A 57,671-nucleotide genomic window follows, 5' to 3' on the forward strand; every position below is an offset into this window, starting at 1 on the left:
CGCCCTCTGCACAACGCCCCGCCGGCACTGCCGGCGGGGCGTTGTGTGTTTAGAGACAATTCCTATTGCAGGGCGGAGGAAGGATTTGCGGACTACTGGCCAGACTTGGTAGGCAACGAGCGTAATAGAAGACCCAACGATACCCTGCTCGAATTACGCTCTGGGGTGAAGGTGGAGAAGTATTATCGATGTACCACTCGGCGGGCTGTGATACGACGACATGGCTGTAGCTAAACGAGTATTAGATGGCTCTGCGGCCTGTCACAAAAGGCTTAAGTACTCGTGACTTTGAGCGGAGTATTTTACCCCAACTAGGTTAAGCACGGCTTGCTCTACCACTCAGGTTGAGCTTGAATAGCGCAGTGAGGCGCATCATCAAGGTTGTTCGAACTGGTTTACGGGGCATTCTGCGCGAAATACCAGTGAATTGACGGTGCTTGGCATTTGGTGCTTTATCACATTGCTGGATGTAGAACAACTGACCGTGGTTATAGCACCAATTGCATGCGTGTGAATCGTAAGCAATAAAGGCGCTGCGTAAGCCATTGGCGCCGTCGTATTTCTTACAATGAAACTTTCGGTAAGCCCTCATTCCTGGCACCTACAGTTTGTTCAAGCTGCGCGGGTTTCCCGTGCCAGAGTTGCGTCGCCTTTTTCTCAACCCAGCCAACATCAACCCCGCTCGTTGCCCCACGGCCAAGCGGCAGCAAATCAGCGCAAAAAAGCGCGGCGCTACTCGGAGTGAGCAGCGCCGCGCGGGCTTTTTTCCGGAAGGTGAAAAGGTTATTGACGGACCTTGGTGCGTAGGCGTTTCAGCCCGTAAGCGGCGCCAGCGGCCAGTAGCAGCGAAGCCCCGCCGTCGAGCGGAACTGCCGTTGGAGTGCCCGGCAGCGGGCCGCCCGAGCCGGGGTCTTGCGCCTCCGCCGAGAGCGTAAACAGCAGACCTAATACAAGTGAGGAGGCCAGCCGAAGAAAGAGTTTGGGTAGTGTCATGCCAGAAGGGGGAATGAATCAAGCGAAAAGAACACCCGGGCCGGCAGCGCCAGCCCAGGTGCTGAAGTGAAGAAGGGCTTAGTCAATCGTTACCCGTTTGGCAACGACGGCGTCGCCGGCCAGAATGCGCAAGGTGTATACGCCCGTGGCCAGGTGCGACACATTGATCTGAACCTGCGCCCCGGCAGCGGAGAGCGTGGCCGACTGCTGCAGAACCTGCTGACCAATGCTGTTGTAAAGCGTGGCCTGCAAGTGCTTGGCACCCGTTACGGCCGGCATCAGCAGCGTAAAGCTCTGGTGGGCCGGGTTGGGGTACACGCTCACGCTAGCGGCGTCGAGGCCGGTTTGGTTGGCCGTGGGCCGCGTGGGCTCGAAGCGCAGCGAGAAGCGGGTGGTCAGCACGGCGGCCGCGGTAGCACTGAATGTGTACGTGGGCTGCTGACGCAAATCCACATCCAGCCCCGTCACGTCGTCGTGCAGGTACACGCCGGCACCAGGAAGGTTCAGCAGGCGATTGGCTTCGAAGGTAAACAACCCTGCTTGCGGTACTACCACGCCCAACGGAACCACAGTGGTCGTCGTGAGCAGGGGCAGGCCGTTGATGCTCAGCTGCGTACCGGCGGCCAGGGCAAACACCGACGGCACACCGCCGCCGTTGTATTGCAGCTTCAGGGCATCGTAACGCCCGTCCATGCCGGCTGTAGCGCCAGCTTCGAAGTAGATGGTGGCGTCATCGGTACCCCCGGCTCCGCGCAGAGCCAGTTGCACCACCGGCCGGGTTTCCGGCCCGCGGTTGAACGTGGGCTGCGTAGCGGAGAAGCTCGTGACGCGGGCCGCGTTGGTGAGGGCCAGCGTGGTGGAGGTGCTGCCCGGCGATACGCGCACGAAGAATGCCTGCGCCGTGGCTACCAGCGGGTCGCCGAAGCCGTTGATGTAGCTGCGGTAGGTACCGCCGTACTGGCTGTTGCTCTGGTACACGTACATCGCGTTGTCGAGGCCGGCCGGGATGAGTACCTGGCTCCAGTCGAGCGGCGAGGGGTAGGGGTTACCCACCAGGTGCAGGCCGCCGTTGGCGCCGCCGGTGCGGGCAAGCGGGCGACTAACCAAGCCGTTGTTGAGCGAGCCAACGAAATCCACGGTCTGCGAAGCCGGAATGTTGACCGTGTAGCCACGGCCCACTTGCAGCGCGTCGCTCAGGGCAGTAGGCGAGAACCAGCCTTTATCAAACGCACTGTACGTGGTAGCAGGGCTGGTAAGCACCCGGCTTTCGTCGTAGCCGAATACCGTGGGGAACGGCGTCACCAGGTTGGGCGTGGCCGAGGAGTTGTAGGCATCGTTGACCACGGGCGTAAAGCCGCTGGTGGCCAGATCGGCTACCGTGGTGTTGCTCACCGGCGGCGAGTAGTGGCGGTAACCCGCGCCGGCGTTCAGGGCCGGGCTGATGTAGCGCTGCACCGCAGCCGTACCGTTTACTACCCCTCCGGTGTTGTTCACCACGGCGGTTCCGGCCGCATCCGACAGCAGGGTCAGGCCGTTGCCATTGGTCGTCAGGTTGCCATTCAGCAAGGCAAGGTCCTCTTTTACGGCCAAGGCCTGGCTGAGCGTGACCCCGGCCCCGGCGTTGCCCACGGTGAGGCTGCGCACCTGAACCGGCAGACCCGAGCCCGTAACCTGGGCCGCCGCACCGTTGTACACGTAAAGGGCGCCTGAGCTAAAGCTACGCGTGCCCGCTACTTGTACCGAGCCCGTAGCGCCGCTTGCGCTGACGCCGGCCGGTGAGCAGATGCCAAAAATGGCGCCGCTCTGCAGCGTGAAGCTGCCCGGACCGGTGATGGTAGCACAAGTACCGCTGTTGTTGGTCGACAACGAGCCGCCCGTCTGCACCACCAAGGCGCCGTTCACCACCAGGTCGCCTTGCAGGTACAGCGCACCCGTGCCCGTGATAGTCACATTGTTGTAAGTGCCGCCCGGCAGGTTCTGCGATGAGCTGACAACCAGGTTGGGTGCGTCGGTTTGGGCGCAGATGCTGAAGGAGCCGGACTCGTCGTTGCCGTACTCCCACACACGGGCGTAAACGGTGCTGCCCGGCGTCAGGCCGGTGGCGCGCAGCAGCGAGAAGGCACCCGTGCCAGCGTCGTCGTCGCAGCCGATGAGCGTGAGGTTACCGCAGCTGCCCGAATAGAGGGCCAAGCCGGTATCGGAAAGGCTGGTACCGCTGCCCTGGTCGGTTTGCACCTGCACGACGCCGTTGGCCGGCACCGTCAAGGAGTACCACACGTCGCCGCCACTATAGCTGGCGCAGCCCGGCGCGGGTGTGCCCGTGGTCGAGGAGGCGGTGGCCCCCACGTTGGTGCCGCTCACGGCCGTGCCGCAGCTGCCCACCCCGATGCTGGTGATGGGCGTGGCCGAGGCGCACTCGTCGTTGGCCGGAGCCGGAGCCCGCGTTGTAAACGTAATGCTCGAAGCCGCAGCCGTCAGGCCGCCCGCGCAGTTGCTGGTCACCGTTACCGTGTACTGGGTACTGGGCGTCAGGCCCGTCAGGGCTACCGGCGAAGCCGTCGGAGCCGGTGTAATGGTCGTAGCCGAGCCCCCCTGCGGCGTGTAGGTCACCGTGTAGCTCGTAGCCGAGGCCGAAGCCGTGAAGCTAATGCTGGCCGACGTCGAGGTAAGGGAGTTAGCGGCTACGACAGTGGGCGGGGTACAGGCCGGGTCGGTTTGGGCGCAGACGGTGAAAGCTCCCCGGTCCTTGGTGCCGTAGGTCCATACCCGTACATACAGCGTTTCGCCCGGCGTGCGGCCGGACAGGCGAACTAAAGAAAACTGCCCGTCGGGTGAGTCGTCGTCGTCGCACTCAATGGCGGTCAAGCTGCCACAGCTGCCTGAGTACATTTCCATACCCGTATCCACTAGCGCTGAGCTGGTTACGCTGCGGGTTTCGACCTGAACGACACCGTTGGCCGGCACCTGCACCGTGTACCATACGTCGCCGGTAGTGTAGTTGGCGCAAGTAGGAGTAGGAGCACCGGCTGATGCGGTAGCGCCAATGGTGGTGCCGTTGACCGGTGTGCCACAAGTGCCCACACCAATGCTGGAAATAGCCGTAGCCCCTGCGCACTCATCGTTGGCGGGCGGCGGAACCAGCGTCGTAAACGTGACGGTTGCGGCCGTAGAAGTCAGGCCGCCGGAGCAGTTTCCCACCACCGTCACCGTGTACTGGGTGTTGGGCGTCAGGCCCGTCAGGGCTACCGGCGAAGCCGTCGGAGCCGGCGTCACGGTGGTACTGATGGAGTCGCCCAGCGCCGTGTAGCGCACGGTGTAGCTGGTGTTGCCGCTGCCAGCCGTGAAGCTGATGCTGGCCGAAGTGCTGGTGAGGTTGCCCGCCGTCAGGTTGGTGGGTGCCGAGCAGGCCGCGTCGGTTTGGGCACAGATGCTGAAGGAACCAAACGTATCGTTGCTATACTCCCATACCCGTACATACAGGGTCTCGCCGGACGTGCGGCCGGTCAGGCGAATCAGCGAGTAGGCGCCGGTGGGCGAGTCATCGTCGTCGCACTCAATGGCGGTCAGGCTGCCGCAACTGCCCGAGTACACTTCCATACCGGTGTCGCTTACCGACGAACCACTGACCGAGCCGGTTTCGAGCTGGATGATGCCATTGGCCGGTACCTGCACCGTGTACCACACGTCGCCGCCCGCATAGCTGGCGCAGCCGGGCGCAGTTACGCCGGTCGAGGACGTGGCCGACACGTTCGTGCCCGTCAAGGCCGTGCCGCAGGTGCCTACTCCGATACTGGTAATGGGCGTAGCGCCCGCGCAGTCATCATTAGCTGGGGCCGTGGTGAAGGTTCGCGTAATTAGGCCGCTTTGCTGGCCACCGGCGCAGTTTTGCCGCAGCGTCACCGTGTACTGGGTGCTGGGGGTCAGGCTCGTCAGGGCTACCGGCGAAGCCGTGGGGGCCGGAGTGATGGTGGCAGCCGTGCCGCCTTGCGGCGTCAGGGTCACCGCGTAGTCTACGGCGCCGTTGCCGGCGGTGAAATTCAGGTTAGCAGACGTTGAGGTGATACCCGTTACGCTCACGGCGGTGGGGTCGGTGCAGGTGGGCAGCACTAGGCAGATGCTAAAGCTGCCCGAGCCCGTTCCGGCTCCCGCGTGGTATACCCGTACGTAGTAGGGTTGACCAACAACGAGTCCCGTAAGGTTGCCAACTTCGGCGCCACCGGTTGAGGTGCCGTTGATGCAGCCCAGCGAGCTAAGCGTACCGCAAGTACCGGAATACAGTTGCACCACGGCGTCGAAACCTGAGCCGCTTTGCACGGTGAGGGTACCCGCATTGGCCGTGGCTGTAAAGCCGTACCACACGTCATCGTCGGGGGTGCCGGGCGTAGTGGCTGTGCAGGTGGGCGCGCCGCTGCTGGCCGTGGCCCCAATGGTGGTACCGCTTAGGGGCGTGCAAGTCGTGCCGTTGGGCGTCAGGGCCGTAGCGGTAGCGCACTCGTCGTTGGCAGGCGGCGCCGGCGTGGCGTAGGCCGCTAGCACAAAGCTGCCGCTGGTGCCCGAGCCGGTGCCGGCGTGGTACACGCGCACGTAGTAGGTGCCGGCGGCCAGGGCCGCGTTGGCGTAGTTTTCCGTCAGGCCGTTAGCCGTGGCGTTGACGCAGGACACGGCCGTCAGGCTGCCCGGCGTACCGCTAAACAGCTGCAGCACGCCGTCGTAGCCGCCGGAACTGCGCAGCGTCACGGTCACGTTGCTCACGGTAGGCAGCGTGAAACTGTACCACACGTCGTCGTCCGGCGTGCCGGGTGTGGCGGCCGAGCAGGTGGTGATGCTGCCGCTGGCCGTGGCGCCAGCCGATGAGTACACGGCGCAGAAGTCCGTCGGGGGCACTGTGCCCACGGTCAAAGCCGTAGCGCCGGCGGGCTCATCGTTGGTGGGAGCGGCGACCGTGGGCGGCGTACCGGCTGTGAAGGTCCCCGGCACAAAGCGGATGCTGCTGTTGCAGCTCGGCACGATGGCCAAGGCATTGGCACCGGTGTTGGCCGTTGTGGCGTTGCTGTTCAGGAAGTACGCGGCGTTCGGTACCTGCTGGGCCAGGTACTGCCCATTGCTTGCCGAAGGACCGCTCAGGCCCAGGGAATACGAGTACGTGTAGTTGTTGCTGCCGTCGAAGCCCGACATGTTGCCGTAGACATATTCGATGGCGTTGACCCCCTCGTAGAGCTTCACCTGGAAGTTCAGGTTCGGCCCAGGGTTGTTGAAGGTTTCCATCTCAGCCCACTCCACCGTCAGCACGCGGTTGGGGGCAGTGCCGTTCAGCTGATACTTGAGTTTGGCGGCGGCCAGTGCGGCGGCGGTGCCCGCGTTGCCCTGCAGCACCAGGTCTTCCCAGAACGGGGCCAGCATGGTGTTGGCGCTGCCGTTGCCGAGGGTGTTGGCGTAGTTATCGGTGCCGGAAGGTACCTGCGCGGTGTTGAAGCTCAGCCAGCCGTTGGTGCTGACGCGGAAGTTCGTCACGGTCTGCCCCAGGTACTGGAAGCCAAAGCCAATGGCGGTACTGCCGCTCACGTTATCGTCGGTACTGGAGGTACTGCTCCAGCCCGTGAAGCTGGTGCCCGTGCTCTGAATTGACGTGTAGCTGACCCCGGTGTTGCGGCTGATGACGTAGTCGGGCGCCGGGGCGGGTGTGGTGAAGCTGCTGGGCCCGGTGCGGGTGCTGTTGCTGGCGCCGCAGTTCTGCGTCACGTAGAACTGGTACGCGGTATTGGGCGTCAGGCCCGTTAGCTGATAGCTGCCGGCCGCGATGTTCGGCACAGTGGTGCCGCCGGTAACCGGGTTAAAGCCGGTCGGACCGTACTGCAGCGTGAAGGTGCCGCCGCCGGTAGCCGTCCAGCTCAGGTCGGCCGTGGTAGTAGTTAGGTTGCTGGCCGTCAGCCCCGAAGGGGGCAGGCAGGATGGTGGCGGGCCTAGCACCACCTGCAGGTTGGGCCGGTTGCTGGTAATCGAGCCTGTGCTCGTGGGTGGGCTTGTATCCGTTGCCCAGATCTGGGCGCGGTTGGTAGCCGTGGAGTAGCGGAGCTGCTTGGTGCCGCTGCTCTCGCCGTTGCCGCCGCCTGTAGCGTTGGTTTCAACGATGATTTCCAGGTTTTGCGACCCGGTGTAGTAAAACGGAGCCGGTAGCGGCAGCGTTATCCAGGTGTTGTTGGTGAAGGTGGCAGCCGGTAGCGTGCCGTCGTACACCAGCGTGGCCCCGGTTTCTTCCGTAGCGACGGTGGTAGCAACGGCAAACGAACTGGTGCTGGTTTCCTTTATGTACACCTTCACAGGCGTGGTCCCGAGGGTGCCCGTGCCCTTGGTGGTAAAGTACCAGGCTACACTTTGCACATTGACGGGAACCGTGCTGACCTCGCTGTTGAGGTAGATCATGGCCGTGCGTTCGTAGCCAAAGTAGCCCGCTAGCGGGAAGCGGCTCGACGACGTGCCGGTGTTGCCGGCTGGTACGGTCACCGTCTGGGCTGTGCCGCCGTGGGCCGCAAGCAGCCACGCAACCACGGCCAGCCACCCTGCGGGCCGACCCAGGGCCGTCCGTAGCCGGAATGGCCAGAGTGTTCTGAAGAATGTAAGCCAGGGTGTGGGCTGGCCTGTAAGTAAAGCTTTGTGCATGCGGTGTGTTGTGATGGTGAAAAGAAAAAGGCTGTGAAAACGGGCAGACTAAAACCGAAATAGGGCAGAGGTCTAGCTATAGTACCACGTCCGCAAAGGGTCTATTTCTTGAATTGTGCCTTGTAATACAACTGTTTGCGTAAAAATATCTGCTGGTCGCACTCGGAATGGTACTTGGCGAAAGTCACGTGCTCTTGGTTAAGTGATACAATACGATGATGGTATATGCCTTGTATTGGATATTTTGTGATTTATATACTTATATAAGGTGGTTGGGTGCAATTCCCAACAGTAGTCGACCCATCCGGCACCCGCTCGTACCTTTAGCCACCTGCCAGTCCGTTTGCCTATGTCAGAGCCAGCCGCCACCCCCGACCTCACCCAGCATTACCAACAGAAAATCCGCCAAGCCTCGTCCGAAGTGGGCAAAGTGGTAGTGGGGCAGCAGTACATGCTCAACCGCTTGTTTATTGGCCTGTTCACGGGGGGGCATATTCTGCTCGAAGGTGTGCCAGGATTGGCCAAAACTCTCACCATCAGCACGCTGGCGCGGGTGCTGCGGCTGCAGTTTCAGCGGGTGCAGTTCACGCCCGACCTGTTGCCGTCCGACCTCGTGGGCACCATGATCTACAATCAGAACAAGTCGGAGTTTGAGATGAAGCGCGGGCCCATCTTCGCCAACCTCGTGCTGGCCGACGAAGTGAACCGCTCCCCCGCCAAGGTGCAGAGCGCCCTGCTCGAAGCCATGCAGGAGCGGCAGGTAACCATCGGCGAAACCACCTACCCGCTCGATTTGCCGTTTCTGGTGCTGGCTACCCAAAACCCCGTCGAGCAGGAAGGCACCTATCCGTTGCCCGAGGCTCAGGTCGACCGGTTCATGATGAAAGTGTACGTCGACTACCTCAAGAAAACCGAGGAGCTGGAGGTGATGCGCCGCATGGCCAACCTCTCCTACAGCTCCGACGTGCAGCCCGTGCTCAGCAAGGAAGACGTGTTCGGCATCCGCAACCTCATCAACCAGGTGCAGATTTCCGACACGCTGGAGAAGTACATCATCGAGCTGATTTTTGCCACCCGCAAGCCCGCCGAGTACGACCTGGCCGACTTCGCACCCTACGTGCAGTACGGCGTGAGCCCGCGCGCCAGCATTGCCATTCACCGTGCCGCCCGCGCCGTGGCCTTCTTCGACGAGCGCGACTACGTGCTGCCCGAAGACATCAAGGAAGTGGCCGCCGACGTGCTCAACCACCGCATCATGCTCACCTACGAGGCCGAAGCCGACGGCGTGCGCACCCAGGATTTGATTGAAGCCATTTTGCGCAAGGTGCCCATCAGCTAGGCGGTACTGGCAGAAACAAAAAACGCCCTTCGGCCACAAGCCGAAGGGCGTTTTGTATGCAGAAAGCAGCAGGGTTATTCCACCACCACTCGTTTGGTAATCGGCCCGGCCGTGGTGGCGAGGTGCAGCGAGTACACGCCGCGCGACAAGCCGCTCACGTCGAATTCCGCACCAACTCCTGCGGAGGTGGGCTCCAACGTGCGTTGCTGCACGCGTTGGCCGAGGGCGTTGTAGAGCACGGCTTCCGTGGCGGTGCGCCCGAGCAGTGCGGGCAGGTACACCGAAAACGCGTGGTGCGCGGGGTTTGGGTACAAGGCTACCTGGGCCGCTAAAGCCGCCGGCTGCGTGGCCGAAACCGCCCCGATGGTGATGATGTAGTCTTCCGTTTCGCCGGTGCCAAACGTGGTGCACGCGTCGGCGGGGGTGTTGCCCGAGCCGTTGGTGCGGCTGCGCACCCGCAGCCCGGTGCGGCCCAGCGGCGCCGTGGCGGGCACGGTAAAGCTGGTGGTGGCCGTGCTGCCGGCTAAGGTGCCAAATCCCACCTGAAACCCTTCCGCTGCTTCAAACACGCCGTTCTGGTTGTAGTCGATCCACGCAGTGAGGTCGGCGGCGCTGACGCCGGGAGTCAGCGCCAACTGGTAGGTCTGGCCGCGCCGCAAGGTGGCCGTGGTATTGCCCGCATCGGGGTACACCGAGTAGGCGCTGTTGGAAGTGCTGGTCGAGCACGAGGTGCCCAGGTTGCTGAGCGTGGTGCCCGGAATGGCCACACCCGAAATGGTAGGGCCAAAACAGCTGCCGGCCACGTTGGTGCAGTAGGGCAACAAGGCAAAGGAGGTTGTGGCCGCAGCCGACGTAAGGGCGCCGCTGCAGTTGGTCACCACGCTCACCGTGTAGCCCACCAGCGGCGTGAGGCCGTTGAGCACCACGGGCGAAGTCGTGACCGGCACCGTAACCGGGCTGCCGCCGGCGGGCGTGTACGTGAGCAGGTAATCGGTAGCGTTGGGCGGGCCCGTAAACTGCACCGTGGCCGTGTTGTTTGCGCCCGGCGTCACGGTGAGGCCCGAAACGGCGGGGCACAGCGCGGCGCTGGTGAAGGTGGTCGTCGCCGCTGCCGACGTCAGCCCGCTGCCGCAGTTGGCCACTATGCTCACCGCGTAGGTGGTACCAGGGGTAAGCCCGGTCAGCGTGACGGGTTGCGTGGCGCTGGTAATGGTAATGGGCGTGCCGCCGCCTTGCGGGGTCAGCGTAATCACGTAGTCAACGCCGTTGGCAGGCCGGTTGAAGCTCAGTACGGCCGTGGAAGTGGTAATGCCGGTAACGTTGAGCGTGGTGGGCGCCGGGCAGGCCGCCGTGGTGGTAAACGACGTGCACACCGGCGGCGACTGGCCGCCACCCGTGCAGTTGCTGGCCACGCACACCGAGTACGTGGTGCCGGGCGTAAGCCCCGTTAGCGTATACCCGCTGGTCACGCCCGATACCGTGGCCGTTTGGCCGCCCTGCGGCGTGTAGGTGATGGTGTAGTTGACGGGCGTGGGCGGGGTGCTCGGTGGGCTGAACAGCACCCGGGCCGAGGTAGCGGTAACGGCCGTCGTGCTGGGCGTGTTGACGATGGATCCGCACGGCGGCACCGAGGCGGCGCAAATGGTAAACGGGCCGCCCGGCGCGCTGGTGAAGAGGCCCACGCCATCGACGAGCACGTAGTAGGTGGTGTTGGGCGTCAGGCCCGTGGCCGTGAGCTGGGGCGTGGCCACGCCGGCCGAGCCGCTGTTGATAACGCACGCCACCGGGGTGAAGGCACCAATGCACCCGCCACTGCTGGGGCTAAACAGCACCACGCGCTTGGCCGCCGTGCCATTAACGGTCAGGTAGAGCGAAGTACTGCCCGGGCCGGTAGCCTCGGTTTGCACCGTAAACCACACGTCGTTGGCGTAGGTGATACCGCTGCCCACGCAGTTGCTCGAACTGCCGCCGACGCCCGAAGGCGTGGCGCCGTAGGTGCTGGCCGCTACCGGTGTGCACACGTTCCCGTTCAGCGGCAGGGCCACGGCGCCGCAGGGGTTGTCGTTGGTAATCGGCACCGAAAACGTGTAGGTAGTAGACACGGGCGTGCCAAACGCGCAGCTGGCCGAAATCGTCGTTTCGTATTGGCTGCCGGGCGTCAGGCCAGTCAAGTTTAGCGTGCGGGTAGACGTGGTGAACGTGCCGAAGGTATTCTGGGCCGTGGCGTTCCGAATGGTGACGGTGTAGGGGGGGACGGTATTGACACCGTTGGTAATGGTGATGGTGCCGGTCGTGGGGCTGGTGCTGGTAAAGGTGCCGAAGGTGGGCGGGTCGCAGACGGCCGTGCCGGGCCCGTCGCTCACGCAGATGGTAAACGGCCCCGGCTGGTCAGAGGCAAAAGCCCCCGACACCCGCACGTAATACGTGGTGCTGGCCTGCAGCAAACCCGTAACCAAGCGGGGCGCCGAAGTATTCGGCGTGCTCGATGCCGAGGTGGCAATGGTGGTGAAGGGCCCCGCGCAGCCGGCGGCCGAAAACAGCTGCACCAGGCCGGCCGGGTTGCCGTTTACGGTGATGGTAGCTCCGAAACTGGCCGGGCCCGTGGCGGCGGTGGTGAACTTAAACCACACATCCTTGGGCGTGCCCTGCACCGTGTAGCCGTTTGGCACGGTGGTGGTGGCATCCACATTGGTGCCCGTTGTGAGCGTGGTGCACAGGCTGCCTTGCAGCGGCAGGTTCACGGCGCCGCAGGGGTCGTCGTTGGCGGGGGCCTGGGCGTGGGCGGCCAGGGCCGTCAGCAGCCACAGGGCCAGCGCCAGCACACCCCGGTGGAAGTGGCGTAACGGCCGCCGTAGAGCCGTGCTGATAAAGGCTGGGTTTCCGCGCCTTGGCGCGAGCAGGGGTAAGGGTAAATGCATACTAGAATTGTGGAAAGTGGAAAACAACCCTCTACGCCATCTGCTGGGTAGCGTCGAGTAAATGATTCGGCATCAAAAGCTCTGTAAACCATGCCCAAGTCGGGAAGAAAAGCCTGCGGCAAGCACCACAGGCCTTTCTCATTAACCCAGTTGAAAGTGGTTCACTAGCAATAGAAAGTCGCTTACTGCCGCACAAGGCGGCGGCTGGTCATCTGCCCGTCGGGGGTGTGCAGGCGCAGCACATACACCCCACTGGGCACGGTTTGCAGGTTAAGTGTGTGGCGCAGGGTACCGGCGGCTACCGGCACGGTGGTTTCCTGCACCAGCCGGCCGAGCGCGTCGAGCACTTGCAGCGTAGCCGAGCCGCCCTTTGGCAAATCGGCGACAATGGTAACGGCATCGTTCGTGGGGTTGGGGTAGGCGCTCCAGGCCGCGGCGGTGTGCGCGGCTGTTAGGGCCGTGGGCATCAGCACGGTGGTGGTGGCCGTGTTGGTGCGCACCGGGGCGTTGTAGTCGAATAGAATGCGGGCGGCGTTGGGAATAACCACGCCGGCCGCCAAGCTCGGCTGCGGCTGCACCCGGAAGCGCACGAAACCCTGCGAGGCAATAACGTTGGTGTTGCGCGCCGGCAGGTCAATGTCGCGGAAGCTCACCGTGAGCACGCCGTGGGCCGTCAGGCTCCAGTGGCAGTTGTGCGACTGCGCAATGAGCTGCAACGAGCCCGGCTGCAGCCGCTGGATGTTCAGCGTGTCTTGCACCACCACGGTGAAGGCCGTGTCGGTACCCATGTTCTGAAACCGGATGGTGTAGTCGAGCGGTTGGCGGGCGGCCACTTGCTGCGGCGTGAGCTGGGTGTAGTTCACGGTCATGTCGTTGGGGTCAAACGAGCCCGTTACGGTCTGCTGCGCGGTGCTGGTGTTATCGGCCGGTTCGGTGTCGCCGGCCAGCACGGCCGTGGCCGACGACGTGAGCACCGTGCCCAGCGCCGTGTTGATGGGCAGGCTGAACTGCACGTCGAAGCTGCGGCTGGCAAACGGCGCCAAGCCGCTGTAGCTCCAGCTGACGGTGTTGCCGCTGGCGGAGCCGGCCGGCGTGCTGCCCACGTACTGCGCCCGCGCATCGAGCGTGGCGCTCAGCGTACCGGCGGCCGTGGTAGTGCCCGTGTTTTCCAGCGTCACGCGGTATTTGGTTAGAAAACCGGGCCGGGCAGCCCCGTAGGGTGTCAGGGTCACGCGCACGTCGGCCACGTTGGCCACCGGACTCAGACCGAAATCCAGGCCGCTGGTGGTTTGGCCCGCCGCCGGAAACTGCCCGCTATAGCCGGCCGCCGCCTGGCTGAGGGTGTAGTGCGCCGGTACATTCGGCAGGGCCAGGTTGTAGGCGCCCGCGTTGCCAAACACGTAGTACTGCCCGCTGCCGGCCACGGTGCTGTAGCTCAGCTGCTGGTTGGTTTCGGTGAGAACCACGCTCTTCGGAAAACCACCTTCGCCCGTGTCGCGCTGGCCGTTGCCGTTCTGGTCGAGGTACACGGTGCCGCTGAGGGAGGCCGCGGGGTCAAGGCGCAGCACGAAGCCGCCCGTGGGCAACTGCTCTTGGTCAAACAAGGCGTCCTCGTACAACTGGCCCGTCACGTAGAGGTTGCCGGCCGCGTCGCTCGTCAGCACCTCGCCCTGGCTGGCGTTGGAGAAGGTGGGCACCTTGCGCGGAACCGTAGGCGTAGAGGTGCGGGCCCAGCGGAGGTTGCCAGCCGCATCGTAGCTGACTACGAACAGGCAAATGCGCTTGAAACCGGCCGCTGAGAGCGGCGCCGGGCTGATGAGCGTGGTGCTGCCGAAGGTAATGGAGTTGGTGGTGGGGCCGCCAAAGGAACCCAGCTGGTACACGTTGCCGGCTGGGTCTACGGTTACGCCGGCCCGCACGAAGCCCGAACCGCCGGCTGCTCCGCGAATCCACTGGGGCACGCCGGCCGCAGAGATTTTAGCGGTGAAACAGCCCGACGAATTGAATGTCTCCGACCCGAAGGACACCGAAGGAAAGTTGGAGTCCCCCACTACGAAGGCGTTGCCGGCAGCATCCAGCGCCAAATGGCCTGCAAGGTCAACATTGCCTTGACCCGGGCCAGCGCTGGTACTGGAGGACAAAGCCCATTGCGTGTTGCCGCTAGTGGAAAGCCGGGTCACGAAAGTGTGCACCCTGGTTCCTCCCCTGGTGCCTAGCACTACGGGCGCCGCGCCGCCAAAAGTGACTTCGCCTGCGTAGCCGCCGGTGCAGTACAGGTCACCCTGTGGCCCCAGTTTCATGGCGTGAATCTTATGGTAGGGGCCAAAATTGGTTTCGGGCTGCGGCACGTACTGCTGCACTTGCGTAATGGTGCCGCCCGCATCGGCGCGCAAAATCATGGAACTGGAAGCGTTACTGCCCGGTGAAAACACGAAGCTGCCCATTGTCACCCCCGATTCGCCATTGGCCGCTACGTAGCAGGTGCTAGCTGCGTCGGCGGCCAGGGCGGTAACATCGGCCGAGGTGTCGCCCTGGTTCAGGTAGCGCAGGTACTGCACCACGCCCGCCGGGCTGATTTTGGCCAGGTAAAGTCCCACCGACGACAGGCTTTGGCCGCCGAATGTGAACGGCACCGGCGTCGTGCCCGGCCCCAGCGTTTTGGGCCGCGACTTGAAGGCCACGTACACGTTGCCGGCCGGGTCGGTGGTGATGCTGCTCAGGAAGTCGTCGTTGGTGCCCGAAGCCGGCAGCAGCCACTGCACGTTGCCGGCCGCGTCGAATTTGGCCACAAACGAGTCGTAGTCGTTCAGGTTCAGCAAGCCGCCGCAGGAGAAGCCCCACAGGTGAAACTCGTTGCGAAACTCGCCCCCTACGTAGCTGTTGCCAGCCGCGTCGGTAGCAGCTTGGAAGCTGCTGGCCGTGGGGTATAGGCCACGCGCCCAGACGGCGTGCTGCGCCGAGGCCCACCGGCTACCGCCAAGCAGGACTATGAGCAAAAAAAATACGCGTAGAAATTTCATCATCGGATGATAGAAGGTTCAGACACCCACCGCGCGCAACGCTGTGGTGCGGGCTGGAAAACTGACCCCGGCCGGTAGGCAACTTTCCCTTTCATGGCACCAGACCGGAGTTGCTGACAAAAGGCTTCCGGCCCGGTGAAATATTTTCCAGCGGCGGCTACAATGCCCAGCGCACCCCAAACTGCAGCCCCGTTGCCGTCGACTGCTGCCGCACGCCCGCCGCGGGCCGGTACACCGACAAAGCCTGCCAGCGCAGGGCCGGCGCTACGCTCACGCTCAGCCGCGAGGTCAGCCCGTAGTTCAGCGCCAGGCTGCCGCTCAGGACCAGGTTGAGCGGCCGGAACGGTCCTTCGTGCACTCGTATGCGCTCGGTGCGGTAGCTGCGGCCGTCTTCGGTCACGAGCTGCGTGCCGCCCAAAAACAGCTGCACCTGCGCGCCAGCGGCCACATCGGCCCACCAACGGGAGCCCGTGGCGGGCGTGAGGCGGTAGCGCAGCAGCAGGGGCAGCGTCACGAAGCGGTAGTTGGGCGTGAGGGTTTTGTAGGTGGTGGTTTCGCGCTTGCTCACCAGCGGCGTCACGGTTTTCTGTGTCGTCCGGATGCTGTCGTGCTGCAGGATGGTGGTGAATACCGTGTCGGGAATGGCCACGTACACCGTGTCGTAGCGCAGCACCTGCCCGCTCTGGTTGAACACCGGCGAGAGTTGCGGCACCAGCCGGTCGCGCACCGAGTACACCGTATGCGTGCTGGTGAAATACTGGCTGGTGTGCGTAATGGTCGTGTCGTAGGTCACCGTCACGTCGGTGCGGCGGTTGGTCAGGCGCATTTCGGTGCCCAGGGTGTTGTAGCCCAAGCCCGCGCCCACGCTTAGGCGGTCGGTGAGGCGGCATTCGGCCATGGCCGCCACGTTGATGCCCTTGCGTCCCATTTCGTGGTTGCGGCGCAAGGCCAGCAGCGTGTCGGAGGTATTCAGGCGCAGGTAGTTCTGCTCGGCCGCGCCCGTGAGCAGCAGGCTCCAGCGGTGGGGCGGGCGGTGCGGCTGGGCGGTGTCGGGGGCCGGGGCGGGAGTGGCCGCAACGGCCGGCGCTTCGGTACCGGGTGCCTCGCCCAGCGCCAGCAGCAGGCTGTCCGTTTGCAGCCGCAGCCGAATCAGCTCGGCGCGCTTGGCGCGTAGCGCGCTGCGCAGCACGGCCAGCTGCGGGGCGGCCGAATCGCGCCGCTGCCATTGCGTGGCGCGCTCCAGGGCCACCAGCTCGCGCAAAGCGCCGGGCACCGAATCAGGCGCCGCAAGGCCGAAGGCAAGACCGGCGGAAACCTGCGGGCGAGCCGCGGCTGCGGTTTCGCTAGAACTCGTGCGAATCGAATCTACAGAGGCCACAACTACCGTTGTCAGTACGGATGCTTGGGGCGAAATGGCGCCTGCCGAGGCCAACTGCGGTGCTACAGCGGTGCGCCCAACCGCGGGCCGAACAGCCGGCAGCCGCACCAGGCGAGAGTCACTGGTTGAGTGCTGTAGCGAAGAGTAGCCGCTCGCAGAAACGTGGGCTGCGGGCTGCCGGCGGGCAAGCGCGGCCGGGGCCAGTGTTGCTGGGGTTGCTGACTGAGACAAAGTGCGTGCTACCACCGTGGAGTTCGGCGGCACAACCACCCGTTTCGGTAGCAGCCAACCAATGGCTACGCCCAACAGCACGGCCAGCGGCAGCAGCCACGGCAGCGGCAACGGCCGGCGCGCTGGGCGCGGCTCGGGCGGCAGCGCGGCCAGGCGCTCCTCAATGCCCCGCCACACGGGCGCGGCCGGTGGCAACGTATAGTCGCTAAACGCCTCGCGCAACGATTCGTCCAGGCGGTTGAAGTCGGGTTCCTCACTCATGATCGAACAAAGTTGTGCCGCTGGTGCAGCAGCCAGAGTTGTTTGCGCGCTTTGCTAAGCTGCGCTTTGGAGGTGCTTTCCTGAATGCCGAGCAGTTCCCCGATTTCGGCGTGCGAATACCCATCGACGGCGTAGAGCAGCAGCACCAGCCGGCAGCCGTCGGGCAACTGCTCAATCAGGGCCAGCACTTCGGCCACGCTCAGGCGGTCGAGCGCGTCGGATTCCGGCGCGGCGGGCTCCAGAATGTCGTCGAGCTGCACCTGGGCGCGGCGCAGTTTGCCGCTCTGGAAGTGGTTGATGGCCGTGGTAACGACCACGCGCCGGATCCAGCCTTCCAGGGAGCCTTCGGCCCGGAAGTCGGCAATGCGGGTAAATACCTTCACGAAGGCGTCCTGCAGGATGTCTTCGGCCTCGGGCAACGACCGCGCATACCGCCGCGCTACGCCCAGCATTTTGCCGGCGTAGCGGGTGTAAAGCGCCCGTTGGGCCGCCGGTTCGCGGCGCCGGCAACGGGCAAGCAGATCGTCGAGGTCGGGGTAAAAATCCGGCATGTAACCACGCCCGTGCCGGGCGTCTGGCGCCTAGACAGGGCAGGATAGAAAAAGGCTGCTATCGAGGAGAAAAAAAGGATAATGATACGGGCTATACCGCAATAAACCTGCGCCCAATGGCTGCAAAGTGATGAAATTGGTCCAGGGCACGCAACACTGCAACTGCCAATTTTGCACCGGAATCAGGCTCTTGCTGATGCGGGTGCGGTACCGGAAGCTGCGCCGGCGGCTCTTCCGGCAACGGTATGGCGCTGCATGCCGCATATTTGCAGCTGCTTTCCTGTGCTTTTTTCGTTGCTGGCCGTGTCTCGTCTTTCCAAAACCCTGCGTGCCCTGGGCAGCCTCGCCCGCAACCCCTGGCTGCTCAACCACGTGCTGGCCGCCGACACCGACGCGTGGCAACGCCAAGCGCTGCGCCACGCAGCCCGCTGGCAGGTAGGCGAATACGGCCTGCCCGAGACGCCGCTGACCAACCTGCTGCCGCCGGGCGGCGACACCGTACACCCTTTCGCCTTCGGTGGCGGCGGCTCCCTGCCTACCGATTTGCTGCTGCTGCGTGCCCTGGCCCGCCAAAAACCGGGCGCCTCGTATTTCGAAATCGGGACGTGGCGGGGCGAAAGCGCCGCCGCCGTGGCCGATGTAGCCGCCACGGTCCACACGCTCAACCTCTCGGCCGACGAGCTGCGCCAAATGGGCATGGCCCAGGCGTACATCGACCTGCACGGCCACTTTTCCCGGCCTCTGCCCAACGTCACGCACCTGCACGGCAACTCCGCCACCTTCAACTTCGGCGGCCTCGGCCCCTTCGACGTGGTGTTCATTGACGGTGACCACCGCTACGAGGCCGTGCGGCGCGACACCGAGCGCGTGTTTGCCGAACTGCTGCATCCGCAGTCGGTAGTGGTGTGGCACGATGCCGCCCAGCAGCCGGGCCAACCGCGCTGGGAAGTACTAACCGGGCTGCTGGATGGCATACCCGCTACGGCCGCGGGCCAGCTGTACGCCGTGCAAAACACGCTCTGCGCCCTCTACAGTCCCACGCCGCTGCCCGCGCAGGTGCATCAGCCGCACGCCGCGCCCAATCCCGCTTTTGCGGTACACGTGCAGCCGCTGCGCTGATATACGCGCTTGGTTTTAGCGCTGCAGCAGTTGCCGCCAACCGGCAAGGTCTTGCCAGCGCGGTATAAAATGGCTGGGCGACAAGGTGGTGGCCCGCCGAAATTGCCAGAGCAAATAGCCTGTGGAAGCGAGGTAGGAAATCGTGGTGGCTAAGGCCGCGCCCTGGGCGCCGTAGCGCGGAATCAGCACGGCACAGCCCATCAGCGTAACCGCAATGCCCACCGTCTGCGCCCAGTTGTTGATGCGGTAGCGGGCCAGGCCAGCAAAATAGCTGCTCATCAGCATCGAAAGGCTGATGGCGAGGGTGCCCGGGGCCAGTAGCGCAATAATGGGCCGCGCCGCCCCGAATTCCGGGCCGAAAATGCGCGCCAGCACAGCGGCCGGCAGGGCCACCAGCGCTAGCACGGCCGCAGCCGTGGCCAGCAGCGCCAGCCGCGCCGTGCGGGCCGTGGCGTGGGCTTCGGTTTGCTCGTCGTGGGCGTGCACCAGGTCGAGGTATTGCACCTGGGCCGCGGAGCGCGGAATGAGCCAAATAGCCTCGGCCAGCGCCGTACCCACCGACAGCACGCCCACCGCTTTGGGCCCGGCCAGCGCCGCCACAAAGTAGTAGCTGAGGCGGTAGTTGAGGAACGAAAGGATGTTGGAAAAATGCGCCCCGCGGCTGTGCTGGGCCAACTCACGCACGGCCGCGCGCAAACCGGCGCCGCGCGCCCACCCGTCGGTGGTGCGGGCCAGCAGCAGCAGGCTAACCAGCAGCGGCAAGCCGTAGGCCGGGTAGCTCACCCACCAATACGCCGCTACGGTCCGTTCCTCGAAACCCGACAGCACCAGCCAGAGGCCACCGGCCAGTAGCCCGGCCTGGGCCAGGTTCAGTAGGTTGTAGGTTTGCTCCCGGCGCCGGGCCAGCAGCAGCGAAGTGGTGATGGACAAGCCCGCCTGCAGCCACGCAATGCCCAGCAGATGCAGCAAGTACGTGGGCGACGGGTGCCGCCAGAGCCACACGCCCGCCGTGCCCAGCAGGCAAACCAGCGTGGCCCAGGCACTGGCCGGCACCAACAAATGCCACTGGTTGCGCCGCGCGCCCAGGTAGATCAGCGACGAGCCGCCCAGCAGCCCAATGAACAGCAGCAGCAGCGCTACGTCGGTCACAAACAAACTGACTTGCCCGCGCCCCGCCGCGCCCAGAAACCGAGCTGTGACGAGGACCACCGCGAAGTTGAGCAGCGCAATGCCCAAACGGGCGGCAAACGTCTGAATGAGGCGGCGCAGCATAGGGCTAGCGGGCAACTACCGATTGCGGCACCGGCGTGCGAACAATATTGGCGTAGAGGGCCGCAAAACGTTGCCCCACGGCTGGGTAGCTGAAGTTTTCCTCCGCAGCGGCCCGCAGCACAGCAGGGTCGAAGCGGGCGGTATCGGCCTGCAACACCGTCAGTAGCGCCTGGGCCAGCGCCGCTTCGTCGGCGGGCGGCACCAGCAGGCCGCGGGTGCCGTCGGGCGGGAGCAGTTCGGGTACACCGTTTACGCTCGTGGCCACCGCCGGCAAGCCGCTGGCCTGGGCTTCGATGAGCACGCAGGGCAAGTTTTCGTAGTTGGAAAACAGCACAAAGGCCTGCGCCCGTCGCATTTCTTCGGCTACCTGCGGCGAGGTTAGTTTGCCCAAAAACTCCACCGTACCATCGGCCAGCAGGCCCAGGTCGGTGGCCAGCTGGTGCATCTGAGCTTCGGCGGCGCCGTAGCCGGCAATGCGCAAATGTAGGTTCAAGTGCGGATGCGCGGTGCGCAGGCGGGCCACGGTGCGCAGCAGGCCACTCAGGTTTTTGGCCTTTTCGTTGAACGCCGCTACGTTCAGCAGCCCGCGCCGTCGCTGGCCGGCAGCAGGCAAATGAAACAGCTCGGTATCCACTACGTTCGGCACGATGACGGTGCGCGGGTTCACGCCGCCCAGCCGGGCAAGGTTGCGGCGCAAATCGTCGGAAACAGGGGTGTAGGCAGCGGCTTGGCGCACCAGCAGGCCGGCCAGCCACTGCCGAAACCGGCCGAGCTTCCACACGTTGGCCGGCGCGAAAATCGTCCAGTTTTCGGTAATGAGGTATGGAATGCCGCGCAGCCATTTCAGGGCCAGGGCAAAGGCACCGGTACGCAGCAGCACGTGGGCGTGCACGATTTCGGGCCACTGTCCGCCCCAGTGCCGGCGCACTGCCCGCAGACCGCGCCAGGTGCAGAGTGTCCACAGCACCAGCTTCAGCAGGCGGTCGACCGGGCCGATGCCGGTGAGGCGGGCGCGGTAGTAGTAGCGCCAGGTGGGCACGCGGCCCTTTAGGTCAACCTCCACGTCGATGAGCCGCGGCAGCGGACCCCGCGCCACGGCGGCAAACACCACGGCTATGCGGGCCGGGCCGTCGGCGTCGGCCACGCGCGCAATGGCGTCCACGTGCCGCGCCACGAAGTCGCCGTCCTGGTCGTCGTAGCGGTTGGGGTACCATTTGGGCAGCATGAGCACGCGCGGGAGCGGCATAAGCAGAAAGCAGCGAGGGGAATTGGGCCAACGAAAGCGCAAGCTACGGCATTGTGGGCAGTAGCGGCGCCCCAAAACGGTATCGGCCCGCCCCCGGATGGGAGCGGGCCGGCCCACTCATTCACTGCAATAGATAACGTAACAGCGCCGTCCTTATTGGCTCACCACGAAGCGCACCGTTAGCACATCGGCGCCGGCGCTGACGGTGGCAATGTAGAGGCCCGATTTCAGCGTGGCCGGCAGCGCAATTTCCTGCTGACCGGCAGCGGCTTGCTGGTTCTGGCGCACCACGGCTACTTCGCGGCCCGTCACGTCGAGCACGCGCACCGATACCGCGCCGGCCCGCTGCAGTTCAAACCGTAGCGTGGCGGCGCCGGCCGTGGGGTTCGGGGCCACGCTCAGGCCTTGCAGGGCTTTGCTGGCGGGCTGGGTGGCCAGCACTTGGCCGGGCACGTTGTAGCAGGTGGTTTGGGGGTTGAAGTTGGTCCAGCCTTCGGTCCAGTTGGTGTTGCCGAACGCGCCGCGGAACGTTACCACGTCGAAGGTGCCGTTGACGCCGCCGTTGCCGGTGCCGGTTACTTTGGCGTTGGTGAAGGCGGCGCCCGTGTTCAGCAGCGAAGCCGCCGGCAAGGCAAAGTTCGGGGCGCACTGGCGGTTGTTGCCGCAGTTGCCTTCAAAGAACAGGTTGTCGTAGTTCAGGCCCAGCGCCGCCAGCGTGCGGGTGGTATCGTTGCCGTTGCCGCCCACAAAGGCGTTGATGTTGAAGGCCGGCGTGGCGGCAGAGGTGCCGCCCAAACGGGCAGCGCGGGGGCTGTAGCCGGCCAGCACGTTGTTTTGAAACAGCAAGGTGCCCGCCGTGGCGTTGGCCTGGGTAGTGCCGGGGGCGCCGCCGTTGATTTCGAGCCCGGCGCGGCGGCCCGCAAACACGCTGTTGAAGATGCTCTGCGACGAATTCTGGCGGATAAGCGCGCCGGCCGAGTTGGCAAACGGGCTGGCCGGCGCGGGTGTCGTGGGCAGAAACACGCTCATGTTGGAAAACACCGCCGAGGTTTGGGGGGTAGCCGCGCTGTTGGTGCCGTCGTTGTCGCTTTCGAAGCCGTTCGACACGCCGTTCGTGGCGAAGTCGCCGCGGCTCTGGTCGCGCACCGCAATGCCAAACTGCACGCGGCCCGAGTAGCCGAAATCGGTGTCGAAATCGTCGTCGGTGCCGGCCAGGGCCACGAGGTACTTGGCGTTGACGGTGCCGCCGAACCACTCAAACGAGTCGTCGCCGGAAGCCGTTACCTGAATGTGGTCGATGGTGGTGCCGGCGCCCACGCCGCCCAGCGTCAGGCCGTTGATTTCGTTGCCGGGCAGAAACGGAATGCCGGGAAATTCGATGCGCACGTACTGCAGCACGCCCGAGTTGTCGAGCGGATTGGTGCCGCCGTAGGTAGCCTCTGTGCCACCCTCAATCTGGGGGCTGCCGGTGCGGTTGGTAGGGGCGTTGCCGCAGATGATGATGCCGCCCCAGTCGCCGGGCTGGCGCTGGCCCGCCGGCTTTTCGGAAGTGAAAACGATGGGCTGCGAAGCCGTGCCGGCTGCGTTGATGCGGCCGCCCTGACGGATGACCAGTGCCCCTTGGTTGGCAAAGCTGCCCTTGATGATGGTGCCCGGCTCGATGGTGAGCGTAACGCCGCTGTTGACGTACACGATGCCGTTGAGCAGGTAGATGTTATTGCGGGTCCAGGTGGTGTTGGCGGTTATGGCAAAACCCGATTTGTCGGGCGTGCCACTGCCCACGGCCACTACGTTCGGGGCGGTGGCGGGGCAGGTGGTTTGGGCATGCGCGGCCGCTACCGAAGCCGCGAACAACAGAGCGAGTACAGTCTTTTTCATGGCGTAAAGCGAGGTGTAATCCAGGGTGGGACTTGACGCTGCAAAGCTCTGACACAGAAACGCCCACCCGGTAGGGGTGGGCGTTATGGTTTCGTTGCGCGGGTGTTACGTTTCTGTGTTCCGGCCGCTGCTAAAAGCGGTAGGTCAGGCCCAGCGTGGAGTACTGGCCACGCCGGTAGCGGGCATACACGGCCTGCTGCTCGAAGTCGGCAATTTTGCCGTTGCGGTCGAGGTCGTAGTACTGGCGCACGTACTGGTTTAGCAGGTTCTGCACGCCGGCTCGCACTTCCAGGTGCGGCCCAAAGCCCTTGGTCACGGCCAGGTCCACCACGTGGCGCGGCAGCTCAAACACGCTGAAGTTCTGCCGCTGGTCGCCCACAAACGTGATGCGCGGCCCGACCACGTTGTACTGCGCCGATACCTGCCAGCGCCGGTCGTCGTCCTGGTAAAAGGTGCCGAAGTTGACCACGTAGGGCGACTGGCCCTGCAGCGGGCGGTTGGTGAGGGCGAAGTCTTTGTTTTGCGCCAGGGCCGTGTCGAGCTGCACCCGGCTGCGAATCAGCGAAGCGTTGACCACGAACGAGAAGCGCTGCCAGAACGCGTTGTCGACCACCGTGGCCAGCGACTTGCGGGCTTCCACTTCCACGCCCACGTCGTAGGCGCGGTCGGCGTTTTGGTAGGTCAGCGTCACGTTGCCGTTGGAGCGCGTCACCTGCTCGATGGCGTCGGTAAAGTGCTTGTAGAACACACCCACCGACAGCATTTCCGAGCGCGTGGGGTAGAATTCGTAGCGCAAATCGGCGTTGTAAATGCGGGCCGTGAGCAACGAGTCGTTGCCCTGCACAAAGAAGTTCGTGTTGAAATCGTAGTAGGTGTAGTCGGCAATTTCGCGGAACTCGGGGCGGTTCACCGACACGCTCGAACCAGCCCGCAGCAGGTGCCGCTCGTTGAAGGTGTACGTCGCGTTCAACGAGGGCAGCACGAACGTGCGAATTTCCTCGTAGGGCTTTTTGGTGGCCGTGGCCGACTCCGTTTCGCCCGAGGCCAGCTGCTTGCGGTTGTACTCCACTCGCACGCCGCCGCTCAGGTTAAATTTGTCCGACAGCGGCGCCACAGCGCTCAGGTAGCCGGCCACTAGGCGGTTTTCGCCGGTGTAGCGGTCCTGCGGAAGCGTGCCTTCGCGAATCACAAAGCCGCCGTTGGGGTAAATGTTGGCTTCGTCGAAAATGCTGCTGAGCGGCAGCGCGGCCAGGGCTTGGTTGAAGCGCGCCGAGCGGGTGTAGTTGAAGTAGCGGCTGGTGTAGCTGCGGCGCTTTTCTTCGGCGTAGAACCCGGCCCGCAGCTTGTAGAGGTTGGCGCTGAGCGTGTCGCGGCCCGGCAGGCGCTGCTCAAACTGGCCGCTGGCCATGTAGGTGTCTTCGCCCAGCTTGGAGTAGAAGCGGGAACTGGTCTGCGGCACCACGTCGACGGACACCACAAACGGGTTGGGGCTTTCGTCGGTATCGGGCCGGTTGTAGCGCGTCTGCTGGTTCTGCCGGTAATCGGGCTCGTCGCGACTCACGTGGTTGTAGCCCGTAGCCCAGGTAATGGTGCTGCGGCCGGCGGCGCCCACCTCGTGAGTGCCACCCAACTGGCCCGAGTAAATGCTGCGGCTCTGGTAGTGCAGGGCGTAGTCGTTGCGCTGCTGCGCGTCTTCGCCGGTGCCGTTTTCAAAGTTCAGCCCTTGGCGGTTCACCACCTCGTCGGTGCCGTACTGGTTGAAAAAATTGCGCAGCTCCAGGCGGTTGTGGTCGTTCAGCCGCACCTGGTAGTTGTGAATGATGCCCAGGCGCACCGCCGACACGCTGCGGGTGTCGGTGTAGCTGAATTTGGGGTCGAGAATACCCGCGCGGTATTCATTGAAGCGCTGCCGCTCCGAGGTGTACTGCTCTTGAGTAGACGAGTACGAAATAGACGTTACGTTGCTCACGTACGCCCGCCCGATGTCGAAGCGGCGGTTGAGGCCGAGGGAAAACCGCAGGTCGGGCCGCGAGGTGCCCACGCTGGGCAGAAACTCGTTGCGCAGGCTGCCGCGCACGGCTTCGGCCTGGGCCGCATCGGTGGGTTTGCCCGGCGAAAGGGCCGTTACGGCGCTTGGCATGTCGCGCTGGCCGCTGTCGAAACCCAGGAAGTCGGTTTTGCTGTGGTTGGTGCTCAGGTAGCCGCCCTTGAAGGTGTTGGTGCTTCGCGCCCAGCCCGAAACACTCAGCGAAGTCGAGTTGTCGAGCACCGAGTTCTTGGTGTACACTTTCACCACGCCGCCGCCAAATTCGCCCGGCAACTCCGGCGAGCCGCTCTTGAAAATCAGCACCCGGTCGATGACCGAAGAAGGCAGAATATCAAACGAGAACGAGCGGGTGTCCACCTCGGCCGAGGGCGTCAGAGCATCGTTCAGCAGCACCGTGTTGTAGCGTTCGGCCAGCCCGCGAATCACGATAAAGTTGTTGTTCTGCACCGTCACACCCGGAATGCGCTTCACCACTTCGGCCGCGTCGCGGTCCAGGGTCTTCACAATCTGGTCGTTCGACATGCCGCTCACCACCACTTCGCTCTTGCGCAGGTCTTGGATCAGCGCCACTTCGGTGCCGGTCTGCTTTTGGCCGGTCACGGTCACTTCTTTCAGCTCGGTCGTATTCTCCTCCAGCGTGCCGTTGAGGGTCGTTTTCTGGCCCGCCGTCACCACCACGCCTGCAAAGTTCATCGGCTTGTAGCCCAGGTACGTCATCAGGATGTTGTAGGTGCCCGCCGGTAGCTTCAGCTCGTAGTTACCCGCCACGTCCACTGGGGCGGCCTGCGTGGTGCCGGCCACTACCACCGTGGTGCCAATGACGGCCTCGCCGGTTTTTTTGTCCAGTACCTTGCCCACAATGGCGCCTTGCTGGCCCCGGGTTAAAGTGCTGATCAAGAGGGCAAAAATTAGTAGAAAAAAACGTTGCATAAGCGCGGTCTGGTTGGCTGCACAAAGCTATTTTCGACCTGTTATGCCAGCGTGACCCGTGAATTATGCTTATGTTATCGGCAGCCCAACCATCTGAAATTCTGCCCCAACCCCGTACTTTTGCGCCGCCTTTTCCGGCCCATCCGCTTCTATGCTGCAATCCATGACTGGCTTTGGAGTCGCCCAGCGCGAAACCGAGTCCTATACCCTGTCGGTTGAAATCCGCTCCCTCAATTCCAAAGGCCTCGACCTGACGCTGCGCCTGCCCCGGGCGCTGTCGGCCAGCGAGTTGGAATTACGCAATCTGGTGTCCAAGCAGCTCGTACGCGGCAAAGTCAACGTCAACGTCGACCTCACCCGCCCGGCAGCCAACCGCACCGCGCGCGCCGCCCTCAACCGCGAGGCCCTGACCGCCGCCTACCAGGAGTTGCAAGCCGCCGCTGCCGAATTGGGTGCCGATACAGCCAATTTGCTCGAGTTGGCCTTGCGCCTGCCCGGCGTCGTGCAGTCGCCGGCCGAGGCCGCCGCGCCCACCGAAGAGGAGGCCCCGCTCACCTGGGACGAATTGGCCCCCTTGGTGCAAGAAGCCCTCGACCGCACCCTCGAATTCCGCCGCACCGAAGGCCAGACCCTCACCACCGAAATCCTGGGCTACATCGACCGCATCCGCATTCTGCTGTCCGATGTGGAGCGCCACGACCCCACGCGGCTGGAGAACGTGCGCCAACGACTGCGCGACAGCCTCGGCGAGCTGCTGCAGAGCGAGCAATTCAACAGCGGCCGGTTCGAGCAGGAGCTTCTGTACTACATCGAGAAACTCGACATCGCCGAGGAAAAGGTGCGGTTGGTCAGCCATTTGCACTACTTCACCGAAACGGTTCATCTTCCTGAGCCCACAGGTAAGAAATTAGCGTTCATATCACAGGAAATCGGACGCGAAATCAACACCATCGGGTCCAAAGCCAACGATTCTGCCATCCAGCATTTGGTGGTAGGCATGAAGGAAGAGCTCGAAAAAATCAAGGAACAGCTCAACAACATTCTTTAAGCACAAACCACCGACGTCGCAATTTCGTAAAGCCTCAATTGAACATTCTTCATAAATTCCAGCATAGGCTTATGTTGATGTTCAACGGGAAGCTTCAACCCGAAGTACACGTTTAAGCAAAACCCAAAATGCTGCTAGGGAATCAGATAAGCCGATTTGTAGCGGCGAACAGCTGTACCGACATTATTTTTTCTTCATAATGTTGGTGTTTCGGTTTTTCTCTCTAAATTGTGTTATCCAAACAGACTGCCTCCGCACTTTTGGGTACGTTACCAAGATTAAACTTCACCTCTTTCAGTTACGACCATGAAAAACGTTCTACTCGCCCCAATTTGCTGCTTGGTTGCAGTATTCTTGATGGCAGCCCGGCCTTTCGCCGAAGTGGAGCTGGTCAAGAAGCGTGTGCTTAGCGAACGGGTTGAAATCCTGATTCCAAAAGGCTTTGAGGTAATGACCGAGCAACAGATGGATTTCCTGTACGCGAAAGCGCAGAGCCGTCCGAGCGTCATTTACACCAATGCGTCGCACGCCAGCCTCTCGTTTACGTACACCGACAACACCGCCGACCAGGACATGGTCCCGATGTACGCGCAGAACTTCGTAAAGACATACAAGAAGCAATACCCTGACGCTCAGTTCTTTGCAGAAGGTGTGAAAGAGGTAAATGGTCGCCAGGTTGGGTTCATCGAAATGATGAAGCCGGAACTGGGCCACCAGATGTACACCTTGATTTTCTTCACCGACGTAGAGAACCGCCTGCTGATGTGCACCTTCTCGTGCCCCGACCGCCAGAAGCCCGAATGGGAATCGGTGGCCAAACAGGTAATGGGCTCTTTCCGTACCAATAGCTAAGCGGCGAGTCGCCAACCCGCCGTTTTTACGTCATCCCGGAATTGTCTGATCCACCTCAGACGATTTCGGGATGATTTGTTTTATGCCAATACAGGCTCCCCAGTCGGCTCTTATATTATTATGGAGTCTTGGCTTGACTTGCGTTAGCACCTTGCAACTGCATAAAGCCCACCAACAGCTTGAACAGGCCGCCGAAACCGCTCAGCGGAAGCGTAGCACTTCGGTCCAGCACATCGTGGTAGAACGTTGGCTGCCCGCGCAGATACAGGAAGAAAGCCGGTACACCCGCCTCGGAGAAAGGATAATGATCGGAGTTGGCAGCGCGGCCGCGGGAGGCTAAGCCGGGCAGGAAGCGGCCGGCTTCGTTGAGCGTAACGAGCTGTTGGTAGGCGCGCTCGTGAATTCGCCCGTTTACGACCGTAGCCCCGTCTTGACCGGTGCCTTCCAAATCGAGATTTAGCAGAAACCGAATGCGTTCGAGTGGGAGTAAAGGGTGTTGCACAAAATAGCGGGAGCCCAGCAAGCCGGCTTCCTCGCCGCCAAATGCAACGAAGGCAATGGAATATGCCAGTCGGTTTTCGGGTTTGGCATAGTACTCGGCCAGTTCGAGCAGCATGGCCGTGCCGCTGGCGTTGTCGTTGGCGCCTGGGAAATACGTGCGGCGCCCCATGTGCCCGAGGTGGTCGTAGTGCGCGGTAACTACTAAAAACGAATCGGGCTGGGCTGTGCCGCGCAGAAAACCGGCTACGTTATGGGTCTGGTAATTGGCCGTAAGAGCCGCCGTTACTTCTATGGTTGCTTGTTGCGCGCCTTGCTGCGGCCAACTGCTGGCAAGCACCAGGAACTGCGGCTGCGGCTGTTGATGATCGGCCAGCGAAGCCGTGAGCTTAACCGGAACCAGCGTGATGCGGGCGGCCGCTTCGGCAATATGCTGGGCAAACGCAGCCGGTAACGTGCGCAGCCGGTCAGCGTCGCGCTGCCGCAGTATCAACACACGGTGTTGCAGCGGTTGCTGCAGAAACCGCTGCCCGGCGGCTTCATCGGTGAAGATGAGGGTGTCGAGCGTGGTGATTAGGCCTTGTACGGAACCGCCACCGGATTCGGGCTCCGCAATAAAGTCGAGGCCGGGCCGTAGGGCTTTGCCGTCGATGCGCAGGTGCATGCGGTCCGGAAAGGTATTGACCGTAAGCAGGAAGGGTTGCTGAAAACCCGGGGCTAACGGTGTGAGGCCAATTTGCTGGAACCGCTTGGCCAAAAAGCGGGCCGCCTGCGTATCGCCGCCGCGCACGTAGCCCCGTCCGTGCAGGCGCGGGCTTGCCAGGTATTCGATGGTGCGCCGGACCCGGCGGAGGTCCTGGGCGCACACGGGAGCTGCCGCGCCGAGCCAGAGGCCCACAACCGCGAAAGCAAGGCTGGAATACCGACGGAGCATGTCAGAACTCGTAAAAGTCAGGCCCAGTACCGCTGCACGAGGCGCATCAGCCCCAGGCCAGCAACGGTGCCGAGGGTGTCGCTGATGACGTCGCTCCACTCGCCCATGCGGCCCAGATCCATTTGGGTTTGCAGCACCTCAATGAGCACGCCCAGCAGCGTGCAGCCCAGAAAGACGTGCCAAAAAGCCCGGCGACGCAAACGCGGGAAGCGTTCTTGTCGCCGGGCTGAGAAGACGTAGAGCACGGCCAGCACCAGAAATACGCCTGCGTGAGCTGCCGAGTCGAACGACAGCAGCTCCCAGTGCGGCATGGGCGGGATGCCATCGAGTGGGCTCAGAGTGAGCCACAGCACGATGAGCGTCCAGATGATGGGCAGGGCAACCCAGGCAGGCCGCCGCGCCGCCAAAGACGAAGCTGGTGCGGCCATACGCCAAGCGGGAATTAAGCGCCTACTAGTTCGCCGTAGGCCTCGGCCGACAGCAGCGCGTCCACCTCAGCGGCATTGCCAACCGACATCTTGATCATCCATCCGTCGCCGTAGGGGTCGGAGTTAACCAGCTCGGGCGAGTCACCCAGCTTGGAATTTACTTCGAGCACGGTGCCCGAGAGCGGGCTGAACAGGTCCGATACCGTCTTGACGGCCTCTACGGTACCAAATACTTCGTCCTTGGCTACGTCCTTGTCAGCAGAGTCGATGTCGACGTACACGATGTCGCCGAGTTCTTTCTGGGCGAAATCGGTGATGCCAACGTAGGCAACGTCGCCTTCAACGCGGACCCACTCGTGTTCTTTCGTGTACTTCAGTTCGCTGGGGAGATTCATAAAACGCGCAACAAAGCAAATGAGGAAACTTCGACAACGGCCGCTCAAAGCGGCGCGGGCCAAAGGTAAGGCATAGCGGCATTGCCCGGTACAAAAAATCGGCGGGCGGAGCCGCTTCCACCAAGGAAACTACTCCGCCCGCCGATTATTGCCGCTTTCTGGGGCTATTGCGTGATGCTGTAGCGCAACTGAATACCGCCTTCGGTGGTCACGTTGCGGAACGACCCGCTCACGCGCGGCTCGGAAATATTGCGCGTAAAGAAGAATTGGATGTTCAGGCGCTGATCGATCATGTAGTCGATGGTGGGGCGCAGCTGCACTTGGCGGTTGCCGTTGGTTTCCTTTTCTTCCGTAATACCGCCGCTGGCATTCGGGTCGTCGATGGAGGTGGGCTGCACCACGTTCAGGATGCTGCGCTGCACCGTGGACGTGTTGCGGATGGAAAGGTCAAGGCGCACGTTCAGCTCGTTGCGGAGCACGCGCTGCTCGCCGCCGATGCGGAACGGAATGCGGAAGCGGTTGGTGGTGTAGCCGAGGCCAATGGTAGCGCTCTGCGAGCGAAGCTCCGTAATCTGCGCGTTGGTGGTGTTGAGCACCACGTTGCGGTCGATGGAGTAGTCGGCGCGGCCGTTGAACTTCTCGGTGGTCTGGAAGTTCACCCCGATCAGCGGCGACATCCGTTCGCTGATGCTGGCCTGGTTGACGACGTAGTACGGAATCAGCTGCCCATCGACGTTGGTTTTGGTAGCCAAGAACTCGGGTTCTTCCTGGTACTGCGTGGCCGTGGTGTAGCTCAGAATGCGGTATTCCGAGGAGTAGGCGTGCGTAAGCGACACCGAGCGGAAGTACTGCTTGAAGAACGGCACCTCGCTCAACCCGTTGTAGTCGATGCGCCAGTTGGGCAGCGGAATCACGCCGAAGGGGTTAAATTTCTTGGGCTTGTAGCTTTCCGACGAGCGGCCCTGGTAGGCATCGAGGAAAGCGGGAATGAGTACGTCCTGCGAGTTGAAGCCGTAGATGCCTGCCCGGTTGGCCGACTGCAGCCGTTGGCGCACCGTGTTGCGGTTGTTCACAAACTGCCCAAACGCAGCCGACTCCTTGCTCTTGTTCCAGTCGCCAAACAGGGTTTGGAGCGAGAAGAACGACGAGCTGAACGAGCCCGACCCCAGCGGAATCAGGTCGGCCAACTGCCCGTTGCCGAGCGGCTGCAGCGTTACCGAATCGACGGCGAGGCGGTAGAACGTTTCGCGGTTGCGCACTTTCTGACGGCGCGCGTCGAGCTGAATGTTGAAGTTGCGGAACGGCTCGAGTGCCGTGCGCAGGTTCAGGTTTTCGGTTTCGAGGGAGCTGAGCGGGGTGTTCAGCAGGTCGCTTCGGTCGGTGTACCAGCCGTTGGCCTGGGCACGCCGGTACAGGTCGCCCAGCTCGTACTGCTGACCCAGAATGAACGGCACGCCCGGCGCGTCGAAGGCATCGTTGAGGCCGAAGAAACGCGTTTTGGGCAGGTAGCCGGGCAGCAGCGTGCCGGCCGTGCGGGCGTAGGTAAAGTTCAGCGAACGGGCCGTCATCAAGGAGCGCAACACAGCTTTCAGGAACCGCAGTTGGTTGGTTGTGTCGGCCTCGGCTTTGCCGGCCGTTTCGGTGCGAGCCGGCGTGCCCAGGCTGCCGGCCGGGTCGTTAAGCGAACGGCCTTTGCGGAGCTTATCCAGTGCGCCGCCTTGGCTGGGGCGCTGGCCGGGAGGCGGCGCGTTGTTGATGATGTTGAGGAACTTGACCTTGTTGTAGAGCTTCACCAAGTCGATGCGGCCGTTGAGGCTCACATCCTGGTTGTTCTGGATAGTGTTGCCCAGGTTCACGGCCACGGTGGCCGTGTCGGAGAGGCCGGTGCCGGGCTTGGGGGCCCGAATGGCCGTGGAGGCCGCCTGCCAGGTGTAATTGGCGGCGTAGCGGGCATCGGCGCTCAACCAGTCGGTCAAGGGGAACTTGTCGAGCGGCAGGCGGTAGGTGAGGGCTGCCGTTTGGTTGAAGTTGGTGGTACGGCCACCCTGCTGCAGGTTTTTCTTGAGCGCGGCGCGGTTGGCGCGCGCCTGCGGGCTGTCGTCGATGGTACTGCCCACGCCTTCGTCTACACTGCTGCGGTTGGTGGCGGTGTAGTCAAAAATGAGGCTCTTGGTCAGGTCCCACTTCAGGTCGTAGATGCGGTTCAGGAAGAAGCTCTTCTGGAACACCCCCGGAATGCCGGCCGTGGTGGGCACTTGGCCGGGCGCAAACGTGCGCTGCAGGTACCGCTCGTTGTAGCGGCGGTCGAGGTCGGCGCGGAAGGCAAAGCGCGAGGGCAGGGGCGTGAAGTTCAGCTCCTGCAAAAACTTCAGGTAAGGCGAGTTCAGGGCCTGCACCTTGCTCAGGGGCGTGTAGTTTTTGGGCGTGGGCTGGTAGGTGTAGGCCAACGCGCCGGTGTAGGTGCGGGTGAAGTCGCGGTCGGTGGCAATGTCAGTGTAAAGGCGCTCCGTCAGCGAGTAGCTTAAGGCCAGGTTTTCGGGGTCGTAGGGCTTGGGCTTGCGGTCGGGGTTGGCCGTGGCCGAGCGTTCCTTGCGCACGTTGAGCAGACTGATGGAGCGGCTGCGCAGCTGCGTGGTTACCTCGCGCCGGTAGTTGGCGCGGTCGGCATCGGTTTCAAACTTCTGCAACGACTGCGTGAGCTTAGTGTCGGGGTCGAGCGGGTCGTACTGGGGCGAGCGGCTTTCCTGGCCGGCTTGCAGCAGCACCGGCACGCGCAGGTTCAGCTTTTCGGGCAGGAACTTCTCGGCCGCCACGGCCGCGTTGATGTCGCCGCGCGCCACGTTTTCGAGGGAACGTTGCGAAGGTTTGTCCTGCAACGAGCCAAAGCCAACCGACATGTAGGAGCCGGTGGCCGTGATGTTGGCCACGTCGGCGAGCTTGGTGTTGAAGCGCGCCGTAGCCGCCCAGCCGTCGGTGTTGTCGAAGTCCTTCACGCGCAGCTCGTCGGCCCACAAGCACACCGATTTGGTGGGGCCGCCGCCGCTGGGGCCGTCGGCCGGGTTCAGCACGCCAATCATGGCGCCCTGCACCGCGCTCAGGTCGGGGTTGCCGAGGATGGTGATGGTGGCGTTGACCACCGTGCCGTCGGGCAGCGTAACGGGGCGCGACACCACGTACGGAATCAGCAGGCTGGCACCGGCCTGGTTGCGGCGGGCCTTGGCGTCGATCAGGTCCTGCAGGCCCAGGTCAATTTCGTTTTGCAGCGGCCAGATGTCGCGTTGCGTCAGGCCCGAGCCGGGCTGGGTAATCTTCAGCGGCAGCGAGTATTCGTAGTAGTTCTGGGTGTAGTCGGTGCCGAGGCGAATGAAACCGCGCACCTCGCCGTCCTGCACGTTGGTTTCGCTTTCGGCATGCAAAAACAGCTTCAGGCGCTTGTAGCGCAGCATATTCAGGTTCACGTTTTTGTAGGCGGCCTTAGCGTAGCCGTCCTCCAGGCCTTCCACGCACAGGCGCAACGACTGCTCGTTCTGCTGGCGGTTCACCGTGCTCGACCCGTACTCTTTGTCGCGCACAATGTCGGGCGGCTCCACGTAGGGAATGGCGTCGCTGGCAGCCGACGAGCGGCCGTTTTCTTCCACGCTCACCGTCGACACGGCAAACGAAATAGCGTCGTCGAGCACGTTTACGCCTTGCAGGTTGGGCTGTGAAATCACGCCCAGGTAGCGGCGCCACTGGTTGGCCAGAAACTGGAATTGCAGCATGCGCAGCACCACGGGGTCCTCAAAACCGGTGAGGTACATGCGCACGAAGCGGATGGACTTGAACCCGAACGGCTGGTTGTTGTTGCCCACGATGCCCGAGGGCGTGCGAATCGGAATGCGGAACTGGTACCATGATACCTCGTCGCCGTTCACCGTGTTCGTCACCTTGTCGATGATGTAGTTCTCGCCCACCCGCAGTTGGCCGGGTTCCAGCGGCACGCGGTACTCGTAGTAACGCTCCGTCTCGTTGAGCACGTTGTCGCGGTTCAGGTCTTCCTTGTCGGGGAAGGCCGTGGAGCTTTGCGTGCCGCTCTCGCGCGAGTTGCCCTCCATGCCGTTGAAGTTCTTGTACCGGCCCAGAATCTTGGTGTTGCTGTTCAGGTACGAGCCGTCGAGGTGGTGGCGGAAGTCGTCGGCCGAGGGGTCGGCCACGTTGGCGTAGCCGGGAATGTTGTTAAAGAATTCCTGCTCCTCGGTCGAGGTTTTTCCGTCGAGGCCAATGTCCTGCCGGGCCCGGCCGCCGGGGGCAGTGCTAAAAGCGTCGGTCAGGAATTGCTGCCGCGTGGCCAGGCCGTAGGGCGAGGCCTGCGTGATGTTCGGAATCTGGGAAGCGTCTTCGCTGCCGTCGGGCAGGCCGTTCTCAAACTCGTTGAGGCCGTCCTTGAGCACGTCTTCCGAAATGGTGCCGAGGTTGAAATACAGCTCGCCGCCGGTGCGCGGGGCCGAAGGCGGGTTCTGCGAGTCGTCGATGAGGTTGTTGCCGTTCTGGCTCTGAATGAACGGGTCCATCAGCCAGAATTCGATGTACTCCACGTTGGCGTTGTCGAAATCGGTATCGAAGGTGATTTCGCGCGAAATGCCGCCGTAGTGCTGCCGCCGGTTCACGTCGGTCAGAAACTGGCCGTCGGCCGAAATGCGGGGGCTGAGGTTGTACTGGCCCCGCTCGCGGGGGTAATAAGCCAGGTCAAACGTGTTTTCGTAGCTGTTGCCGATGGCGCCGTTGTCGCGGTTCGGGAAGACCTCGTTGCGCGGCACGCCGCGGGTGTAGTGGTTTTTCAGCGACGGGTCGTCGGCCCCAATGTTGTTGGGCTTGCTCGTGCCGTTGGTGTAGTACGTCTGGTCGATGGTGTACCAGGCCAGCTTGGCGCGGTTGTAGTTGGCCGCCAGGCCCGGCAAGGTTCCGCCCGGCACCACGGCCGGCGTACTGGCCAGGCGCCATGCCGTATTCGAGGTTAGGCCCGAGAGGGAATAGGGCGTACGTGCATTCTCGAAGTCGTCGAGGTACGATACGCCGTTTTCGCCGCGGCCCAGCTGCGACTTGCCCGGCACCAGCTGCGCAAACTCGCCGCTGAACGCCACCGACGACGGCGCCTTCGTGTTCACGAAGGGCAGCATGTCGAGGTATTTGGTGAGCACGCGCGAGTCGCGGCGCAGGCTCATGTCGAGGCCGTACATGGTGTTGTTGCCCGGCTCTTCACCCAAACTCACCCGGTTGATGCCCGGCGCCTGGTTTTCGAGCAGGTGCAGAATGGTGCCGCCGAAGTTGATGTCCTCGCTCAACTTGTAGTCGAAACGGGTGCCCAGCAGCTTGCGGGGCAGCACCTGCACCACGGCGTCGCGCTCAAACTCCACCCGCAACTCGGCGGCCGAGTTCAGGTAGCTCTGGTTGAGAATCTTGACCTTCGCCTGGTCGTAGAATACTTGGTAATCGGCGCCTTCCTGCAGCAGCGTGGAGCCCGAATACACGCGCACCGAACCCTCTGGCACCCGAATGCCGGGCAGCGTAATTTCGTCGGTGGCGGTGGCCGAGTACTTGCCTTTCAGGTAAAACTTGTCCTTCTCCTGCACCTGCGCCGCATCCGACTGCACCCGCGTGTACAGCTCCTGGTACACGTACTTGTCGATGAGCGGCTTCTCGGTCACCGGGTCGAAGCGCGCCCGCAGGTAGCTGCCGTAGGGCTCTACCACCGGGAAAATGATGCGCCCGAACGTGGGGTCCACCGTCAGGCCCTGCAGAAAGTCGAAGTTGCCGTCGGCCGGCCGGTCGTTGTTGGGGTTCACGTTGTCCAGGTTCAGCACCTGGTTCAGCGGAATGTTCTGCACCTGCTGGCCTTCTTTCAACGACAGCAGGTCCACGCCCGTCGCATCGTCTTTGTAGATGATGTCCATCTGGAACTTGTCGCGGCTCAGCTGCGAGGCGTTCAGCGAATAGATGTTCTTCATCATCAGGTCGAACACCGGCAGGTTGCCCGTCGCCAGGTTCTTGTTGAGGCGGTTCTGGGTCGAGTCGGCCTGGGCCACGCCGGGCGTGGTCGAGCGCAGCATCTTCAGAAACACCACGTCTTCGTCGCCCACGTTGGCGTAGTCGTCCACCAGCTCGCCCACCTTGTAGGGGCGGCCGTTGAACATATACTCGTACGACACCGCCAGCACCTGCTCGGGCAACAGCGGCGTGTTCAGCGACAGGTAGCCCAGCTGGGCGTTGAAGGTATATTCGCTGGTGTTCAGCTTGCGGGCCCGCACGCGCTCAAAATCCACGCTTTTCTGCAGGCCCAAGCCGTTCAAAAAAGCATCGACGCCAGCCCCCGAGTTGGTTCGGTCGCCGGTGCGCACTTGGCTGAAAAGCTGGTTTGCGGTGTTGCTGGCCGGCGTGGTAGCCTGCGGATTGCTGCCCAGGATGTTGCCCCGGTAGGTGCGCAGCGGCTCGGCAATGTCTTGCAGGGCCACCACATTGCGCAGGTTATCGGTGGTGCGGTTGTCGTTGGTAATGTATACCTCCAGGCGGCGGATTTCCACCCCGCTCTGCACCGTGGGCAGGTTGCGCAGCACGTTGTCGTACCGGTCGCGGAAATACTGCGAGAGGAAGAAGTGACGGTTGGCTTCGTAGTCGCTGGCCTTCACCTCGAAGTTGCGGCTCTGGGACCCGTTCTGCACCCGAATTTCATCGGCGGTGCCGCGCATGGTAGCGGCCACGCTGGTCACGGCCAGCTTGCCGAACTGCATCTGCACCTTGGCACCAAACAGGTTTTGCCCGCCCTGCATGAGCGAGTTGTTGAGGGGCAGACTCACGTTGCCCATCTCCACCTTCCGAATGATGTCGGTGTCGTAGCCCGTGAAGTCAGCCTTGATCTGGTTTTCGAAGTCGAAGGCCGCGCGGGTGTCGTAGTTGAAGAGAATCTTCAGCTTGTCGCCGATCTGCCCGGTCAGGTTCAGGTTGAAGTTCTGCTGAAACTGAAAGTCGCCGTTGGTGCGCTGGCGCAGCGTCAGAGCTGGGTTGTCGTTGAAATTCTGGCGCCAGCCCAGCGAAATGGTGGCCGAGCCGTTGGGCCGAATGTCAATAAAGTCGCCGCCGAAAATGCGGCCCAGGCCCGGCGCTAGGTAAATCTTCGGAATCAGGCGCTTGGAGGCCGGGGAACCGGTTTCGCCCGCCACCGTGCCTTCCGACTTGGTGCGGAAGTAGTTGCGAATGGCCTGCTGCTGCTGCAGGCGCTGAAACTCGTCGTACGACACGCGGGCCGGGTCGCGGTAGTCCACGTCGGTGCCCACGTTTTCCTCCACGTCCACAAAATCGAGTGAGTCGCCCACCGTCACCTGCCGCTTCACGTTCGAGGGCAAAGGCAGAATAAAGGGCGAGCGGCGGCGCTCCGACAAGAAGTTGCCGGGGCGGTCGGAGGGAGCTACGCGCGGGCGCCGGCTGGGCCGGTAGCGCGTGGTGTCGCCCACCACGGGGCGGGTGGTGTCGGGCAGCGCCCGCAGCAACGGCCCACTATGGCCGGCTTCGAGCCAGCTCCAGAGCTGCGAGAAAGCAAAACCGCGTCCGCCGACCGGTTCAGCCTGCGACCACCAGGCCAGCAGCGACGCAGCAACGACGGAGAGGGCGGTGAAGGACTTCTTACCGGAGTTCAAGAAAGAGGAAGGTAAAATGGAGTCAGCAGCAGCAAGAAGCTAGTTCGACTTAAGAGCAAATTTAATTAATTCCTCCACGCTCAGATCGTTGCCGTGCTTGTGCTGGATCTGTTCCAGCGTCTTCTCGGCAGCGGTCCGCGCAAAGCCCAACGTCACTAGCGCGGCTAACGCTTCCGAGCGGTTTGTATTGTGCTGCTTGGCCAGGGGCACCACTTCCACGCCGGCTTTGGCCAGCAGTTCGTCTTTGCGCAGCCGGTCGCGCAGGTCCAGTACAATGCGCTGCGCCGTCTTCGGTCCCACGCCCTTGATGGCCTGGATGGAGCGCACGTCTTCCTGAATAATGGCGTGGCGAATTTCGGCTACTGACATCGACGACACAATCACGATGCCCGTGCCCGGCCCGATGCCCGACACCGAAATCAGGTGCATGAACAGGGCTTTTTCGTTGGGGTCGAGGAAGCCGTAGAGCGTCTGGCCGTCTTCCTTCACGTGGTGGTAGGTGTAGAGCTTGGCCCGCTCGCCCTCGGCGGGCAGCTTGGAGTAGGTGGCCAGCGAAATCTTCACTTCGTAGCCCACGCCGTTCACGTCCAGAATGGCCTGAGCGTGGTCTTTGTAGGCGAGCTTTGCGTCGAGGTAGGCAATCATAGAGGCAGCAGCGCGGGTAGGGAAGGCCCGCGGGTTCGTGAATATCGGAAGGAATTAGGAGCCGGGGCCGAAAGTGGCGCCCCGGCCGGTCGTTCCTAACACAACTTGGGGCTAAAAAGCTCGGCCGTAACCAAGCTTTTTTAAGCATTGTAGCGCGAACTTTCCATTCGCGTATTGCTGCACAATGGCCGTCTGGGCATCGGCAACGATACGCGCACGAAAAGTTCGCGCTACTACCCGCTACAGCGGTTGGTTATAGGTCTGCGCGTCGACCACGGCAATGGCGGTCATGTTCACAATGTCGCGCACGCTCGCGCCCAGCTGCAGGATGTGCACCGGTTTGCGCATGCCCATCAGCACCGGCCCAATAACCTCGGCCCCGCCGATTTCCTGGAGCACCTTGTAGGCGATGTTGCCCGAGGTGAGGCCGGGAAAAATAAGCGTGTTGGCGCCTTTTTCGGCCAGCTCCGAGAAGGGGTAATGCTCGCGCAGCAACTGCGGACTCAGGGCCGTGTTGGCCTGCATCTCGCCGTCCAGAATCAGGTCCGGGAAGCGGCGCTTGGCCAGCTCCGTGGCCTTGCGCATTTTGTCGGGCAGGGGGCCTACGTTCGAGCCGAAGTTGGAGTAGCTCAGCACGGCAATGCGCGGCTCGGTGTCGAAGAAGCGCACGGCGCGGGCCGTCAGGCCGATGATGTCGACCAGCGCCTCGGCCGAGGGGTCGATGTTGACGGTGGTGTCGGAGAAGAAGAACGGGCCCTTCTTGTGGAGCACGATGTACATGCCGGCGGCCCGCTGCACGCCGTCTTCCACCCCAATGATTTGCAGGGCGGGCAAAATGCTGCGGCCGTAGTCCTTGGTGAGGCCGGTGATGTAGCAGTCGGCCTCGCCGTTGTCGAGCATCACGGCCCCGAAGTAGTTCCGCTCGCGCATCAGGCGCTTGCCTTCGTAGAGCGTGATGCCCTTGCGCTGCCGCTTGCGGAAGAGCAGCTCGGCGTACTCGTTGCGCTTGGCCTCGTCCTGCAGGATGTCGATGATTTGGCAGCCTTCCAGGTCGAGGCTGTTCTGGCGGGCAATCTGCTCGATCTTTTCGCGGTTGCCGAGCAGGATGGGCTGGGCAATGCCCTCGTCGTGCACGATCTGGGCAGCCTTGAGGATTTTGTAGTTGTCGGCCTCGGGGTACACCACGCGCTTGGGGGCCGAGCGGGCCCGCGAGGTGATGCGGTTCATCAGCTTCTGGTTTACGCCCAGGCGGCTGCGCAGCTCGTCCTCGTAGGCGTTCCAATCCTCGATGGACTGCCGGGCCGAGCCGCTGTCCATGGCGGCCTTGGCCACGGCGGGCGAAACGGTGGTAATCAGGCGCGGGTCGAGCGGCTTGGGAATGAGGTAGAAGCGGCCGAACGAGAGGGTATTGTCGCCGTAAGCCTTGTTCACGATGTCGGGCACGGGCTCCTTGGCCAGCTCGGCCAGGGCGTGCACGGCGGCCAGCTTCATGGCCTCGTTGATTTCGGTGGCGCGCACGTCCAGGGCCCCCCGGAAGATGTAGGGGAAGCCCAGCACGTTGTTCACCTGGTTCGGGTGGTCGGAGCGCCCGGTGGCCATAATCAGGTCGTCGCGGGTGGCCATGGCCAGGTCGTAGTCGATTTCCGGGTCGGGGTTGGCCAGCGCAAACACAATGGGGTCTTTGGCCATCTTCAGCAGCAGCTCGGGGGCCAGCACGTTGGCGGCCGAGAGGCCCAGGAACACGTCGGCACCGTCCAGGGCCTCGGCCAGGGTGCTGATGGGGCGGGCGGTGGCAAACTGCATCTGCAGCTCGGCCAGGTTGGTGCGCTCGGGCGTGATCAGGCCGTCCTTGTCGAACACCACCACGTTTTCGCGCTTCAGGCCCAGCTCCAGGTACAGGCGCAGGCACGAAATGGCCGCCGCACCGGCGCCGCTGACCACCAGCTGAATTTCGTCAATCTTCTTGCCCACCACTTCCAGCGCGTTCAGCAAAGCGGCCGAGGAGATGATGGCCGTGCCGTGCTGGTCGTCGTGCATCAAGGGAATGTTCATCTTCGCCCGCAGCTCCGTCTCGATGCGGAAGCACTCGGGGGCCTTGATGTCTTCGAGGTTGATGCCGCCGAAGGTGGGCTCCAGGGCCTTCACCACCCGAATGAACTCGTCGGGGTCGGTGGCGTCAATTTCGATGTCGAAGCAGTCGATGCCGGCGAATTTCTTGAACAATACCCCCTTGCCTTCCATCACGGGCTTGGAGGCGGCCGGGCCGATGTTGCCGAGGCCGAGCACGGCGGTGCCGTTGCTGATAACGGCTACCAGGTTGCCCTTGGCGGTGTACTTATAGACGTCGTCGGGGTTTTGGGCAATGGCCTTGCAGGGCTCGGCCACGCCAGGGGAGTAGGCCAGGGCCAGGTCAATCTGGGTGCTGACGGGCTTGGTGGGCACCACTTCGATTTTGCCGGGCGGGTTCTGCGAGTGGTAGTTGAGGGCCTCTTCCTTATTGATCTTCAGCATGGGCGGCGGTGGGTGCAAACAAACAAAACGGCCGCACCGAGGCGCGGCCGTTAAGCAAGTTGGGGCGAAATCGGGGGAAATGAAAGCCGCCGGCCCGATTAGGCCGATCCTAGCGCACGGGCAGGTTGGCAAACGTGCCCTCCACCGTAATGCGGCAGCGGGCCTTGCCCTGGTCGTCAAGAGCGGGGTTGAGCGGATCGGCGGCGTCGGGCACCAGCAGGCGGTAGCTGCCGCCGATGAGGCGACGGTCGGCGTCGTAGCTGCTCACCGTGAAGGTACCTTCGAGGGCCGTGAAGTCGGTGGCGTAGGTGCGGCCCCAGGCGTCGGAGCCGGCGCGGCCGGTGAAGGCGTAGCGCACCCCTACCTGGCCGCCGGGCACGGCGGTGGAGCGCAGCGAGTAGGTGCCCACGAGGGCGGCCGGCAGCGGGCGGCGGTCGAGGGAAAACGTGAGCATGTCCTGCTGCGGGTTGTGGAGCTGCTGGAATGAAAAGCTCAGCACGTCGCCGGATTGCAGGGCGGTGCCGTAGAGCTCGGCCGGGGCGTAGCCGATGGCGCTGCTGACGCTGGTGGCGGGGTAGTAGAAGCTGCGCTGCAAGCTGAAGGCGGGGCCCGGCTGAGCGAGGTCGGTGGCGGGTTGGGGCTCGACCTCGGGGCGGTCGGTGCAGGCCGGGGTGGCGGCGAGCAGCAAGGCAGCGGTGCCGAACAGGAGGGGGAAGCGGTTTTTCATAGCGCAGAAAGGCAGAGCGGTTTGTGTGGGAAGGCCGCGTTTCAAGTCCTGTGCCAGTTGTAGACGGACAAAAAGGGGCAAAAACCGCAAGTGCTTCGCGATAAAGCGGTTGGTTTTGCAGGCATCACCCGATCATGTGAGGGCGTGGGGCGACGTGCCAGCACCGTTGCAATCGGGCGCGGGCACGTTGCAACGCTGCTCGGGACCGTTTCAACGCTACGCGACACCGTGCTAAAACAGGTCGGAAGCGTTGCAAGGGTACTCGGGAGCGTGCTAAAACGGCTCGGAAGCGTCGCAAGCCAGCTCGGGAGCGTTTCAAAACACCTCGCGACCGTTTCAAACCGACTCGGAAGCGTTTCAAAACGGCTCGGGACCGTTTCAAACCGGCTCGGCAGCGTTTCAAAACAGCTCGGCAGCGTTTCAAAACGGGTCGGCAGCGTCGCAACCCGTCTAGGAAGCGTTTCAAACACCCGCGGGAACGTTGCAAAGCGACTTATTTGCAGAAGGATAGGATTCTATTTATACTACCGCCGGGTTTCGGCCCCTATTCCACGTGCCTTTCTCGTTTTTCACTTCATACCCCTTTTCCTCATGAATCAGGATACCCGCAACACGCTTACCCGCTTTGAGAAAGTAAAGGCCTTTTTCGACGACCACGCCGGACTGGTGGCCTCGGTAGGGGCACTGGCCGCGGCCGTGGCTACCTACAAGGGCCTGCTGGCCGTGCTGCCCAAGTCGGCCGACGCCCCCGGCGGCACCACCGAGGGCGCTACCGAAGACAAAGGCGCCAGCCGCGCCGCGCTGGCCAAGCAGCTGGTGCCCCTGATGCACGCCCTGAAGCTGTACTACAAAAAAGCCGGCGACCTGGAGCGCGCCCGCGCTATGGACCTCACCCGCCCCAGCAGCCTGGGCACCATGGCCGTGAGCAAGTTTACCGGCCTCGTGGCCAAAGCCCTGGCGTACGCCGAAGAGCTGACGCCCGGCGCGCTGGCCGACTACAACCAGCCCGATGCCAAAATCAAGGCCTTCGGTACGGCCGCCGAGGCTTTTGGGGTAAAGAAAAACCGCCCCACCGAGCTGCGCGACCAACAGAAAACGGCCGGCGAAACCCTCGACGAGCAGGTCGACGAGGTGCGCGAGTACGTGGGCGACGACCTGGCCTCGGCCGTGGGCCTGCTCGCCGACACCAACCCCGAGTTCGTGCGCGGCTTCAAGCAAGCCAACAAAACCGACGACCGCCCCGGCAAGCAAAATAAAGCCCTGCGCAAAGCCAATGCCGCCAAGCGGGCGGCTGCGGCCAGCGGCGAAGGCGGCAGCATAGTGAGCGGCGGGGCCGATGGGAATGGGATATAGCAAGTAGCCCGTCCAGTAGAAACAGCAACGCCCCGGCCGAAAACGGTCGGGGCGTTGTGCGTTTTTGCTTGCGTGGGTTTGAGTGCAATCATCTAACCACCCACCACAACGTCTAGGAAAACGTAATGTATAAATAAGCCAAGCGCCAAAACCAATAGGCGGATAAGCAGCCATATGATTTCTTTATTCTGCCGGAAAATGCCAATAGTAGCTGTTAAGACAACAGGGAAAGATACTATGCTAAAATATAGACTTACTGCAATAAGAAAGTAGAGTATTGATAATGTAATTTCATTAGAGTTGGGTTCGTAATTGGGGTGAGGCCAATGAGAAAATTTTGCAAAGAATACGATACTTAAAGAAAAATATAGAACGGCAGAAATAAATGGGAATGTCGCAAAAATGTTAAATGCTTTTTTCATTGGTGCGGCAGTGGATTGCGTGTTAAGATGCTTTTACTAGAACGAATGAGGCGACGAGTATCGTAGTAAAGAAAACGATGGTGCAGATGTTGGCTGCTTTCCTGTTTTCTCTGGCTGCTTCTACGGCTTCTTTCTCTGTAATAAATATGTATTGCAACGCGAATAAAGCGGCTAATAAGACTAAACATACAGGCAATACGGGCAATTCCCTCGTAAATTTCAATATAGATATAAGTAGTATAAATAAGAATAAAGACACTATTCCTGTGCTACGCAACCACGCTGATGACTTTTGTGGTCCACGCTTATAATAAAGCAGTAGGCGTCCGGTAACAAGTAAAAAGAAATATTTCATTGAGACATTATCGAGGTTTGAGACTTTGCTTATGCAGAGCCTGCCGAACCGCAGGAAGGCGTAGCCCAGCATCTATACCGCGTTGTCCGCTCATTATGCAGAGGCGCAGCCGAACCGCAGGCCGACGTAGTCAAGCATCAGCATCTCGCTTGCTGAGGTCCGAGAGTGGCTTTACTATTCGAGTAAACACGCGAGATGCTTCGCTCACGCTCTGCATGACGGTCAAGCGAATCGGGAGGCTGTGCTTAACTATACGCCTTCCTTCGGTTCGGCAGACTCTGCCTGACGGCCTATTAGGCGCTATTGCAGCAGCACCCGGCGCGTGATGCTGCCCTGGGCGTTGTGCAGGCGCAGCAGGCATAGGCCGCGCGGCAGCCCGTCTACGGCCAACTCGCCGGAGGCCGGCACGGCCTGGGTACGCAATACCCGGCCCAGCGCGTCGGTGAAGGTGGCCGTGAGCGGGGCAGCATTCAGCCCAGCCGGCAGCTGCACGCGCAGGCGGTTGGTGGCCGGGTTGGGGTGTACTTGCAGGTCGGCCAGTGCGGCGGCCGGTTTGGCGGCCAGCACCTGGCCGGTGTTGCGGAACACGCGCACGGTGTGGTCGCCGGCGCAGGGCACCACCAGGTCGGGGCGGGCGTCGCCGTCCACGTCGGCCAGGCGCAGGGCTGTCGGGTCGGGGCCGGTGGGCAGCAGCTGCGGCGCGTCGAAGCAGGCGGGGTAGGCGCCGCCGTTGTGGCGGTAGACGCGCAGCTGGCCCGCGGCGGTGAGTACCACCAGTTCGGCGCGACTGTCGCCGTTGAGGTCGGTGAGCAGCAGCTGCACCGGGGCCGCGCCCACGGGCAGGCGCAGCGGGTTTTCGTACAGGTAGCCCTGCTGCGGATTCAGACGAGACAACTGCAGCACCACCTCGTTGTCGGTGTTGCCGATGGCCACGTCGGGCAGGTCCTGGCTGTTGACGTTGCCCACGGCCACGCAGGTCGGCGTGGGGGCCAGCGCCGGAATGGGCTGGGCGCTGCCGGTACTGAATACGCGTGCGGTTCCGGTGTTGAAAAACCAAAGCACGTTGCCGGCCTGCGGTTGCACGTAGAACGCGTCCAGCTCGCCGTCGAGGTTCAGGTCGGCCAGGGCTACGTCGGCGGGCCGCCCGCCGGAGCTGGTGCTGACGAACCCCAACGAAGTCATGGACTGCGGGTAGAGGCTCACCACGCCCATGCCCGAGGACTGGAACCCGTCGCGGATGGTGACCACGTCGATGACGTTGTCGCCGTTGAGGTGGCCGGCGCGCAGGCGCGGGCTGTTGTAGAGCCCGGTGGCGTCGATGTAGAACGAGGCCGGGGCCAGGAAGGCGGCTTGGCCGGCGGCGTTGGCGTTGCGGAAGCTTTGTAGGTGGGCCTGATCGGCGCCGAGCACGGCCAGGTCGTCGGCGGCGTTGGCCGCGGGTTGGTTGTCGAGCGGCACGGCCACGAGCGAGGCGGGGGAAGCGCCGGTCACCACCGACGCGATGGGCGCGGGCAGGAACGAGCCGGCCGTAGCGCCGGGCGCGAACAACTCCACGCGGTTAAGGCCGCGCTCGGACACGGCCAGGTCGGGGCGGCCGTCGTGGTCGAAGTCGCCGATTGCTACGTCGCTCGGCGCGGCACCGGTGGCTAGTTGCAACGTGGTCGTGGCCTGGAAGCCGATGGGGCCGGGAGTGGGCTGCGCTAGGGCCGGAAAAGCAGCCAGCCCGAAGGATGCCAGAAGTAGATAGTGCTTCATAAACAGAGTAAGGAAACCCAACAAAGATATCGGAAGCACGAGCAAGTAACAGCCGCTGCGTGCCCCTGGGCCGGCGTAATTTTTACTGCCCGGTAAGCAGAAGCGCCTCTACCTTGTTACGCAACCGGGGCGGCTGTCTTGTAGGCCGCCACTTCTGCCATGCCACATACCTTCTTCCATACCCTGGCCGCCGCGCACCAGGCCGCGCCCGCGCCGCTGCCCACGGCAGCATTTGTGGGGCTGGCCGAGCGCCTGCTCGACGTGCTCTTTCCCGAGCGCTCCGCCGACCGCCTCGCCGGTCCCGCCGCCGTAGCCGCCGCCGTGCAGCACCTCGAACACGACCTGGCCGCCCTGCTGCCCGCTGCCCCGGCCCTACCCCGGCCGCCGCAGGAGCTGGCCGCCGAGCTGGTAGCCCAACTGCCCGCCCTGCACGAGCTGCTGCTGCTCGATGCCCAAGCCATTCTGGCCGCCGACCCCGCCGCGCAGGATTTGGCCGAAGTCATCGGCACCTACCCCGGCTTCTACGCGCTGGCCCTGCACCGGCTGGCCCACGCCCTGCACCGGCGCGGGGTGCGGCTGCTGCCGCGCCTGCTCAGCGAGCATGCCCACCAGCGCACGGGCATCGACATTCACCCCGGCGCCCGCATCGGCCGCTCCTGTAGCATCGACCACGGCACGGGCATCGTCATCGGCGAAACGGCCGTCATCGGCGACCATGTGCGGCTGTTTCAGGGCGTCACGCTGGGGGCCCTAAGCGTGGCCAAGGAGCTGGCCAGCATCAAGCGCCACCCCACCATCGAAGACCACGTGGTGGTGTACGCCGGGGCCACCATCCTGGGCGGCAGCACCGTGGTGGGCCGTCACAGCATCATCGGCGGCAACGTGTGGCTGACCGAGAGCGTGCCCTCGCACTCCCGCGTGTATCACCGCGCCCAACTGCACGTTACCCGCACCGAAGACCCCTCCGCCGACTTGGTCTTTTCGATTTGAATGAGCTTCCCCATCTGTCATCCTGAGGCGCAGCCGAAGGACCTTCTCCCCGCTGAGCAAGTCATTGTGAAGACCACCTTTCTGCTGTGAGAAGGTCCTTCGGCTGCGCCTCAGGATGACGGGGAAAAGCAACTGAATTCTCATTTCATCCTTCCAGCCTTTCAACCCTTTCATCCGATGAAAGCCAACTCCATTCTCGATACCATCGGCAACACGCCGCTGCTGCGCCTCAACCGCCTGTTCCAGTCCATCCGCCCCGATGTGGAAGTGTGGGTGAAGCTGGAGCGCGCCAACCCCGGCGGCAGCATCAAAGACCGCATTGCCCTGTCCATGATTGAACAGGCAGAGCGGGACGGCCTCATCACGCCCGACAGCCTGATTGTGGAGCCCACCTCGGGCAACACCGGCGTGGGCCTGGCCTTGGTAGCGGCCGTGAAAGGCTACAAGCTCACCCTCGTGATGCCCGAAAGCATGAGCATCGAGCGCCGCCGCCTGATGGCCGCCTACGGGGCCAGCCTCGAACTCACGCCCCGCGAAAAAGGCATGAAGGGCGCCATCGAAAAGGCCCACGAAATCGTGAACAGCACCCCCGGCGCCTGGATGCCCATGCAGTTTTCGAACCCGGCCAACATTCTGGTGCACGCCGACACCACGGCCCAGGAAATCCTGCGCGACGCCCCCGAAGGCTTCGACTTCCACATCACCGGCGTGGGCACCGGCGGCCACATCACGGCCGTTACCGAAGTGCTCAAGCCGCTGTTTCCGCGCATGAAAACCTTTGCCGTCGAGCCCGAACTCTCGCCCGTTATCAGCGGCGGGTCACCCGGTCCGCACCCCATCCAGGGCATCGGCGCCGGCTTCATCCCCGACAACCTCCACACCCGCATCCTCGACGGTACCATCCAGATTTCGCAGCAGGAAGCCTTCGACATGGCCCGCCGCGCCGCCCGCGAAGAAGGCCTGTTCGTGGGCGTTTCGTCCGGCGCATCGCTCGCCGCCGTAGCCAAAAAGCTGCCCGAAGTGCCCCAGAACGGCCGCGTGCTCACCTTCTGCTACGACACCGGCGAGCGGTACCTATCGGTCGACGGGCTGTTCGTGTAAGGCAACAACCCGTCTACCGCGTCTACTGAACGTCATGCAGAGGCGTAGCCGAAGCATCTCGCGTGTTTACTAGGATAGTGAATTCAACTATCCAGCATCAGCACGTGAGATGCTTCGGCTACGCCTCTGCATAACGTTTTTTCTATCCTGAGAGTTTACAAGCTAGCCACAATCAGCTTCTGGCCCAGCTTCACCTCGTCGGTCTTCAAATGGTTGAGCTTGCGCAGCTGCTCCACCGTCACGCCCTGGTAGCGGCGCGAAATGTTGTAGAGCGTGTCGCCGGGCTGCACGATGTGCACGCGCGGTGGCAGCTCGGGCGTGGCTTTCCGCACCGTGGCAGTCGGCTCGGCTGCGCGGCGGCTGGCTACCGTCTTGGCTGCAGGGGCCTCCGCCACGGCTTCCGAATCGGCCGGAGCGGCGAGGCGAAGCTTCTGGCCGGGCGTGACTACCTGCGTTTTCAGGTTGTTCCAAGCCACCAGCTGCTCTACCGAGACGCCCCGCTCGCGGGCCAGCTTGGTGAGGTAGTCACCTTTGCGCACCACATATTCCACCGCAGCCGCCTGCTGGTTCTGCACCTGCGCGGCGGCAGTTTCAGTAGTCGCGGGCTCCGGGGCAGGTTCTTTCTCTGCTTTTTCAGTCGCCGCCAGCGGCACGCGGGTACTGGCTTTCACTAGTGCCGGCTCCGATGCGGCATCCGTCACCATTTCGGCCTCAGTCTCTGCCTTGCCAGGCTTGTCAGCGGCTACCACGGGCCGTTTGGTCACTCTCACGCCCATTTCGGCGGGTGTGCGCGGGGCCGCAGCCACAGCGGGAGCGGCGGGTTTTTTCGCAACCACCGCCACGGTCGTTTCGGCCGGCGCATTGTCTTTGGCCGGCAGGAACACCACCAGCTTCTGGCCCGGCTTCACGCCGCGGCCCTTGGGCAAGTCGTTCCAGCGCCGCAGCTGCGCTGCCGATACCCCGTACCACTCGGCCAGCTCCGCAATGTCCTGCCCACGCTTCACGGTATGCACCTTGCGGCGGGTGCGACTTATGGCCGCGCCTTCGTCTGCAGCCTTGCGCGGTGGGCCAGCAGCGGCTATTTCCTCCTTTGGGAAGGGCTCGACGCCGGCCAGACGAACCGGCAGCGGCTGCAGTGGTTGCGGGAGGGCACTTTGGGGGCGGCAGAAATCAAACAGGGTAGCGCGGCCTACTTCCTGCAGCAACGGTCTGGCCGATGCCGGGTATTGTAGCGCGTAGGGGCGGTAGTTGTCGGGCAGGTAGCTGCGGCGCAGCTCGGGGTTGAAGCGGCGCATGGCTACCGAATCGAGGCCGAGGGCCTGACTCATGCGCGTGAGGTCGAAGGCGCGGCCACCGAGCTGCAGCGTGTCCATTTCCTGCGCGTACTGGTACTTGAGCTCGGGCGAATGAAGCTGGTGCTGCTCGGCGTACTTCATGGCGTACATGATGGCCGTGAAGGTGGGCACGTAGTTGCGCGTTTCCTTGGGCAGGTTGGGGTACAGCTCCCAGAACTTCTTTTTGCCGGTGCGACGCATCACGCGCTGCATGTTGCCCGCGCCCCAGTTGTAGGCAGCCAGCACCAGCTCCCAGTCGTGAAACATGCCGTAGAGGTAGCGCAGGTGTTTGCAGGCCGCCTCGGTCGACTTCTCCGGGTTCATCCGCTCATCCACCCACTCGTCGCGTTTCAGGCGCAGGTCGCCGGCCGTAGGGCCCATAAACTGCCACAGGCCTGTGGCCCCCACCTTGGATTTGGCCGTGGGAATCAGCGCCGACTCGACCACCGACAGGTACTTCAAATCCTGCGGCAGGCCGTACTTGGCGAGGTACTTCTCGAAGAGCGGAAAATAGAGGTTTTCGCGCTCCAGCACGCGCTGGGTGTAGGTGCGGTTGCGCGACGTGAAGTAGGTCACGTAGCTCATCACCATCCCGTTGAAGGTGTGCGGCACGTCCGTCTCGAAACAGCCGATCCGGTCGCACACCAGGTCGCGCAAATCGGGCGCGGTTTGCAGCCACGCCAGGCGGGCCGAGTCGACTTCCATCGGCTCGGCCACCAGCGAATCGGGTTGCAGCTGGAGTTGCACCTGCACCGTGTCATCCGACGTTACCGTTTCGGGCTGAACCGTGGGCGGCACGGCGGGTTGCGTTTGGGCCGCCGCGGGGCGGGCAAAGGCAGCGGCCATTAGCAGCAGAACGGAAGCGCGAATCGGTCGTTTCATGCCGGGCGTCAGGGAGTGGTTACAGAGGCAGCAACGGTTTCGGTCAGGTGTTTGGCAAAGGCCAGCAAGTCGGCTTCGCGGAACGCGCCGCCCATAATCTGCAGGCCAATCGGTAAGCCCTGCTGGTCGTGGCCGGCCGGCACCGAAATGGCGGGCACGCCCGCCAACGACGCCTGAACGGTAAAGATATCAGCAAGATACATCGACAGCGCGTCCTTGGTATTCTCGCCGATGCGGAACGCCGTGGTGGGCGCCGTGGGCAGAATCAGGAAATCGTACTGGCGCAGCAGCTCGTCGGTCTGCTCCTTAATGAGGCGCCGCACGCGTTGGGCTTTGGTGTAGTAGGCGTCGTAGTAGTCGGCCGATAGTACGAAGGTGCCCAGCAGAATGCGCCGCTGCACTTCTTGGCCAAAACCCTGGCTGCGGCTTTTCTTGTAGAGCGACTCCAGGTCGGTGGCGTCGTCGGCGCGGTACCCGTACTTCACCCCATCGAAGCGGCCCAGGTTGGACGAGGCTTCGGCGGTGGTGAGGATGTAGTAGGTGGGCACCATGTAGTCGAGGTAGGGGAAATCCACCGCGTCGACCACGTGGCCCTGGCCGCGCAGCTGCTCAATGGTCGTTTCCACGGCCTGCTTGATGTCGGGCGCGAGGCCCGGCCGCTCCAGCGTGTCGCGGATGTAGCCGACGCGGTAGTGCGCCTGCGGCTCCAGCTGCCGCGAGTAAGCCGGCACGGGCTCGTGGCTCACGGTAGCATCAAACTCGTCGGGGCCGGCCATTACTTCCAGCAGCAGCGCGGCGTCGTCTACCGAGCAGGTGAGCGGGCCGATCTGGTCAAACGACGAGGCGTAGGCCACCAACCCGTAGCGCGACACGCGCGAGTACGTGGGCTTCAGCCCCACAATGCCGCAAAACGCGGCCGGCTGGCGCACCGAGCCGCCGGTATCGGAGCCGATGGAAGCCAGGCACATATCGGCCTGTACGGCCACCGCCGAGCCACCCGACGAACCGCCCGAGACCCGCTCGTGGTCAAGGTCGTTGCGCACCGGGCCGAAGTACGACGACTCGTTGGAGGCGCCCATGGCAAACTCGTCGCAGTTCTGGCGGCCGATCAGGATGGCGTCTTCGTCGAGCAGCCGCTGCACGGCCGTGCCCGTGAAGAGCGACTTGAAGCCGTCCAGGATGTGGCTGCTCGATTGGAGGGTATGGCCTTTGTAGGCCAGCACGTCCTTCAGCCCGATGACCATGCCGGCCAGCTTGCCGGCCGTGCCGGCCGCCAGCTTGGCGTCCACGGCGTCGGCCTGTTGGCGGGCTTCGTCGGCCCACACTTCCAGGAAGGCGTTCAGGTGCTGTTTGCGCTGGATGTTATCCAGATAATACTCCACGAGCTGACGGCAGGTGAAAGAACCGGCCGTCAGCTCGTTACGAACTTCCGTTAGGGAGTTGAAGCGTCTCAAGGGAGCTTGTGTTAGATCAAGTGGTAGGATGCTTGTCGTCGGCGGCGGAGGGGACGTGGGGCAAGCCAGCGGGTGTTACCGTGGGTTGCTCGGGTGCCGAAACCGGCTGCTCGGGCTGATCGAGTGACGTGGGCTGGTAGGCTACCGGCGTGGGCGGCTCCGCAGCCTGGTAGCCGGGCTGTTGATAGCCCGGCTGCGGCTGCTGGTAGTTGGGCGTGCTGCCGGCATTTTCGATTTCGCTGCGAATCTCGCGCGAGGCGTCTTTGAATTCGCGAATGCCTTTGCCAAGGCCCCGAGCCAGTTCGGGAATCTTGTTGGCGCCGAAAAAAATCAGGATGACGACCATGATGAGCATAATCTCACCACCGCCCAAGTCACCCAGAAACAACAAAAGAGGAGTGTGCATGGCGAAGCAGAATTAGGAGCGCGGCTGCTGCGGGTCGTTGTCGCGGTATTCGGGCTTGTTCGAGTCCTTGGTCGCGTCTTTGAACTCACGCACGCCCTGTCCCATGCCTTTAAACAACTCAGGAATGCGCTTGGCGCCAAACAGCAGCACGATGACAAAAATGATCAGCAGGATTTCAGTCGTACCGAAGCTGCCAATCAGGAAAAGCGAAGAGAACATGAGGCCGAGGGAAGTTAAAGGCGAAAGAAAGGCGTACGAATGCGCCGGCCGTTGGGATTGTAAAGATACCCCATATTTTGCAAATGGGGGGCGGTAGAAAGCGGTTTGCGGCATCCGGATGCCGCCGCGCAAGTAGCAGCCGCTTTCGTGTTGAACGGGTGAAAATCCGCATTGAGCGGTAGAATATTTTTGTTCGTCGCGCAAAACTCAGAGTGAAATTGGGCACGTATGTATCTTGCTAACCTGTTTCTGCCGTATCCGTGGCAGAAGAATTGTGCATTTCCTCCGCCCGTGCCAATTCCTTGCTGCTATGCCCACACGCGCTACCATTCCTCCCCCTGCTCTTGCCAAAGCCGATTCCCGCTATTCCACTGAGGAAGAGCGGCTGGAAGCGTTGCGCGCCTACCAAATCCTAGACACTGCTCCCGACGAAGACTTCGATGCCCTGACGCGGCTGGCCGCTTATATATGCGGTACGCCCATTTCGTTGGTGTCGCTCATCGATACCTCGCGCCAGTGGTTCAAAGCCAACTTTGGCTTAGACGGAATTTCCGAAACGCCCCGAGAGTATTCGTTTTGCCAGTACGCCATGGTCGCAGACGGGGTATACGAGGTCGACGACGTGGAGTCCAACCCGATGTTCCGCAACAACCCGCTGGTAACCGGCAACCCCAATATCCGCTTTTACGCCGGGGCCCCGCTCGTCACCCCAAGCGGGCAGCCCTTGGGCGCCTTGTGTGCCATCGACACCAAGCCCCGCCACCTGACCGCTGCCCAGCGCGATGCGCTTCAAACCCTGGCGCGGGAGGTGGTGTCGCATTTGGAGCTGCGACGCGCGCGCCTGCAGCTAGAGCAGGAGCAGCAGAAGCTCGACGGCCTGATGCGCATGGCCAACGACGCCGCGCAGACGCTGTATTCGGGCGGGCGCTCGGAGATATTTGTGAAGCAAGAGCACAAGCTGGTGCGAATCAACACGGCCGATATTCGCTACGTGGAAGCCCTGGGCGACTACGTAAATATTTACGCCGCTCAGGAGCGCTTCACCGTATACACTACAATGAAAGACATGTTGGTGCGCTTGGCCGGACGCGATTTTGTGCGGGTACACCGCAAATACATCGTGCGGCTCGATCGTATCGTGGCCATTGAAGGCGACTCGGTGATGATTGACAACTCCCGAACCGGTGCCGACGCGGGCCGTTCCGTGGCGGTTCCTATCGGGAACTCCTACAAAGGCGACCTGATGGGGCAGCTGAATTTGGTGTAGGTACACGAGTGTCGTCTACGTACAGCTGCTTTTCAGCGAGGAATATGCGCCATTGGGCGAGTAATCGAACCGAAAAGCCCAGCAACCTTCTATCTTTCGGATGTTATCGGGGGATTAATCTTTTGGCGCCCAGCGCTGGAGAAGGATTAACTGATAGCTAAGTTTGTTTTCATAGCTCAGAAAGGCACCGTATGCTGTACGGTGTTTTTTTTTGCCCTCGGCTGAGCGGCACGGCCCTTACTTGCGTCCGAGCCAGGATTCGGGGTTGAGGTTGGTGCTGTTGCGCCATACCTGGAATTGCAGTTCCGAGGTGCCCTCCGAGTTGGTATACACCGTGCCAATGGGCTGGCGCATTTTCACCGTCTGGCCTTCGCTCACGCTCACCGAGCGCAGCTTGGCGTACACCGTGAAGTACTCGCCGTGCTGCACCATCACCACGTTGTTCATGCCGGCAATGTTGGCCACGGTCAGCACCTTGCCGTCGAAAATGGCCCGCACCGGCTCGCCGGCGCTGGTCTGGATATCGACGCCGCGGTTTTCCACGGTCACGTTCTTGAGCACCGGGTGCGGGTGGCGGCCGAAGCGCTGCGAGATGAAGCCGCGGGCTACGGGCCACAGCAAGCGGCCGTGGTTGTCGGAGAAAGACGACGATAGCTCGGCCGTTTCGGGCGTGAGCGTCACTCGGTCGGTGCGGGTGGTGGCCTCGGCTACTTCGGCGGCTTCAGCGGCTTCCACGGCGTCGCGGCGGGCGGTGGTGCGCTCGGCGGCGGTGGCGGTGGGGCGCTCGGCGCGTTCGGCGCTGGCCTGGGCGGCGGCTTTGGCGGCGGCGGCTTTGGCGGCGGCGCGGGCGGCGGCCACGCGGGCGGCGCGGGCAATTTCCTCACGCACGCGCTGGGCAATCAGGTTGTCGAGCTGACGGATGGACTGCTGGCGTTCGGCCAGTTCCTTGCGCAGCTGCTCTTCCTGCTGGCTGAGCTGCTGCACCACTTGGTCTTGCTGCTCGCGCATGGTCAGCAGGCTGCGCTTCTCGTTGAGCTGGGTACTAAGCACCACGCTTTTCTGCTGGCGCTTCTGCGTGAGGCCGGTTAGCTGCTGGTGCAAATCTTCCTGGGTGCGCTGAATGACGGCCGCTTGCTGCCGCCGCGCTTCGGAGTACTGCCGCACGTAGCTCAGGCGCCGCATCCACTCGTTGAACGAGTCGGCGGCGAACAGGAACATGATGCGGTTGTAGGAATTGGCCGTTTTCGACGACGCGTATACCAGCTGGGCATACTCGGCCTTCAGCCGCTCCAGGTCCGACTGCTTTACCTTCACCTGGGTTTCGGTCTGGCGCACGTCGGTATCGATGTACTGCAGCTCCGACGACGTGCTTTTGATGACGTCCTGCTGCACCGTAATCTTCTCCTTGAGCGCGTTCAGCTGCCCCAGCGAGGATTGCTTTTTCTGTTGGGTTTGCTCCAGAATGCGGCTCGTCTCGCGAATGCGGCGCAGGGTGTTGCGCCGTTCCCGTTCCAGCTGGGCTTTGGTTTTCACCGTCGTTCGCTGCTGGCTGGGCCGCTTCTGCTGCCCCGGCACCGACGTGATAAACGCCAGCAAGAGCAGCCCGATGAGCAGCCCCAGCTGCCCGCGGCGGCTACTTGCGGTTCTTACGCCCATATGCGGCCGGTACACTAAACGGAAAATCCAGCCGCTCCTTGTCGAGGTCGACGTTGCGGTAGCTGATGGACACCACGGCGGCCGGGCGCCCCGGCTGCTGCGCTTCCACCAACGTGCCGTGTGCAAACAGCTGGGCGTTCTTTTCCAGCGGTTTGAAATCAGCGTAGGTGACGGTTACGCTGTTGTTGGTTTGCACGTCCTGCACGGTCAGCTTCTGCACGCGCGAGCGGCTCAAATCAATCAGCTGCTCCACCAGCACGCTGGCCTGCTGGTAATTCACTTTTTGCACCGGGCCCTCGTTGCTCACGCGCAGGCCGGTGTTGTCGGATGCTGCGGGCAGGTAGTCGCCCAGCAGCAGCGCCTGCATTTGGGTGAAGGTGACGGGTACGTTGAACTGGCGAGTGAGGTAGGAGAAATTGCCGGCGTAGTAGGTCTTCTCCAGCTTGTTAATTACCTGCACCGAGTCGGGCGTAATCATGGCGCGCACGCCCTCCACGCCCAGCAACGACGCCGACAGCCAAATGACGCTGTCTTTGCGCATGCGCAGGTTCACGTTGGCCGAGTACTTCTCGCCGTTGGCATCAATCTGCGCCTTGCCCTTGGCCGACAAATAGGTGAAGTCGAGGTTTCGGGCTTTTACTTCCGGCGCTACCGGTTTGGGCGGCGCGGTGGCAGTTTTGGTGGGGAAGATGGAGCGGTGGCAGGCGCCCAACCCCAGGCTTCCTACTAGCGCGAGCAGCAACGGCCAGCGTCTATTCATAGAGTTTACGGTCTTTGATTTTGCGGTCGATCTGCGTGGACGTGCCGCCGGCCTTGCGGGCCCGCTGCCACTGCTCCACGGCGCCGGCCGCATCGCCTAGTTGAAAGAGTACGTCGCCGTAGTGCTCCAGCACGGTGCCATCCTTCGAAGTTTTGATGGCCTTTTCCAACTGTTGGCGCGCGCCGCTGTAGTCTTTCAGCTTGTACAACACCCAGGCGTACGTATCGAGGTAGGTGTCGTTGTCGGGAAACTGCTTGACGAGCTTGCCCGCCATTTCCTTGGCCCTGGGCAAATCCTTGCCGCGCAGCGAGAGGTAGTAGCTGTAATTGTTGAGGGCCTGCGCGTTGTTGGCGTCAAACGTCAGCGCGGCTTGGTAGGCGGCGTCCGACTTGTCGTACTCCTTCAGCTCGTGGTACACGTCGCCGAGCTGGGTATCGAACTGCGCGCTCAGCTCGGGGTTGTCGGTGGTCAGCTTACGGCCCTGCTCCAAAGAGCGAACGGCCTTGGCCGGCTGCTTGGCGAAGGAGTAGCCCACGCCGTTGTAGAACCAGAATACGGCCTGATTTGGGAACAACTCCAGCGCCTGGCTGGTGTGGCGCAAGAGCGAGTCGGTCTGGGCCAGCTCGGCGTCGATGCTCACCACCTGCTGCCAGATTTTGTAGTGCGAGTTGTCGAAGCGCAGCGCCCGGAGGTAGTTGTCGCGGGCCTGGGCCTTTTTGTTGGCCAGCAGCTGCACGTCGCCAGCCACCGAGTAGGCCTTGGGCTCTTTCGGATGCACGCGGGTGGTAATGTCGGCCAGTTCCAGCGCCGTTTTCTCGATGGCCGGATTGGGCAGCTGCTTCAGATAATCAACCAGAATGCGCACTTTTTGGTCGATGTTCAGCCCCGGGCTTTCAAACGCCTGCTTGATCTGCACCTCCGACTCGGCCGTGTTGCCCTGCTGGCGGTAGGCGTCGGCCAAGATCATGTGAGCCTGCGGGTTGTCGGGGTCCTGGCGCAGGGCTTTCTGGGCCACCCGAATGGCGTCGGGCAGGCGGTTGTTGGCGGCGTACATTTCGGCCTGGGCCAGCACGTAGCGCACCTCGTCGGGGTTGGCCGCAATCAGCGCTTCGCCTTCCTGCAGGGCCTTGTCGAGGTTGTTCTGCTTGAGGTAAATCTGCTGCTTCTTGAACGACACTTCGTCGAGCGGGCCGAACTCTTTCTCGGCTTCGTCGAAAGCAGTCAGGGCTTCGTTCAGCTTGCCCTGCTGCAGGTACAAATCGGCCAGATTGAAGAGGTATTCCTTGGAATCGGGCACGTCGTGCACCAGGCTCACGTACACCTTGGCGGCTTCGTCGTACTGCTTCTGGGTGCTGAAAATCTGGGCCAACAGCAGGTAGTAGTACGGGTTTTTGGCGTCGATGCGCAGGGCGGCCTGGGCGAAGTTGGCAGCGTCTTTGAGGTTGCCGGTCAGCAGGTTCGTCTCGGCAATCTTGTAGTTGATGGCCGCGTTGTTGGGGTTCAGCTGGTAGGCTTTCAGCAGCCGTTCCTGGGCCTTATTGTAGTCTTCGAGCAGCAAAAACTTCACGCCATCCACAAAGTACGCCTCGCTCATTTCCCGGTCTTTCTCGGTGAGCTGGCGGTTTTGCTTGGCGGCTTCGATGAGGGCTTGGCGCTGCAGCTCCTTCTTCTCCTTGCGCGTGAGCTTCTTCGCTTTTTCCTTCTTGGGTTTGCCGTCGGTTGCCGGGGATGCCTGCTGGGCATACGTGGGCCCGGCCAGCAGCAGGACCGTGAAAAGAAGGAAGTAAGCAGCAGCGCGGGTCATGGAAACGGCAGCGACGAAGCGCAAAAAAAGAGAGTAACGGAGCATTTGGGCGGGAATTGCCGTGGCTCCTAAAAGATACGGCATTCCCCCCAAAACCCGCCCGACGCGCCTACAGTTTCAGCGCGTTGTAGTCGCCCACACTCAGGTCGGCAGGCGTGCCGGTGAGGCTGGCGTGGCTGCCCACCATCGAGTTCTGAATGTTGGCGTTCTGCACCGTGGCCGACTTCTGCAGGATGCTGTTGACCACCACCGAGTGGCGCACCACCGAGCCGTCGCCGACCGACACGTGCGGGCCGATAATGCTGTTTTCGAGCACCACGTTTTCGCCGATGTACACCGGCTGAATGATTACGGTGTTCTGCAGCGTA

At 62.8% G+C, this 57,671-nt stretch carries 35 protein-coding genes (1 of these 35 running past the window's edge); 8 read left to right on the forward strand and 27 right to left on the reverse strand.

Annotation, left to right across the window (positions count from 1 at the left end):
- Positions 1 to 783: 783 nt before the first annotated feature.
- On the reverse strand, positions 784 to 993 hold the full coding sequence (locus tag F0P96_RS19430; protein WP_151080662.1) for a PID-CTERM protein-sorting domain-containing protein: 210 nt from the start codon (positions 991 to 993) through the stop codon (positions 784 to 786).
- Between the two features lie 78 nt (positions 994 to 1,071).
- Positions 1,072 to 7,650, reverse strand: a complete 6,579-nt coding sequence (locus F0P96_RS19435; protein WP_151080663.1) for a T9SS type A sorting domain-containing protein — start codon at positions 7,648 to 7,650, stop codon at positions 1,072 to 1,074.
- A 349-nt stretch (positions 7,651 to 7,999) separates the two neighbouring features.
- On the opposite strand from F0P96_RS19435, the gene F0P96_RS19440 reads away from it, so the two are divergent.
- A complete protein-coding gene (locus F0P96_RS19440; RefSeq protein ID WP_151080664.1) occupies positions 8,000 to 8,989 on the forward strand; it encodes an AAA family ATPase in 990 nt (329 codons plus the stop codon).
- A gap of 74 nt (positions 8,990 to 9,063) precedes the next feature.
- Here F0P96_RS19440 and F0P96_RS19445 read toward each other — a convergent pair whose 3' ends face one another.
- The 4 genes from F0P96_RS19445 to F0P96_RS19460 all read right to left on the reverse strand — a co-directional run bounded on the left by F0P96_RS19445 (position 9,064) and on the right by F0P96_RS19460 (position 17,348).
- Positions 9,064 to 11,811 (reverse strand): fibronectin type III domain-containing protein, encoded by a 2,748-nt coding sequence (locus tag F0P96_RS19445; RefSeq protein ID WP_151080665.1) that lies wholly within the window; start codon positions 11,809 to 11,811, stop codon positions 9,064 to 9,066.
- 278 nt (positions 11,812 to 12,089) lie between these two features.
- On the reverse strand, positions 12,090 to 14,903 hold the full coding sequence (locus tag F0P96_RS19450) for a DUF7619 domain-containing protein (protein WP_160620175.1): 2,814 nt from the start codon (positions 14,901 to 14,903) through the stop codon (positions 12,090 to 12,092).
- Between the two features lie 181 nt (positions 14,904 to 15,084).
- Entirely contained in the window at positions 15,085 to 16,797 is a 1,713-nt protein-coding gene (locus F0P96_RS19455; protein WP_151080667.1) for a hypothetical protein, read from the reverse strand.
- Entirely contained in the window at positions 16,794 to 17,348 is a 555-nt protein-coding gene (locus F0P96_RS19460; RefSeq protein ID WP_151080668.1) for an RNA polymerase sigma factor, read from the reverse strand. The genes F0P96_RS19455 and F0P96_RS19460 overlap by 4 nt, the downstream gene beginning before the upstream one ends.
- A 303-nt stretch (positions 17,349 to 17,651) precedes the next feature.
- Between F0P96_RS19460 and F0P96_RS19465 the strand changes: the two genes are divergently transcribed.
- On the forward strand, positions 17,652 to 18,467 hold the full coding sequence (locus F0P96_RS19465) for a class I SAM-dependent methyltransferase (RefSeq protein WP_160620173.1): 816 nt from the start codon (positions 17,652 to 17,654) through the stop codon (positions 18,465 to 18,467).
- 15 nt (positions 18,468 to 18,482) lie between these two features.
- On the opposite strand, the gene F0P96_RS19470 is transcribed toward F0P96_RS19465, so the two are convergent.
- The 4 genes from F0P96_RS19470 to F0P96_RS19485 all read right to left on the reverse strand — a co-directional run bounded on the left by F0P96_RS19470 (position 18,483) and on the right by F0P96_RS19485 (position 25,807).
- Entirely contained in the window at positions 18,483 to 19,739 is a 1,257-nt protein-coding gene (locus tag F0P96_RS19470; RefSeq protein WP_151080670.1) for a lipopolysaccharide biosynthesis protein, read from the reverse strand.
- Between the two features lie 4 nt (positions 19,740 to 19,743).
- Positions 19,744 to 20,985 (reverse strand): glycosyltransferase, encoded by a 1,242-nt coding sequence (locus tag F0P96_RS19475; protein ID WP_151080671.1) that lies wholly within the window; start codon positions 20,983 to 20,985, stop codon positions 19,744 to 19,746.
- 153 nt (positions 20,986 to 21,138) lie between these two features.
- Complete coding sequence (locus tag F0P96_RS19480) at positions 21,139 to 22,863, reverse strand: T9SS type A sorting domain-containing protein (RefSeq protein WP_151080672.1); 1,725 nt, start codon at positions 22,861 to 22,863, stop codon at positions 21,139 to 21,141.
- Between the two features lie 130 nt (positions 22,864 to 22,993).
- Positions 22,994 to 25,807 carry a TonB-dependent receptor gene (locus F0P96_RS19485; protein ID WP_160620171.1) on the reverse strand — a complete coding sequence of 938 codons (2,814 nt, stop codon included), beginning with the start codon at positions 25,805 to 25,807 and terminating at the stop codon, positions 22,994 to 22,996.
- Positions 25,808 to 26,003: 196 nt separating this feature from the next.
- Between F0P96_RS19485 and F0P96_RS19490 the strand changes: the two genes are divergently transcribed.
- Both F0P96_RS19490 and F0P96_RS19495 read left to right on the forward strand, forming a co-directional pair.
- On the forward strand, positions 26,004 to 26,888 hold the full coding sequence (locus F0P96_RS19490; protein WP_235917536.1) for a YicC/YloC family endoribonuclease: 885 nt from the start codon (positions 26,004 to 26,006) through the stop codon (positions 26,886 to 26,888).
- Between the two features lie 306 nt (positions 26,889 to 27,194).
- Positions 27,195 to 27,740, forward strand: a complete 546-nt coding sequence (locus tag F0P96_RS19495) for a DUF1795 domain-containing protein (RefSeq protein WP_151080675.1) — start codon at positions 27,195 to 27,197, stop codon at positions 27,738 to 27,740.
- Between the two features lie 118 nt (positions 27,741 to 27,858).
- On the opposite strand, the gene F0P96_RS19500 is transcribed toward F0P96_RS19495, so the two are convergent.
- From F0P96_RS19500 to F0P96_RS19530, 7 genes are all read right to left on the reverse strand, one after another.
- Positions 27,859 to 29,136 carry a M28 family metallopeptidase gene (locus F0P96_RS19500; protein WP_160620169.1) on the reverse strand — a complete coding sequence of 426 codons (1,278 nt, stop codon included), beginning with the start codon at positions 29,134 to 29,136 and terminating at the stop codon, positions 27,859 to 27,861.
- 53 nt (positions 29,137 to 29,189) lie between these two features.
- Complete coding sequence (locus tag F0P96_RS19505) at positions 29,190 to 29,600, reverse strand: VanZ family protein (protein ID WP_151080677.1); 411 nt, start codon at positions 29,598 to 29,600, stop codon at positions 29,190 to 29,192.
- A gap of 14 nt (positions 29,601 to 29,614) precedes the next feature.
- A complete protein-coding gene (gcvH, locus tag F0P96_RS19510; protein WP_151080678.1) occupies positions 29,615 to 29,995 on the reverse strand; it encodes a glycine cleavage system protein GcvH in 381 nt (126 codons plus the stop codon).
- 164 nt (positions 29,996 to 30,159) lie between these two features.
- A complete protein-coding gene (sov, locus tag F0P96_RS19515; RefSeq protein WP_235917537.1) occupies positions 30,160 to 37,662 on the reverse strand; it encodes a T9SS outer membrane translocon Sov/SprA in 7,503 nt (2,500 codons plus the stop codon).
- Positions 37,663 to 37,701: 39 nt separating this feature from the next.
- The gene (gene ruvA, locus F0P96_RS19520) at positions 37,702 to 38,307 is read right to left on the reverse strand and encodes a Holliday junction branch migration protein RuvA (protein WP_151080679.1); all 606 of its coding nucleotides are present in this window, start codon (positions 38,305 to 38,307) and stop codon (positions 37,702 to 37,704) included.
- A 240-nt stretch (positions 38,308 to 38,547) separates the two neighbouring features.
- Positions 38,548 to 40,818, reverse strand: coding sequence for an NADP-dependent malic enzyme (locus F0P96_RS19525; RefSeq protein WP_205704722.1), 2,271 nt, complete (start codon positions 40,816 to 40,818; stop codon positions 38,548 to 38,550).
- A gap of 109 nt (positions 40,819 to 40,927) precedes the next feature.
- Positions 40,928 to 41,545 carry a hypothetical protein gene (locus F0P96_RS19530; protein ID WP_151080680.1) on the reverse strand — a complete coding sequence of 206 codons (618 nt, stop codon included), beginning with the start codon at positions 41,543 to 41,545 and terminating at the stop codon, positions 40,928 to 40,930.
- 591 nt (positions 41,546 to 42,136) lie between these two features.
- Here F0P96_RS19530 and F0P96_RS19535 point away from each other — a divergent pair.
- Positions 42,137 to 42,898 carry a hypothetical protein gene (locus F0P96_RS19535; protein ID WP_151080681.1) on the forward strand — a complete coding sequence of 254 codons (762 nt, stop codon included), beginning with the start codon at positions 42,137 to 42,139 and terminating at the stop codon, positions 42,896 to 42,898.
- Between the two features lie 92 nt (positions 42,899 to 42,990).
- Here the strand turns inward: F0P96_RS19535 and F0P96_RS19540 are convergent, their stop codons facing one another.
- The gene (locus F0P96_RS19540) at positions 42,991 to 43,320 is read right to left on the reverse strand and encodes a hypothetical protein (RefSeq protein ID WP_151080682.1); all 330 of its coding nucleotides are present in this window, start codon (positions 43,318 to 43,320) and stop codon (positions 42,991 to 42,993) included.
- Positions 43,321 to 43,975: 655 nt separating this feature from the next.
- Positions 43,976 to 45,430 carry an FG-GAP-like repeat-containing protein gene (locus F0P96_RS19545; RefSeq protein WP_151080683.1) on the reverse strand — a complete coding sequence of 485 codons (1,455 nt, stop codon included), beginning with the start codon at positions 45,428 to 45,430 and terminating at the stop codon, positions 43,976 to 43,978.
- A gap of 159 nt (positions 45,431 to 45,589) precedes the next feature.
- Between F0P96_RS19545 and F0P96_RS19550 the strand changes: the two genes are divergently transcribed.
- Both F0P96_RS19550 and cysK read left to right on the forward strand, forming a co-directional pair.
- Positions 45,590 to 46,420 (forward strand): serine O-acetyltransferase, encoded by an 831-nt coding sequence (locus F0P96_RS19550; RefSeq protein ID WP_151080684.1) that lies wholly within the window; start codon positions 45,590 to 45,592, stop codon positions 46,418 to 46,420.
- Between the two features lie 177 nt (positions 46,421 to 46,597).
- Entirely contained in the window at positions 46,598 to 47,521 is a 924-nt protein-coding gene (gene cysK, locus F0P96_RS19555) for a cysteine synthase A (protein ID WP_151080685.1), read from the forward strand.
- Between the two features lie 155 nt (positions 47,522 to 47,676).
- Here cysK and F0P96_RS19560 read toward each other — a convergent pair whose 3' ends face one another.
- Genes F0P96_RS19560 through F0P96_RS19575 form a run of 4 tightly spaced genes read right to left on the reverse strand, consistent with a single transcriptional unit; the run spans position 47,677 to position 51,816 of the window.
- Positions 47,677 to 49,737 carry a LysM peptidoglycan-binding domain-containing protein gene (locus tag F0P96_RS19560; RefSeq protein ID WP_151080686.1) on the reverse strand — a complete coding sequence of 687 codons (2,061 nt, stop codon included), beginning with the start codon at positions 49,735 to 49,737 and terminating at the stop codon, positions 47,677 to 47,679.
- Positions 49,738 to 49,745: 8 nt separating this feature from the next.
- Positions 49,746 to 51,191: an Asp-tRNA(Asn)/Glu-tRNA(Gln) amidotransferase subunit GatA gene (gatA, locus tag F0P96_RS19565; RefSeq protein WP_151080687.1), complete on the reverse strand. Its 1,446-nt coding sequence runs from the start codon at positions 51,189 to 51,191 to the stop codon at positions 49,746 to 49,748.
- A 16-nt stretch (positions 51,192 to 51,207) separates the two neighbouring features.
- The gene (tatA, locus tag F0P96_RS21395; RefSeq protein WP_151080688.1) at positions 51,208 to 51,597 is read right to left on the reverse strand and encodes a twin-arginine translocase TatA/TatE family subunit; all 390 of its coding nucleotides are present in this window, start codon (positions 51,595 to 51,597) and stop codon (positions 51,208 to 51,210) included.
- A 12-nt stretch (positions 51,598 to 51,609) separates the two neighbouring features.
- A complete protein-coding gene (locus tag F0P96_RS19575; protein WP_151080689.1) occupies positions 51,610 to 51,816 on the reverse strand; it encodes a Sec-independent protein translocase subunit TatA/TatB in 207 nt (68 codons plus the stop codon).
- Positions 51,817 to 52,126: 310 nt separating this feature from the next.
- Between F0P96_RS19575 and F0P96_RS19580 the strand changes: the two genes are divergently transcribed.
- The gene (locus F0P96_RS19580) at positions 52,127 to 53,083 is read left to right on the forward strand and encodes a GAF domain-containing DNA-binding protein (protein ID WP_151080690.1); all 957 of its coding nucleotides are present in this window, start codon (positions 52,127 to 52,129) and stop codon (positions 53,081 to 53,083) included.
- Between the two features lie 237 nt (positions 53,084 to 53,320).
- On the opposite strand, the gene F0P96_RS19585 is transcribed toward F0P96_RS19580, so the two are convergent.
- The 4 genes from F0P96_RS19585 to F0P96_RS19600 all read right to left on the reverse strand — a co-directional run.
- Positions 53,321 to 54,739 (reverse strand): murein hydrolase activator EnvC family protein, encoded by a 1,419-nt coding sequence (locus F0P96_RS19585; protein WP_151080691.1) that lies wholly within the window; start codon positions 54,737 to 54,739, stop codon positions 53,321 to 53,323.
- A complete protein-coding gene (lolB1, locus tag F0P96_RS19590) occupies positions 54,717 to 55,499 on the reverse strand; it encodes a lipoprotein insertase outer membrane protein LolB1 (protein WP_160620167.1) in 783 nt (260 codons plus the stop codon). The genes F0P96_RS19585 and lolB1 overlap by 23 nt, the downstream gene beginning before the upstream one ends.
- A complete protein-coding gene (locus F0P96_RS19595) occupies positions 55,492 to 57,303 on the reverse strand; it encodes a tetratricopeptide repeat protein (RefSeq protein WP_235917538.1) in 1,812 nt (603 codons plus the stop codon). Before F0P96_RS19595 ends, lolB1 begins: the two co-directional genes overlap by 8 nt.
- A 109-nt stretch (positions 57,304 to 57,412) precedes the next feature.
- Positions 57,413 to 57,671, reverse strand: partial view of a sugar phosphate nucleotidyltransferase gene (locus tag F0P96_RS19600; RefSeq protein WP_151080694.1) — the final stretch only. 752 nt of this gene lie beyond the right edge of the window; only the last 259 of its 1,011 coding nucleotides appear in the window; its start codon lies beyond the right edge, outside the window; the stop codon is at positions 57,413 to 57,415.

The sequence above is a fragment of the Hymenobacter busanensis genome (assembly GCF_008727865.1).
Lineage (GTDB): Bacteria > Bacteroidota > Bacteroidia > Cytophagales > Hymenobacteraceae > Solirubrum > Solirubrum busanense.

What these genes read in the sequence shown, in the direction of transcription:
- F0P96_RS19455 (WP_151080667.1), bottom strand. Translation starts at nt 16,797, where the DNA reads ATGAGTGAGGAACCCGACTTCAACCGCCTGGACGAATCGTTGCGCGAG.
- lolB1 (WP_160620167.1), bottom strand. Translation starts at nt 55,499, where the DNA reads ATGAATAGACGCTGGCCGTTGCTGCTCGCGCTAGTAGGAAGCCTGGGG.
- F0P96_RS19505 (WP_151080677.1), bottom strand. Translation starts at nt 29,600, where the DNA reads ATGGCCGCACCAGCTTCGTCTTTGGCGGCGCGGCGGCCTGCCTGGGTT.
- F0P96_RS19560 (WP_151080686.1), bottom strand. Translation starts at nt 49,737, where the DNA reads ATGAAACGACCGATTCGCGCTTCCGTTCTGCTGCTAATGGCCGCTGCC.
- F0P96_RS19545 (WP_151080683.1), bottom strand. Translation starts at nt 45,430, where the DNA reads ATGAAGCACTATCTACTTCTGGCATCCTTCGGGCTGGCTGCTTTTCCG.
- F0P96_RS19480 (WP_151080672.1), bottom strand. Translation starts at nt 22,863, where the DNA reads ATGAAAAAGACTGTACTCGCTCTGTTGTTCGCGGCTTCGGTAGCGGCC.
- ruvA (WP_151080679.1), bottom strand. Translation starts at nt 38,307, where the DNA reads ATGATTGCCTACCTCGACGCAAAGCTCGCCTACAAAGACCACGCTCAG.
- F0P96_RS19530 (WP_151080680.1), bottom strand. Translation starts at nt 41,545, where the DNA reads ATGAAAAACCGCTTCCCCCTCCTGTTCGGCACCGCTGCCTTGCTGCTC.
- F0P96_RS19430 (WP_151080662.1), bottom strand. Translation starts at nt 993, where the DNA reads ATGACACTACCCAAACTCTTTCTTCGGCTGGCCTCCTCACTTGTATTA.
- F0P96_RS19575 (WP_151080689.1), bottom strand. Translation starts at nt 51,816, where the DNA reads ATGTTCTCTTCGCTTTTCCTGATTGGCAGCTTCGGTACGACTGAAATC.
- tatA (WP_151080688.1), bottom strand. Translation starts at nt 51,597, where the DNA reads ATGCACACTCCTCTTTTGTTGTTTCTGGGTGACTTGGGCGGTGGTGAG.
- F0P96_RS19535 (WP_151080681.1), top strand. Translation starts at nt 42,137, where the DNA reads ATGAATCAGGATACCCGCAACACGCTTACCCGCTTTGAGAAAGTAAAG.
- F0P96_RS19435 (WP_151080663.1), bottom strand. Translation starts at nt 7,650, where the DNA reads ATGCACAAAGCTTTACTTACAGGCCAGCCCACACCCTGGCTTACATTC.
- F0P96_RS19580 (WP_151080690.1), top strand. Translation starts at nt 52,127, where the DNA reads ATGCCCACACGCGCTACCATTCCTCCCCCTGCTCTTGCCAAAGCCGAT.
- F0P96_RS19440 (WP_151080664.1), top strand. Translation starts at nt 8,000, where the DNA reads ATGTCAGAGCCAGCCGCCACCCCCGACCTCACCCAGCATTACCAACAG.
- F0P96_RS19495 (WP_151080675.1), top strand. Translation starts at nt 27,195, where the DNA reads ATGAAAAACGTTCTACTCGCCCCAATTTGCTGCTTGGTTGCAGTATTC.
- cysK (WP_151080685.1), top strand. Translation starts at nt 46,598, where the DNA reads ATGAAAGCCAACTCCATTCTCGATACCATCGGCAACACGCCGCTGCTG.
- F0P96_RS19470 (WP_151080670.1), bottom strand. Translation starts at nt 19,739, where the DNA reads ATGCTGCGCCGCCTCATTCAGACGTTTGCCGCCCGTTTGGGCATTGCG.
- F0P96_RS19475 (WP_151080671.1), bottom strand. Translation starts at nt 20,985, where the DNA reads ATGCCGCTCCCGCGCGTGCTCATGCTGCCCAAATGGTACCCCAACCGC.
- F0P96_RS19525 (WP_205704722.1), bottom strand. Translation starts at nt 40,818, where the DNA reads ATGCTGAAGATCAATAAGGAAGAGGCCCTCAACTACCACTCGCAGAAC.
- F0P96_RS19595 (WP_235917538.1), bottom strand. Translation starts at nt 57,303, where the DNA reads ATGACCCGCGCTGCTGCTTACTTCCTTCTTTTCACGGTCCTGCTGCTG.
- gcvH (WP_151080678.1), bottom strand. Translation starts at nt 29,995, where the DNA reads ATGAATCTCCCCAGCGAACTGAAGTACACGAAAGAACACGAGTGGGTC.
- F0P96_RS19550 (WP_151080684.1), top strand. Translation starts at nt 45,590, where the DNA reads ATGCCACATACCTTCTTCCATACCCTGGCCGCCGCGCACCAGGCCGCG.
- F0P96_RS19585 (WP_151080691.1), bottom strand. Translation starts at nt 54,739, where the DNA reads ATGGGCGTAAGAACCGCAAGTAGCCGCCGCGGGCAGCTGGGGCTGCTC.
- F0P96_RS19490 (WP_235917536.1), top strand. Translation starts at nt 26,004, where the DNA reads ATGACTGGCTTTGGAGTCGCCCAGCGCGAAACCGAGTCCTATACCCTG.
- F0P96_RS19460 (WP_151080668.1), bottom strand. Translation starts at nt 17,348, where the DNA reads ATGCCGGATTTTTACCCCGACCTCGACGATCTGCTTGCCCGTTGCCGG.
- F0P96_RS19540 (WP_151080682.1), bottom strand. Translation starts at nt 43,320, where the DNA reads ATGAAAAAAGCATTTAACATTTTTGCGACATTCCCATTTATTTCTGCC.